Origin of the sequence: Psychroserpens sp. (assembly GCF_036960315.1) — a bacterium.
Classification (GTDB): Bacteria; Bacteroidota; Bacteroidia; order Flavobacteriales; family Flavobacteriaceae; genus Psychroserpens.
The window spans coordinates 173,014-230,684 of record NZ_JBALVR010000002.1 but is presented as its reverse complement, the minus strand read 5'-3'; the positions used below and the strand labels follow the sequence as shown (position 1 = coordinate 230,684).

55 protein-coding genes (1 of these 55 running past the window's edge) are annotated in these 57,671 nt (G+C 34.0%); 8 read left to right on the top strand and 47 right to left on the bottom strand.

Translation table 11 applies throughout. The annotated features are described in order from the left end of the window. Positions 1 to 67 precede the first annotated feature (67 nt). The 4 genes from V7719_RS04680 to gcvT all read right to left on the bottom strand — a co-directional run bounded on the left by V7719_RS04680 (position 68) and on the right by gcvT (position 4,507). The gene (locus V7719_RS04680) at positions 68 to 2,128 is read right to left on the bottom strand and encodes a S41 family peptidase (RefSeq protein ID WP_335728713.1); all 2,061 of its coding nucleotides are present in this window, start codon (positions 2,126 to 2,128) and stop codon (positions 68 to 70) included. Between the two features lie 46 nt (positions 2,129 to 2,174). Beyond that, positions 2,175 to 2,465 carry a 4a-hydroxytetrahydrobiopterin dehydratase gene (locus V7719_RS04675; RefSeq protein WP_335728712.1) on the bottom strand — a complete coding sequence of 97 codons (291 nt, stop codon included), beginning with the start codon at positions 2,463 to 2,465 and terminating at the stop codon, positions 2,175 to 2,177. Positions 2,466 to 2,581: 116 nt separating this feature from the next. After that, positions 2,582 to 3,415: a sugar nucleotide-binding protein gene (locus V7719_RS04670; RefSeq protein WP_335728711.1), complete on the bottom strand. Its 834-nt coding sequence runs from the start codon at positions 3,413 to 3,415 to the stop codon at positions 2,582 to 2,584. 21 nt (positions 3,416 to 3,436) lie between these two features. Next, positions 3,437 to 4,507 carry a glycine cleavage system aminomethyltransferase GcvT gene (gene gcvT, locus V7719_RS04665; protein ID WP_335728710.1) on the bottom strand — a complete coding sequence of 357 codons (1,071 nt, stop codon included), beginning with the start codon at positions 4,505 to 4,507 and terminating at the stop codon, positions 3,437 to 3,439. Between the two features lie 190 nt (positions 4,508 to 4,697). Between gcvT and V7719_RS04660 the strand changes: the two genes are divergently transcribed. After that, positions 4,698 to 6,179, top strand: a complete 1,482-nt coding sequence (locus tag V7719_RS04660; RefSeq protein WP_335728709.1) for an aminopeptidase P N-terminal domain-containing protein — start codon at positions 4,698 to 4,700, stop codon at positions 6,177 to 6,179. Between the two features lie 78 nt (positions 6,180 to 6,257). On the opposite strand, the gene V7719_RS04655 is transcribed toward V7719_RS04660, so the two are convergent. The 18 genes from V7719_RS04655 to V7719_RS04570 form a co-directional block, all read right to left on the bottom strand. Next, the gene (locus tag V7719_RS04655) at positions 6,258 to 7,913 is read right to left on the bottom strand and encodes an N-acyl-D-amino-acid deacylase family protein (RefSeq protein WP_335728708.1); all 1,656 of its coding nucleotides are present in this window, start codon (positions 7,911 to 7,913) and stop codon (positions 6,258 to 6,260) included. Between the two features lie 743 nt (positions 7,914 to 8,656). Continuing rightward, on the bottom strand, positions 8,657 to 9,286 hold the full coding sequence (locus tag V7719_RS04650) for an MSMEG_1061 family FMN-dependent PPOX-type flavoprotein (protein WP_335728707.1): 630 nt from the start codon (positions 9,284 to 9,286) through the stop codon (positions 8,657 to 8,659). Between the two features lie 130 nt (positions 9,287 to 9,416). Then, positions 9,417 to 10,163 carry a GNAT family N-acetyltransferase gene (locus V7719_RS04645; protein ID WP_335728706.1) on the bottom strand — a complete coding sequence of 249 codons (747 nt, stop codon included), beginning with the start codon at positions 10,161 to 10,163 and terminating at the stop codon, positions 9,417 to 9,419. Next, entirely contained in the window at positions 10,160 to 10,609 is a 450-nt protein-coding gene (locus V7719_RS04640; protein ID WP_335728705.1) for a DMT family transporter, read from the bottom strand. The genes V7719_RS04645 and V7719_RS04640 overlap by 4 nt, the downstream gene beginning before the upstream one ends. After that, positions 10,606 to 11,235 (bottom strand): NAD(P)H-dependent oxidoreductase, encoded by a 630-nt coding sequence (locus V7719_RS04635; protein WP_335728704.1) that lies wholly within the window; start codon positions 11,233 to 11,235, stop codon positions 10,606 to 10,608. The genes V7719_RS04640 and V7719_RS04635 overlap by 4 nt, the downstream gene beginning before the upstream one ends. Before the next feature lie 71 nt (positions 11,236 to 11,306). After that, the gene (locus tag V7719_RS04630; protein ID WP_335728703.1) at positions 11,307 to 11,906 is read right to left on the bottom strand and encodes a Crp/Fnr family transcriptional regulator; all 600 of its coding nucleotides are present in this window, start codon (positions 11,904 to 11,906) and stop codon (positions 11,307 to 11,309) included. A gap of 97 nt (positions 11,907 to 12,003) precedes the next feature. Continuing rightward, a complete protein-coding gene (locus V7719_RS04625; RefSeq protein WP_335728702.1) occupies positions 12,004 to 13,086 on the bottom strand; it encodes a serine hydrolase domain-containing protein in 1,083 nt (360 codons plus the stop codon). A gap of 231 nt (positions 13,087 to 13,317) precedes the next feature. Beyond that, the gene (locus V7719_RS04620; protein ID WP_335728701.1) at positions 13,318 to 14,088 is read right to left on the bottom strand and encodes an MBL fold metallo-hydrolase; all 771 of its coding nucleotides are present in this window, start codon (positions 14,086 to 14,088) and stop codon (positions 13,318 to 13,320) included. Between the two features lie 64 nt (positions 14,089 to 14,152). Continuing rightward, positions 14,153 to 14,728 (bottom strand): Crp/Fnr family transcriptional regulator, encoded by a 576-nt coding sequence (locus V7719_RS04615; RefSeq protein WP_335728700.1) that lies wholly within the window; start codon positions 14,726 to 14,728, stop codon positions 14,153 to 14,155. Between the two features lie 372 nt (positions 14,729 to 15,100). Next, positions 15,101 to 16,798: a phytoene desaturase family protein gene (locus V7719_RS04610; protein ID WP_335728699.1), complete on the bottom strand. Its 1,698-nt coding sequence runs from the start codon at positions 16,796 to 16,798 to the stop codon at positions 15,101 to 15,103. Between the two features lie 287 nt (positions 16,799 to 17,085). Further along, complete coding sequence (locus V7719_RS04605; RefSeq protein ID WP_335728698.1) at positions 17,086 to 18,921, bottom strand: adenylate/guanylate cyclase domain-containing protein; 1,836 nt, start codon at positions 18,919 to 18,921, stop codon at positions 17,086 to 17,088. 232 nt (positions 18,922 to 19,153) lie between these two features. Next, positions 19,154 to 20,254, bottom strand: a complete 1,101-nt coding sequence (locus tag V7719_RS04600) for a serine hydrolase domain-containing protein (RefSeq protein ID WP_335728697.1) — start codon at positions 20,252 to 20,254, stop codon at positions 19,154 to 19,156. Positions 20,255 to 20,492: 238 nt separating this feature from the next. Then, entirely contained in the window at positions 20,493 to 21,158 is a 666-nt protein-coding gene (locus tag V7719_RS04595) for a hypothetical protein (RefSeq protein WP_335728696.1), read from the bottom strand. A 151-nt stretch (positions 21,159 to 21,309) separates the two neighbouring features. Next, entirely contained in the window at positions 21,310 to 21,837 is a 528-nt protein-coding gene (locus V7719_RS04590) for a hypothetical protein (protein ID WP_335728695.1), read from the bottom strand. A gap of 237 nt (positions 21,838 to 22,074) precedes the next feature. Then, entirely contained in the window at positions 22,075 to 22,740 is a 666-nt protein-coding gene (locus V7719_RS04585) for a hypothetical protein (protein ID WP_335728694.1), read from the bottom strand. Positions 22,741 to 22,825: 85 nt separating this feature from the next. After that, positions 22,826 to 23,086 (bottom strand): DoxX family protein, encoded by a 261-nt coding sequence (locus V7719_RS04580; protein WP_335728693.1) that lies wholly within the window; start codon positions 23,084 to 23,086, stop codon positions 22,826 to 22,828. Between the two features lie 78 nt (positions 23,087 to 23,164). Further along, complete coding sequence (locus tag V7719_RS04575; protein WP_335728692.1) at positions 23,165 to 24,145, bottom strand: hypothetical protein; 981 nt, start codon at positions 24,143 to 24,145, stop codon at positions 23,165 to 23,167. A 115-nt stretch (positions 24,146 to 24,260) separates the two neighbouring features. Further along, positions 24,261 to 24,608: a DUF6249 domain-containing protein gene (locus V7719_RS04570; RefSeq protein ID WP_335728691.1), complete on the bottom strand. Its 348-nt coding sequence runs from the start codon at positions 24,606 to 24,608 to the stop codon at positions 24,261 to 24,263. Positions 24,609 to 24,849: 241 nt separating this feature from the next. On the opposite strand from V7719_RS04570, the gene V7719_RS04565 reads away from it, so the two are divergent. Further along, on the top strand, positions 24,850 to 25,440 hold the full coding sequence (locus V7719_RS04565) for an RNA polymerase sigma factor (protein WP_335728690.1): 591 nt from the start codon (positions 24,850 to 24,852) through the stop codon (positions 25,438 to 25,440). Beyond that, positions 25,421 to 25,834 carry a hypothetical protein gene (locus V7719_RS04560; RefSeq protein ID WP_335728689.1) on the top strand — a complete coding sequence of 138 codons (414 nt, stop codon included), beginning with the start codon at positions 25,421 to 25,423 and terminating at the stop codon, positions 25,832 to 25,834. The genes V7719_RS04565 and V7719_RS04560 overlap by 20 nt, the downstream gene beginning before the upstream one ends. On the opposite strand, the gene V7719_RS04555 is transcribed toward V7719_RS04560, so the two are convergent. Continuing rightward, positions 25,831 to 27,150 (bottom strand): hypothetical protein, encoded by a 1,320-nt coding sequence (locus V7719_RS04555; protein WP_335728688.1) that lies wholly within the window; start codon positions 27,148 to 27,150, stop codon positions 25,831 to 25,833. The two genes, V7719_RS04560 and V7719_RS04555, sit on opposite strands and share 4 nt — an antisense overlap. Before the next feature lie 109 nt (positions 27,151 to 27,259). Between V7719_RS04555 and V7719_RS04550 the strand changes: the two genes are divergently transcribed. Genes V7719_RS04550 through V7719_RS04535 form a run of 4 tightly spaced genes read left to right on the top strand, consistent with a single transcriptional unit; the run spans position 27,260 to position 30,114 of the window. Beyond that, a complete protein-coding gene (locus tag V7719_RS04550; protein ID WP_335728687.1) occupies positions 27,260 to 27,808 on the top strand; it encodes an RNA polymerase sigma factor in 549 nt (182 codons plus the stop codon). Further along, positions 27,792 to 28,313 carry a hypothetical protein gene (locus tag V7719_RS04545; RefSeq protein ID WP_335728686.1) on the top strand — a complete coding sequence of 174 codons (522 nt, stop codon included), beginning with the start codon at positions 27,792 to 27,794 and terminating at the stop codon, positions 28,311 to 28,313. The genes V7719_RS04550 and V7719_RS04545 overlap by 17 nt, the downstream gene beginning before the upstream one ends. Further along, positions 28,310 to 29,491, top strand: coding sequence for a hypothetical protein (locus tag V7719_RS04540; RefSeq protein WP_335728685.1), 1,182 nt, complete (start codon positions 28,310 to 28,312; stop codon positions 29,489 to 29,491). The genes V7719_RS04545 and V7719_RS04540 overlap by 4 nt, the downstream gene beginning before the upstream one ends. A 5-nt stretch (positions 29,492 to 29,496) precedes the next feature. Then, complete coding sequence (locus tag V7719_RS04535) at positions 29,497 to 30,114, top strand: hypothetical protein (protein ID WP_335728684.1); 618 nt, start codon at positions 29,497 to 29,499, stop codon at positions 30,112 to 30,114. 68 nt (positions 30,115 to 30,182) lie between these two features. Here V7719_RS04535 and V7719_RS04530 read toward each other — a convergent pair whose 3' ends face one another. The 15 genes from V7719_RS04530 to V7719_RS04460 form a co-directional block, all read right to left on the bottom strand. Then, the gene (locus V7719_RS04530; protein ID WP_335728683.1) at positions 30,183 to 30,656 is read right to left on the bottom strand and encodes a YHS domain-containing (seleno)protein; all 474 of its coding nucleotides are present in this window, start codon (positions 30,654 to 30,656) and stop codon (positions 30,183 to 30,185) included. 41 nt (positions 30,657 to 30,697) lie between these two features. Beyond that, positions 30,698 to 31,054, bottom strand: a complete 357-nt coding sequence (locus V7719_RS04525; RefSeq protein ID WP_335728682.1) for a nuclear transport factor 2 family protein — start codon at positions 31,052 to 31,054, stop codon at positions 30,698 to 30,700. Between the two features lie 76 nt (positions 31,055 to 31,130). Next, complete coding sequence (locus tag V7719_RS04520) at positions 31,131 to 32,186, bottom strand: helix-turn-helix domain-containing protein (RefSeq protein WP_335728681.1); 1,056 nt, start codon at positions 32,184 to 32,186, stop codon at positions 31,131 to 31,133. Positions 32,187 to 32,198: 12 nt separating this feature from the next. Further along, entirely contained in the window at positions 32,199 to 33,434 is a 1,236-nt protein-coding gene (locus V7719_RS04515) for a DEAD/DEAH box helicase (protein ID WP_335728680.1), read from the bottom strand. Between the two features lie 100 nt (positions 33,435 to 33,534). Beyond that, the gene (locus V7719_RS04510; protein WP_335728679.1) at positions 33,535 to 34,050 is read right to left on the bottom strand and encodes a DsrE/DsrF/DrsH-like family protein; all 516 of its coding nucleotides are present in this window, start codon (positions 34,048 to 34,050) and stop codon (positions 33,535 to 33,537) included. Between the two features lie 35 nt (positions 34,051 to 34,085). Next, the gene (locus V7719_RS04505) at positions 34,086 to 34,400 is read right to left on the bottom strand and encodes a TusE/DsrC/DsvC family sulfur relay protein (RefSeq protein ID WP_335728678.1); all 315 of its coding nucleotides are present in this window, start codon (positions 34,398 to 34,400) and stop codon (positions 34,086 to 34,088) included. 22 nt (positions 34,401 to 34,422) lie between these two features. Beyond that, positions 34,423 to 35,667: a type III sulfide quinone reductase, selenoprotein subtype gene (gene sqr / locus V7719_RS04500; RefSeq protein ID WP_335728677.1), complete on the bottom strand. Its 1,245-nt coding sequence runs from the start codon at positions 35,665 to 35,667 to the stop codon at positions 34,423 to 34,425. 11 nt (positions 35,668 to 35,678) lie between these two features. Further along, the gene (locus tag V7719_RS04495) at positions 35,679 to 37,010 is read right to left on the bottom strand and encodes an OmpP1/FadL family transporter (RefSeq protein WP_335728676.1); all 1,332 of its coding nucleotides are present in this window, start codon (positions 37,008 to 37,010) and stop codon (positions 35,679 to 35,681) included. A 341-nt stretch (positions 37,011 to 37,351) separates the two neighbouring features. Further along, complete coding sequence (locus V7719_RS04490; RefSeq protein ID WP_335728675.1) at positions 37,352 to 37,987, bottom strand: hypothetical protein; 636 nt, start codon at positions 37,985 to 37,987, stop codon at positions 37,352 to 37,354. A 24-nt stretch (positions 37,988 to 38,011) separates the two neighbouring features. Next, on the bottom strand, positions 38,012 to 38,650 hold the full coding sequence (locus V7719_RS04485) for an MOSC domain-containing protein (protein ID WP_335728674.1): 639 nt from the start codon (positions 38,648 to 38,650) through the stop codon (positions 38,012 to 38,014). A gap of 1 nt (position 38,651) precedes the next feature. Beyond that, positions 38,652 to 39,179 carry a DUF4440 domain-containing protein gene (locus V7719_RS04480; protein WP_335728673.1) on the bottom strand — a complete coding sequence of 176 codons (528 nt, stop codon included), beginning with the start codon at positions 39,177 to 39,179 and terminating at the stop codon, positions 38,652 to 38,654. A 104-nt stretch (positions 39,180 to 39,283) separates the two neighbouring features. Then, positions 39,284 to 40,939, bottom strand: coding sequence for a serine hydrolase (locus V7719_RS04475; RefSeq protein WP_335728672.1), 1,656 nt, complete (start codon positions 40,937 to 40,939; stop codon positions 39,284 to 39,286). Between the two features lie 135 nt (positions 40,940 to 41,074). Then, positions 41,075 to 41,530 (bottom strand): GNAT family N-acetyltransferase, encoded by a 456-nt coding sequence (locus V7719_RS04470; protein ID WP_335728671.1) that lies wholly within the window; start codon positions 41,528 to 41,530, stop codon positions 41,075 to 41,077. A 435-nt stretch (positions 41,531 to 41,965) separates the two neighbouring features. Beyond that, a complete protein-coding gene (locus V7719_RS04465) occupies positions 41,966 to 43,969 on the bottom strand; it encodes a hypothetical protein (RefSeq protein WP_335728670.1) in 2,004 nt (667 codons plus the stop codon). Positions 43,970 to 44,022: 53 nt separating this feature from the next. Beyond that, positions 44,023 to 45,750: an alpha-keto acid decarboxylase family protein gene (locus V7719_RS04460; RefSeq protein WP_335728669.1), complete on the bottom strand. Its 1,728-nt coding sequence runs from the start codon at positions 45,748 to 45,750 to the stop codon at positions 44,023 to 44,025. A gap of 397 nt (positions 45,751 to 46,147) precedes the next feature. Here V7719_RS04460 and V7719_RS04455 point away from each other — a divergent pair, with 397 nt between their 5' ends. Next, on the top strand, positions 46,148 to 47,530 hold the full coding sequence (locus tag V7719_RS04455; protein WP_335728668.1) for a vanadium-dependent haloperoxidase: 1,383 nt from the start codon (positions 46,148 to 46,150) through the stop codon (positions 47,528 to 47,530). 57 nt (positions 47,531 to 47,587) lie between these two features. Here the strand turns inward: V7719_RS04455 and V7719_RS04450 are convergent, their stop codons facing one another. The 9 genes from V7719_RS04450 to V7719_RS04410 form a co-directional block, all read right to left on the bottom strand. Continuing rightward, entirely contained in the window at positions 47,588 to 48,280 is a 693-nt protein-coding gene (locus V7719_RS04450) for a helix-turn-helix transcriptional regulator (protein WP_335728667.1), read from the bottom strand. Positions 48,281 to 48,338: 58 nt separating this feature from the next. Further along, positions 48,339 to 48,716 carry a VOC family protein gene (locus V7719_RS04445; RefSeq protein WP_335728666.1) on the bottom strand — a complete coding sequence of 126 codons (378 nt, stop codon included), beginning with the start codon at positions 48,714 to 48,716 and terminating at the stop codon, positions 48,339 to 48,341. 103 nt (positions 48,717 to 48,819) lie between these two features. Next, on the bottom strand, positions 48,820 to 50,004 hold the full coding sequence (locus tag V7719_RS04440) for an NAD-dependent epimerase/dehydratase family protein (RefSeq protein WP_335728665.1): 1,185 nt from the start codon (positions 50,002 to 50,004) through the stop codon (positions 48,820 to 48,822). A gap of 181 nt (positions 50,005 to 50,185) precedes the next feature. Next, positions 50,186 to 50,770, bottom strand: a complete 585-nt coding sequence (locus tag V7719_RS04435) for a Crp/Fnr family transcriptional regulator (protein ID WP_335728664.1) — start codon at positions 50,768 to 50,770, stop codon at positions 50,186 to 50,188. Between the two features lie 191 nt (positions 50,771 to 50,961). Then, a complete protein-coding gene (locus V7719_RS04430) occupies positions 50,962 to 51,510 on the bottom strand; it encodes a carboxymuconolactone decarboxylase family protein (protein ID WP_335728663.1) in 549 nt (182 codons plus the stop codon). A gap of 72 nt (positions 51,511 to 51,582) precedes the next feature. After that, complete coding sequence (locus tag V7719_RS04425) at positions 51,583 to 52,146, bottom strand: TetR/AcrR family transcriptional regulator (RefSeq protein WP_335728662.1); 564 nt, start codon at positions 52,144 to 52,146, stop codon at positions 51,583 to 51,585. Between the two features lie 139 nt (positions 52,147 to 52,285). Then, positions 52,286 to 53,233 (bottom strand): tRNA dihydrouridine synthase, encoded by a 948-nt coding sequence (locus tag V7719_RS04420; protein WP_335728661.1) that lies wholly within the window; start codon positions 53,231 to 53,233, stop codon positions 52,286 to 52,288. Positions 53,234 to 53,376: 143 nt separating this feature from the next. Then, positions 53,377 to 55,290: a molecular chaperone HtpG gene (gene htpG / locus V7719_RS04415; protein WP_335728660.1), complete on the bottom strand. Its 1,914-nt coding sequence runs from the start codon at positions 55,288 to 55,290 to the stop codon at positions 53,377 to 53,379. Positions 55,291 to 55,423: 133 nt separating this feature from the next. Further along, a protein-coding gene (locus tag V7719_RS04410; RefSeq protein WP_335728659.1) for a prolyl oligopeptidase family serine peptidase crosses the window boundary here: on the bottom strand, positions 55,424 to 57,671 show its 3' portion. It continues 206 nt past the right edge of the window; only the last 2,248 of its 2,454 coding nucleotides appear in the window; the start codon falls outside the window, past its right edge — the gene reads right to left on this strand; its stop codon occupies positions 55,424 to 55,426.

Here is a 57,671-nt window from a genome sequence, read left to right as displayed (position 1 = left end):
CTATTTATTTTCTTATCAAAACCAATAACAATACCGAGGTGAGTTTTAAGGTTGTATTTTTTATGTTTCAATTTAAGGGATTTAAAATGAGTAAATCTTGGAGTATAGCTTGCGCTTCTTCAATGTAAATATCTTGTTGGATATCTTTTAATATCGTTTCGTTAATCTGTTTTTGGTCGTCATTAAAACTCACGATTTCTTTAGTGAATGCTGAATTTTTTACCATAAAATCAGATACATGTGTATTGATTGGTTGATTAATACTTTGCCATTGATTGCGATATGTTATGATTTTGTTATACACATTTTTTAGAGTTAAGAGATACTCTGTATCCAAATTAAAATAGTTGTCGAGAATCAATTGGTTTAAGTCTTGAATACCTGTAAAAGCAATATCATCACTAACACGTAATTGACTTTTTTTCTTTAATTCATTGATTGGTAAAGCTTTTAGTTTTGGATATTTTTTTACGGCATCAATTGTGTCATTTTTAAGAGCGAAAGCTTCATATTGTTCTTGTGTTCTGAAGCCATCATAAATATTTGGCAGAATGATATCTGGAACAACACCTTGTGCTTGATGACTTTGGCCAGTCACACGATAGAACTTCTCAACGGTTAGTTTTGAGTAGCCTAAGCGTTCATCTTCATCTAAAGGCAAAATTATTTGAGCAGAAGCTTTACCATGCGTTTGAGACCCTACAATAATTGCTCTGTTATAATCTTGCATGCTAGCCGCAAAAAATTCAGACGCAGAAGCACTATAGTTATTAACTAAGACCACAATAGGTTTGTTAAATAGTCTACCTCTATTAAAATCTCTAATGGTATAGGTCTCACCATCGTTGTATTTTAAAATTGAAATCGGACCTCTATTGATAAACATTCCTGAAAGGTCTGCAGCTTCTTTCATTGAGCCTCCACCATTAAATCGTAAATCGAGAATTAAACCTTCTATGTTTTCTTTTTGGAGTTTGTATAATTCTTTAGCAACATCGTTTGCTAGACCCAATCCGTTTGGAGATTCAAAATCGGAGTAAAAGCTCGGAATATTGATATAGCCAACTTTCGATTTGCTTTCAATAATATATCCTGAAACCGTATTTTCTTCAATTTTTGTCTTTGTTTTGGTAAGCTCAATATCTTTCATAATTCCGTTTTGCTTTTTTATCTTGAAAGTAACGGTATTATGATTTCGATCACTAGTAAATGCAAGCACGTCATCATTAGAAACACAATAGGTTTCTAAGGTTTTGGTGTCTGTTTGTAGTGATTTAATGACATCATTAACTTCAAAATCGCCTTCTTTAAAAGCAGCACTTCCTGGAGTGATGTGTGCGATAATAATATCGCCATTGTCATTTTTTGCTGTAATAATTCCAAAGGACAACTGATCGTTAGATAAAGAGTTTTCAAATATTTCTTTTTCCGTAGGTGAGAAAAACGAAGAATTAGGATCGTTATAATGTAAATAAGCATTAAAAAAGGACGCTTTCACAAAATTCTCAATGCTACCTAATCTGTTTTGTAGTTCTTCGAGTTTGCATAATTCTTTTTGAATAAGCTTCGGCTTTAAGTCGGTTTCAAGTTTACTAAAATTTGTTTCGATATCTTCTAAAACAGAATCATTTTCAACCAATGCATAGAGAATATTATAACGAATACGCTTGCTCCAATACCGTTTGGCTTCAGTATCGTCTTTAAAATATCTAAACTTAGAATTTGGTTTAAATCTCAGTGTGTCTTTACCAGAATAATCAAAGGTTTCGGTTTCTAAACTTGAGATAATCGTTTTAGAATGTTCGATGCGTTCAGATAATCGCATTATGTATTTATTTATAAAATCACAACGCTTATTTTTGATATAATCGTCAATTGAATAACGGTCTTTTTCAAATGTATCAATGTCATCTTTTGTAAATAATCGCTTATCTCCATCTAAGGTGTATAGGAACAAATCAAGTACATTGGTTGATAGGCTATCATTAACCGTTTTAGGTTGGTAATGATTTGTTTTAACCATAGTTTCCAACGCTAAAAGTTGGTCACAAAACATATTTTCGTCTTGACCATTGACAAAACAAAAGGTGAGTAGTGTGATAAGACATATGTTTAAGCGATTAAGCATAAAAGGTATTTAGATAGAATATGTGACTCAAAAACCGAACCAAAATTTAGTCTTGGACTTCAACTATAGCTTCGATAGCTTCTGCCAACTTAAAATCTCTTTCGGTGACACCATTGGCATCGTGTGTAGACAGTGATATTTTCAAAACATTGTAAACGTTAGTCCATTCCGGATGGTGGTTTTGAGCCTCGCATTCAAATGCAATTCTACTCATAGCACTGAAACAGTCTTTGAAATTATCAAATTCAAATTCGGCATATAAGGCGTTATTTCTATGTTCCCAATCTGGAAAACGAAGTAGACGTTTTTCAATATTTTCATCTTTCATCAAACTCATAGGTATATGTTTTACTTAAATGTACAGTAATTTACTGTAAAATAAGAGTTATAAGCCTTAGAAACGATAAAAGAAGATAAACCCCGATTGATTTTTACTATAAACTGTAATTTAAACTATTTTAGTAGGTCTTCAAGTACTTCTGCACTTGTGATTTCTAAATGTTTTGGTAGTTTATTGAATTTTGGTAAAACGGCTAAATAACGGTCTTCGTTTGTAGTGTAGACATGTTTGTAAAGCACACCCTTTTTTGTAGATAATTGCTTGATGATATCCTTGAAGTATTCATCGTGATGAACTAAATCTGTACTTCCTAAATGAAAAATGCCATGCTTATTTCGGTTAATCATGTAATGAATTTGTTGCGTGACTTTGGAGTCGGTCGTAACATTCATAATAATATTTGGAAAAATCTCAATAGCTGTTTTATCGTGTAAGTGCTGTTTTAATTCTTTTAACCTTGGCGACTGAGAGCCTAAAACCATAGGCAGTCTTACAATCGCGACTTTTTTCTTCGGAAGGCGTAGCAACATGTTTTCAATCTTAATCTTGAAATGCCCATAGATGCTATCACTCAAAGTTTTATCCAGTTCGTAACTTGGGTATTTACTATAGGCATCAAATACATTAGCCGAAGAGAGAAAAATAAGTTTACAATCCTGTTCCAGAAGGTATTCTGCTATGTGTTGATGCGCAATGGTTTGCGTACTGAAATCGCCACGTAAACACGAAATAATTATGGACGGTTTTGTAGCCTCTAGGATTTCATAAACATCATCTTCTTCAACATTATACTGTAAGAACTGATGGTTGTCTTCATAAATTTTCTTCGGAATGCGATAGGTGCCAAAGGTTTTAAAATAAGAACACAATTCTTTGTAGATGGCATTGCCAATAAATCCGCTTGCACCTAAAATTAAAATCCGATGTTTACTTTTAAACTCCCTCATTAATCAACCTTAATAGATAAACTATCCTTTATAGAATGGTAATTTAACCACAGTAGCAGGCACTGCTTTTTTACGAATTTGTATTTTTATTTTGCTTCCAGCATCAGCAAAAATTGGTGGCACATAACCCAAACCAATACCTTTTCCTAAGCTAGGAGACATAGTTCCAGAGGTTACATTTCCGATAGTCTTTCCGCTAGAATCTACAATATCGTAACCTTGACGTGGAATACCTCGCTCGTCTAATTCAAAAGCCACTAATTTACGTTCCGGTCCACGACGTTTTTCGTCTTCTAAAGCTTCAGAGTTTGTGAATTCCTTAGAGAATTTTGTAATCCAGCCTAAGCCAGCTTCAAAAGGAGATGTGGTATCGTTTATATCATTTCCGTAGAGACAATAGCCCATTTCCAAACGTAAGGTGTCACGAGCAGCTAAGCCAACAGGTTTTGCGCCAGCGTCGACCACTTTATCCCAAATCTGTTTGACTTCAGCGTTTTTGCAGTAGATTTCAAATCCGCCACTTCCAGTATAACCCGTTGCCGAAATAATCACATGCTCAATTCCAGCAAAGTCACCAACAACAAAGTTGTAGAATTTAATTTCGGCCAAATCATGACTAGAAAGGCTTTGCATCGCTTCAACGGCATTCGGACCTTGAATAGCAAGTAATGAGTAGTCTTCACTTAAATCACGCATCTCTGCACCAACATCATTTTTTGATAAAATCCAGTTCCAATCTTTTTCAATATTACTCGCATTTACGACTAGCAGATAGGTTTCTTCCTCTATTTTGTATATGATTAGGTCGTCTACAATTCCGCCATCATCATTTGGTACGCAACTGTACTGTGCTTTTCCAACGGTAAGTTTAGATGCATCGTTACTACAGACTTTTTGAATTAAATCCAACGCATGAGGTCCTTCAATTAAAAATTCTCCCATATGCGATACGTCAAAGACACCAACACCAGTTCTTACGGCTTCGTGTTCGATATTTATGCCATCATATTGTACTGGCATATTGTATCCTGCAAAAGGCACCATTTTAGCACCAAGAGCTTCGTGAGTTGCGGTTAAGGCTGTGTTTTTCATATTGTAATTATTGGTTGAAATTAACTTGTGATTAATCTTCAAAATTTGTTTCGCAAAAGTATCGAAAATAATTAATTCTGAGGACGGGTTTGCCGTAGAATATGAGATTAAAAATATGTTAATATTGAAATCTTTTCTTCGGAAAAGGGAGATTATTATTAATTTAAGCAATATTAAAACTTAAGACACTATGAAGGCTATTATCTCTGTTTTTGCATCATGTTTCGCTTTGTTATTTGGATTTGCTCAAGAAGGCTTACCTGAAGATTATTTGAGCAAGGAATTTCATAAAAGTAGGAGAGATGCTTTGCGTGTTAATATGCCAGCGAATAGTGTGGCTGTGTTTTTTGCGAATCCGGTTCGTAATCGAGCCAATGATGTCGATTATATATATCATCAAGATCCAAATTTTTATTACCTCACTGGTTATAAAGAACCTCATGCTGTTTTGGTTATTTTTTCTGAAACTCAAACAGCTGCGGAAAGTGGCGTGTCTTACAATGAAAAACTGTATGTGCAACAACGTAATCTTAAAGCGGAGCAATGGACAGGTACTAGACTTGGTGTTGATGGTGCAAAGGAACAGTTAGGCTTTGATCAAGCATTTGTTGGAGAAGCCTTTTTAGATTCTGGAATCGATTTTACGTCTTATGATAAGGTCATGTATTTTGGGTTTAGAGATGATTACAGAAATACGAGGAGCAAGTCTGATTTGTACGATTTAATTCAATCGTTCAAAACACAGATTAAACTCATTAATGACTACACGATTGAGAACAAAACTGATGATATCGAAGTTGATGCTAATGCAAATGTAGAAGCTGAAACTGTAAAGACCGATACGAGAAGTTTATCGCGTTTAATGGCACAATTGCGAGAGGTTAAAACTCCGGAAGAAATGGTATTGCTAAAAAAAGCAGTTCGTATCTCGGCAATGGGACAGCGTGAAATTATGAAAGCCATGCATCCTGGAATGTCAGAAGCTGAAGTTCAAGGTGTCCACGAGTTCATCTACAAAACATATGGGAGTGAGTATGAGGGTTATCCCAGTATTGTTGGAGCAGGAAATAATGGTTGCGTATTACACTATATCGAAAACAATAAAATGAAAGTGGAGAACGATTTGGTGCTTATGGATTTAGGTGCCGAATATCATGGCTATACTGCAGATGTGACACGAACGATTCCTGCGAATGGGAAATTTAATAAAGAGCAACGTGCGATTTACGATATTGTTTATCAAGCACAGGAAGCTGGAATTGCAGCTACAATAGTAGGCAATTATATGAGTTCTCCTGATGGCGCAGCTCGAGAAGTCATCTATCAAGGCTTAATCGATTTAGGAATTGCCAAAAACAAAACCGATGCAAGACAGTATTTTCCACATGGTACGTCACATCATATTGGATTGGATGTACACGATCCAGGAACTTATGGCGCTTTAAAAGTCAATATGGTGATTACAGTAGAACCAGGTATTTATATTCCAGATGGTAGCGATTGCGACCCGAAATGGCATGGAATTGCGGTTCGTATCGAAGATGATATTTTGATTACAGGAGATGGACCTGTTAACTTATCTGCGGAAGCACCAAGAACCTTGAGAGAGATTGAAAAGCTGATGAAAGAAAAGAGTGTGTTAGGACAGTTGAAATTGCCGAAGTTAGATTAGGAATTTCAGGGTACACATGTAGTAAGCCATCTGCTAGATCTGTTGTTACAGGCAGTATTCACTTATTTTATTGAACGTCTAATTCTTGTTAGCTTCAGTTCTTCTATTCAAATATATTCCAGGAGCATTCCCTGTCATTTCTTCATTTTGTAAAACGGGGACACCATTTACAAAGACATGAACAATTCCGCTTGAGAATAAATTGGGCTGTTCGAAAGTGGAATTATCAATAATTGTTTCAGGATTAAAAATCACAATATCTGCAGGCAATCCATTTTGAATTCTGCCTCTATTTTTAAAACCAATTACATCAGCTGGTAATGATGTCATTTTGCGTATCGCTTCTTCCAATGTAAGTACTTTCAAATAACGAACATAATGACCCAATACTCTTGGAAATGTTCCTGTGCTTCTTGGATGTCCTCCCGAATCGGTTGAATGCTTGACATATAGGCCATCACTAACAACCATATTCCAAGGTTGGATTAAAAGCGTCTGGACATCATTCTCATTAATGCCTCCTAGAGTTATGGATGTTCTTTCTTTACTGTTAATTATTAATTCACAGACTAAATCAAAGCCATCCATTTTTCTTTCTTCGGCTATTTCTGAGAGATACTTACCAACAAGCTCAGGATAGTCTTTACTATTGGTGATTCTCATACTAGAGTAGCCTGTAGCATTTAGCCATGCAAAGCCGTCATCTTCTCCATTTTCGCTTGTTGCTTTTATTCGAGATCTTTTAAGTTGATCTGCCAAGGTTGATTTTAATAAGCTTATAGCTTCATCTAGCTTACCTTTACTCATAAGACTGTCTATAAGACGACCTTCTTTCATGTCAGAAGGAATAATAATAATTTTTTCCAAAACTTCTGTTTGAGCACCATCATAAGGATATTGATCTGACACAATTTCGTATCCATCTGCTCTAGATTGTTCCACCATTTCTATTATTTCGGAGATTGCACCTTTATTATGAAGTCCAACAGCTTTAAGATGACCTAATTTACCTGGTATGTTGGCTTTGGAAGAGATTTCTATGACTTCACGATGTGATTTAACAAAAGCATGTACTGGGTTTCGAACATGAGAATCGTAAATGCCACTATATGGAGCAACTTCCTTTGCCAATGCAATAATCTCATCGGTATCACTATATATTCCGGGTTCATACATTAAACCTGTTGAAAGGCCAACCGCTCCCATTTCCATTCCTTTTCGTACTAAGGCTTTCATCTGATTCAATTCTTCTGTTGATGGTGACCTTTTTTGGTCATCTTTCATAACTTCTTTCCTAATACCATTATGGCCGACATAAAAAGCAGCATTTGTTCCGATACCATTTTTATTATAGGCATTAATCAATTTAAGAATAGTGCTAGGTGAGTGGTACCCATCAGGTCCTCCAACTATGGTTGTGACTCCTTGTTTAATATAGCACTCATTTAATCGGTTGATGGAATCATTTATACTCCAATCCGAATGATTGTGAATGTCAATAAATCCAGGGGAAATAATTAATCCTGTTGCATCAATAACTTTTAAGGCACTAATATTTTCTCCTGATTTTACTAATTCCATTTTGCCATTTCGAATCAACAAATCGCCCTCAAAAGCTGGATTTCCGAGACCATCGATAATAGATCCATTTTTTATCAAGAAATCAGCTGGAGGCTCTTGAATGCAAGAAAATAAAATCGTAAAGCTGATAAGGAGGAGAATATACTTTTTCATAGTTTCTATTTTTATTGAAGCTAATGTGTTCGCTTTGTTCGTGTGCTGCGCCCTCCTGTCGGTAGATAGGTTGGCTAGAACTAAAATAGTAAGTAGAAAATGAACTAGAGGAGTCCCGATGCTCGGGATTCCCAACACACACACACACAAAAAACAAGCAATTAATTTTATAGGTTGATGTAATTTGTAGCTTTTCAATCTAGTGCTAAATATCCATCCGTTTTAATTTTCAAATCCGCTGTGATTAGAAATTCAGAAAGGCTTTCAGTTTAGTTATAATTAACCTTTTTTAGATTTCTTTAGTCTCTTTTCTGCTTTTTTTTCTTTTGGGGTTTTAGCAGATTCTTTTTTTACGTTTCTTCTTGAGTCTTTACTTTTTGCCATGATGTTATCTGTTAAATATTTATTTTATTTTCCTTGTTTTAATCGGTAAAAATATTTCTGTTTGAACTTTTAACGTTCGCAATATTACTCAGAGTTGTACAGATCCAATTTTTAGTTTTTTTTCGTTCAATTCTTAAATCCAAGCATAATATTCTGGTAATTACTATAGATATTATACAACTCAAATTGTGAATTTCAGATCTGAAATCTGCTATTAATTACAACGTGTTCGTGTATGGTTAGTTGCGTTGGTTGGCAACTAAATTAGTAAAAGAAAACGTGCCAGAGGAAAATTCGCAGGATTTTCTGAGAACAAACAAAGTAAACGTTGTGTTATACACGTTGTTGTGTATAGTTTTCTAATATAAGCGTGTTTCTTCGTCGTTCTTAATTATTTCGTCCATTTCCTTATAAGACTTATCAAGTTTTCCATGGTCAACCATTGATTTGGCTAATGTAGGCGCTTTACGTTCTTTGGTGATGTCGACATTTGCCCATAATTTAGACCTTATTATACATTTAGCGCAATGTAGAAACGCTTCTTCTACATGCACAATCATTGCCAAATTAGGAAGCCTGTCTTTATGAGCAAGTAATTTCAAAACATTTTTATCCTTAACTATTTGCGCTTCTCCACTAACTCGTAATGTTTCTTTTATACCTGGTATTAGAAAAATCAACCCTACTTTAGGGTTTTGCAATATATTCATAAAAGTATCGGATCTCCTATTACCCAATCGATCTGGAATTGCGAGAGTCTTGTTATCTAAAACTTTAACAAACCCTGGCGGGTCACCTTTAGGAGAAGCGTCAAAATTTCCGTTTAGATCAGAAGAGGAAATAACTATGAATGGAGATTGTTCAATAAATAATCGACAATTTTCATCAATGTAATCGATACTTTTCTTGGTGACTAATTCACTTGGGTGTCCCATAATTTCACGAAAATCTTCTTCGTTAGTTATCACTTCTTCAAATTTCCGTTTCATAATTGATGATTTTCTAAAATACACACAACGTGTTCGTACATGGTAAGTTGCGTTGGCACTAAGATAGAAAAAAAGAGAGAGCCATTGTTCAGTAGTGAGGGTTTTCTGGGTGGAGAATTAGGGCAATTAATTATACACGTTGTGGTAAGGCGTAATTTTTTATTGTGAATTGTTCTTCAAATCCCAATTTTAAATATAGGCCTTTTCCCATGTCAGATGATTGTAAGGTTATATAATCACTATTTATTTTAATTGACTGATTCATTAATAGTTTCATTATTTGTTCCGCATATCCTTTTCTTCTTTGTTCAGGTATGATTCCAACAGAATGAATACCCGAAACATTGTTTGTGGTGTGTAAAATACCTGTTCCAACAGCTTCATTTTGATCATATGCAATATAGTAGTTCGTGTTTTTTTGAGATTTGGTTAATAATATTGGATTTGTGAAATACCCAAAAGATTTATAAAAAAGTTTAGCCCATAGGTTCGCTTCCTTTTCGGAAGACACTTTTTTTAAACTTAACGTTTTTAATTCAGTAAATAAGTGATTTACTTTTATAGACATTCCTGTTTGTTCAAACTTAAGGTCGAATCCATTTTGCTCTAATATTTCAAAAGAATTACTATTGTGAATATCCCAATATGGAATAGTTAGGTTTGTAGAAACAGATACTAATTTTTCTTTAGCCAGTGCTATTGTGTTTTTGTTAATTTCTTGATTAAACCACAATTTATTTGGCCATTCAGAATATTCAATTAAACTATAATCAAATTTCGGTTCCTTAAAATATGAATTGATTGGTTCGCTTGCTGTTTGCCAAAGAGAAGTTAGATTCTTTATATTAACATTTATTAAGTCTATTGTTTCTTTCATTTTATATTAATTAAAATTATTCCTGACATCATTATAATAAGGCCTAAGCCTCTTTTAAAAGTTATTGGCTCCATTGGTAAGTTTAACCATCCGAAATGACCAGCAATTATAGAGAATGCTATTTGTCCAAATAGCCCTAAAGAGATCATTGTTGAGATTCCTAGTTTTGGAATGGTATAATAGTATAAACTAATTCCTAATACACTGAACAATCCTCCAGTAAACCATAAATAAATAGGTATTTGTTTTAAATCTGCCAAATTCGGAGAGCTCTTTACACTAATTAATACAAAGGCTGTTGCAAAAACAGTACTACTAAAAAAAGCAACTACCGATGCTAATAAAGGGTTTTTTAGTAGTACACCTAAGTTAGAATTTAGTCCGCCTTGTGCTGCTAAAAAGACGCCGCCCAATATTGCTAATACTGATAATGAAGTTTGATTCATAATACTTCAAATAATTCATTAAATGGTTTTCTAACCTTTGGACGATTTTGGGTGTGGTCTTCATTAGAACGATAACCAATAGTTGCAATTACTGCTGCATTTAGCCCTTGTTCGGAAAGTCCTAATATATCATTATACTTTTCCGGTTCAAAACCCTCCATTGGACATGAATCAATTTTTAATTCTGCACATGCATTAAGCAAATTTCCAAGAGCCAAATATGTTTGTCGAGAGGTCCAGTTAAATGATTCTGATGTTGTCATTTCGTTAATTTTGCCTTTCATAAAATCACCATATCCACTGAGATTTTCGGCCTCAATATCTTGTGATTTGGCAGTCATATTCAGGAAATCATCTATATGCTTATCTTTTATATTAGTATAATTACAAAAGACGACTAAATGCGATGCTTCCGTTATTTGGTCTTGTCCCCAAGACACAGGTTTCAATTTTTCTCTTAAAGTAGTATCCTCTACAATTATCACTTTGTACAACTGCAATCCGTAAGCTGATACTGATAATTGAATAGCTTCCTTTAGTTTTTCTAAATCTTCTGATGAAATCTTTTTTGAAGAATCAAATTTTTTAGTTGCGTAGCGCCATTTTAAGTTTTCGAGATAGTTCATAATATTCTTGTTTTAAATTTATAAGACAAAAGTATTAGAAGGAAAGGTCTCTGGCATTTACATATGTTGATTCAATGATTTTTTTTTAGTTCTTTACGAATTCTGCTTAGCTGGGTTGGAGTGATACCTAGATGCGAAGCAAGGTGTAATTGTTGTATTCTCTGGTCAATGTTGGGATGTTTTGAGAGTAATTTTAAATATCTTTCAGTTGCATTCTCCATAACAAGGGAAACTTCTCTTTGTTCCTTCTCAATAACCCAATTATTTTCTAAATAAGCGATATAGAAATTCTTTAGGTCAATATTGTTATCAATAAAATGTCTGTATTTTTTATAATCAAGACTGATCAGAGTAGTGTTTTCCAGTGCTTCCAATGTGAAATTTGAAGGTGTGCCTAAAAGGTACGAAACTGTTGAGCCTGCAAAATCAGTTTCAAGAAAAATGTTTTTAGTATAAATATTTCCGTCATAATCTGTCACATAAGCTCTTAAAGCTCCTTCGCAAACAAAATGGATGTTTCTTGCGATCTGTCCATTTCTTAGTAAGATTTCATCTTTTTCTAATTTTTGAAATGTAATTATAGATTCAATTAACGCCCAAGATTCATTTGAGATTGGAGCATAACTCTCAAGCTTTAATTTTAATTCTGAAATGAATTTTTCTTTTATCAATCGTTAACTTTTTTATGCCTTAAGTGCTTGTGTATGGCTCGTTGTGTTGGCAAGAACCAAGCAATTATTCACCCATTGTTGGCTGTTTTTTTAGTTGTTACTCAGCTTTAATTAATGGGTAAGTTGGGTCTAACAAATTAAATCCTAAATCACTAAAATACCTACTTCCATTAATTAGAACAACAACACCTATTTGATCTTCAAGATTGAATCCTGCAAAACTCACAAAACCAGGTGTTCCTCCTTTGTGATAATGAATTATTTTTCCAGATTCTTTTCTTTCTAATATTTCCCAACCTAAGCCCATTACGTTATTATCGTCTTTAAAATGGATGTTATGTGTCTCTTTTAGAGCATCACTCAAAGAAGTTGGGTACATTCCAAGTTGTGCTCCTAAAAATTTCAACATATCCTTAGCTGTGGATCTTAAACCTCCCATAGCCTGAAATTCCCCAATATCCAACTCGTCTATTTCTTTTCCATATCTATAACCCATAACTAATCTTGGTCTCTTGTCTTTAGAAACTTTAAATTCAGTGTCAGACATATCTAAAACATTTGTAACTCTCTCCATGATTAAAGATTCATATGTTTTATTCATTTTTGATTCAATTGCTTGCTCAATAATCAAGACCCCTAAATTTGAATAGTTGTAAGTATTCGGTATTGAATCTAGTGTATAACTTGATAGAAAATCATTTAATTTTTCAATTGAATAATCTCTATAACGATAATCATTATTCACATCCATATTGAGTGGGTCTCTTGGAAGCCCCGAAGTGTGTGTGGACAAATTTTCAAGAGTTATGATTTTATTATTTTTAGTTACGACATTTTTAAAAATTGGTAAGTATGTTTGAATAGAATCCTGGATGTTTATTTCTCCTTTCCGATTTAAATCAGAAAGTAAGCTACTTGTAAAAGTCTTAGTAACAGAACCAATTTCAAAAATTGAATTTTCATCGGGTGTAGAATCGTCTGATAACGATTTTTGTCCGAAACCATAGTAACGAGTACCGTTTTTATCTATTATTCCAATCACTGTTCCTAAGTGATATTCTTTTTCTATTCGTACTTGAGTTTCCTTTTTGATATCATCAGGCAAATCTTGCTTAGGTTTTGTGTCACACCTTGATAAGGTAATAAGAATTATAAAGAATATTAAAAATCTAAATCTCATAATGGTGTTTTTTGTTTTTTAATTGCTGCCAACGTTTAGTTTAATAAACGTGGGACACTATATTAACATTACCGTTTCAGAATAGTACTAAACCAAATATAACCATTTTGCTTTTACATAAACTGTTTTCAAAAGGCATAATTATATATTTGGCGGCTTTTGAAAATTGAAAACATATGTTCGGTTAAACACTAAACGTCTTATGTTTTTTATACATTGTTGTCTACTAGCTTATTCTATAATCATTAATTCACCATCTTCAGGAATTAAAACATTATTTATGACTTCATTATTTATCAATATTTCTTTTAATTTTTCTCTAGTTAATGGACAATGATTTATGGACTCCATGTGGTTTGCAATGACTTTTCCTGAAGTGTTCTTTACAAACTTTAAAATATCATCTACATTCATAATAAGTTGTTTAAATAAATCGAACTGAGCAGCACCACAAGCTAAAACACTAATATCTGGATTATAATCTTTTAAAACTTTATCTACTGAAGCTGTGTAAATAGTATCAGAACTAAGGTAGATAGATTTTTGATTGGGTAGTTTTACGTAAAACCCAATTACATTTCCCATTGGTTTAGCTACAAATCCATAACCATGTTTAGCAGGTATGCCTTCAATCGTTCCTCCTAAGAATTCTTGTTGCTCCCAATATTTTAATGATTGAACGACGTTTAATCCTCTTTTCTTAAATGCTTTTTCGTCCTTTGTACTACACGTAACTGGAATGTTCTTTTTAATTAAATAGGCAACTGCTTTACTGTCAATGTGGTCTGGGTGCTGATGCGTTATTAGGCAGTGGGTTACTTTTTCTAATATCAAATTGGCGTTTTTGGGAAGCGGAACAGTAGGGTTCTTTCTTGCTTTATGTCTGAAAAGTGTAAAAGACGGCATGATTCCTTGATCTCCTAACATTGGGTCGATCAAAATCACGTCTTTTTCCGTTTCCAGAACCATCGTTGCATTTCTTATATGATGAATCTTTAACATTTGTATTGTTTTTTATGTGAATACAAAGATCTACATAAAGCGTGTTCATTTTCATTGATTCAAATCAAGAAGTTCGTTTTCTAATACGACTTAATGTTTCGGGCGTTATATTTAAGTAGGAAGCAATATGGTATTGAGGTATAGATTGAAGCCATTGGGGTTTATAAATGAATAAGTCATTATATAACTCTTCTGGAGTCTTGGTAATACGGTTAAATTCCTGTTTTCCTTTTTCTTTTAATAATTTTTGAAAAGATGATTCAACAAAGGATTTACCACATTTATATCTTTCTAATAAGTCAAAAAATGGTTGTCTTTCAATACTTAAAACTTCTACAGAAGACAAGCATTCTTGATTTTTATTGGTTTCAGAATTTTGACTAAACATCAATAAATCAGAAATGAATTGTGGCTTCACGTAAAAGTTAATATTTATTTCTTTTTCTTCATTTGAATAATATTCTCTAATTATTCCTTTATTCAGAAACCGAAGCTGCTTTTCTATTGTTTGTGCTTGAATTAATATGCTACCCTTTTTATGTTTTTGTAATTTAAACAAAGAGAATAACTCTTCTAACCCTTGTTGATTCAATGGGAATTCAGTTTCGAAAAATTCGGAAATTTCAGTGAAGTTTGTCATTTTTTTATCTTGTGTACAAGGTGCATGTGTATGGCCCGTTGTTTAAGTACCTAATTTAGCCTATTTAAACCAAATAGAAACCCGCTAGGATTTTCGTAAGTAGGCTTACAATAGCAATTAATTTATACGGTGTTGTAGTCAGTTTTTTTTAATCTATTATGCCTAATGGCTTGTACAAATAATTATGTTTTGATTAATTCTTCGTTAGTCCGTTCTAAGATTACTTGTTTAAATTCGTTTCCCATTTGGTTTGTTCACATTAAAGTCAACGGTCTCTTTTGTTATAAAACACTAATTATACAGTTAGTTAATTTTATTAAAAATAAGAGGAGAACTAAAACGGTTTTATAATAAAAAAAACTGGCGAAAGCATTACACCTTTTTTGCTTTCAACTTGGAGTTTTTTATCTCTATTTTTTTGCGCATCCAATCAGGATAATTAGTATCATCTTCTGCTTCAAAAACCCTTAAATGTTGGTCATCTGACGGTTTTATTAAGTCATCTTGACGACAGCCTAATATAGTTGCAGCTGTCTGTACACCTGAATAACTAGCACCTGTAACTCCATGCGATACGATACTTGCTCCACACATATACAAGTTTTCTATTTCGCTTTTAGATTTGTAGGCAAATGGGCCAATGTGTTTTAAGCTCTTTTCCGTACCATATACACTACCACGTGTAGAATTAATATAGTATTTATTGGTTAATGGTGTGCCTAATTCTTTTTGCACGACATGGTTTGAAATCCCAGGAATTACTTTCTCTAAAGTGATAAAAAACTTAGCAATTAATTGTTCTTTAAATTTCAAATAAGATGCAGAGCGTTCTACGTTTGTACTATTAAAATTTTCAAAAGCATCATAATTAATATATGTAATGGCTTCAATAGTATGATGTTTTCCATCATAGCTAATAGGGTCTTTTAACGTTGTACAGCTTATAAACATGCCAGGAAACTCCTCGTCTTCTAAAAGATCTTTTTTCTGCATAACATCATACAAATCATCCATGTCTTCATTTGGCATACACCAAATGTTTCCAGAATCAATTCCCGCTTTTGTAACATCCATAGCTACTGTTATAAATAGCATTAACGATGTACAAGAATATTTAGTTTTACTAAGTTTTTTCTTTAATTTGGCGCTTAGATGTTCTTCTCCTATTAACTTTTGGTAGGTTATTCCAGGATCTGCATTTGATATAATACGATTTGCAAATACGTGGTCTCCATTTGCCAATTCTACACCTATCGCTTTTTTTCTTTTTCCTGTATTATCTAATAGAATGCGGTTTACGGCAGTGCTTGTTTTTATGATGCCATCTTTTACTTTTATGGCATTTGTCATTGCCTTTACAATAGCTCCGCCTCCTCCCATTGGATAAAATCCTCCCGCATGGTAGTGATGCATAATTGCTGCGTGCATTACAAAACTAGCTTTTGCAGGTGCTAAACCGTGATCACCAAACTGAATGTTTAAAATGCGTTGTAGTAGTGGGTCTTTAATGTGCCAACCCAAAACCCGCTTTAAACTAAATGGCGCGTATTTCCCCATGTGTTTTGTGCGAAACGGAATTGTAATTTGTTCCCAAAAACTATTTATTTTAGGGATTAAACCTATCTGATTACCAACATTACTAACCAGTTTTAAATATTTAATAATATTTTTTTTTTCGTGAGGGAAACGCTGTATTAGGCGATTTTCAAATGTTTTAAAATCAGCAGGATAATCAAAACGCTCTTCACCTATCCAACAATGCTCAAAGGCATCAGGGTTTTGGCGATAAAACGCCATATCGTTTGCTATGCCTAAACCTTCAAAGAGTTCACTTGTAGATAAACCGTCACCAACTAGGCCTACATAATGTACACCAGGTGTAAACCGATCGCCATTAAGATAAAAACTATGACACCAGCCACCAGGAACATCGTGTTGTTCTAAAACTAATACCTTTTGTCCAGCTTTCGATAGGCATATCGCTGCGGCTAAACCGCCTACTCCAGAACCAATAATAACAGTATCAAATGTTTTGTTATTCAAAGATTTGGCTAGGTTAGTTGTTGGCATTTGGTTGCTGTTTTGGTTTTGCAAGATAATTCTTGATTTTTTTTGTAAAGCTTAAAAGTAAAGAAATTTGTTCGTAACAATATTGATAAAAAGCACAATATTATTGATTTAAGCATACATATTTTAGAACGGGTCAATTTTGGCCACAACAACGTGTTCGTGTATAGTTTCATAGCGTGAGATCTAAGTTAGTGAAAAGGAAGAAACCTATTGTTCAGCAGCGAGCATTTTCCGAAAGGAAAATCGGGTGTATTGAATTATACAGGCTGATGCATGCCGTTTTATTTTTATTTCAATTTTTTTTCCACAAAATACATCTCCATTTCTCCTTTGCCTTTAGTATCAATTTTCCCTCTGGACTTAAAGTTGAATTCTGGATTGTCTTTTAGCAATGAATAAGTGCCTTCAGATATATTCACCTTCCCAATTTCACCACCGCTTTCCATACGTGATGCGGTGTTTACTGTATCACCCCATATATCATATTGAAATTTCTTTACACCAACGATACCAGCCACTACAGGTCCTGTATGAATCCCTAACCGCATCTTAAAGGACATTTCATTTAATTCATCTTTCTCAATGATTCGATTAGAAATAAAAGACTGCATTTCTAAAGCCGCCAAAACCGTATTTTTTATAGAATCCTTAGAAGGTACAGGTAGTCCACCAGCAGCCATATAAGAATCTCCAATGGTCTTTATTTTTTCAATTCCATATGTTTCGCAGATGTGATCAAAAGCCTTAAAGCAAACATTGATCTCTTTAATGAGCTCTTTGGCAGATAACTTTTCAGAAGCTTGTGTAAACTCCTTAAAGTCTGTAAAGAGAATTGATGCCATTTCAAAATCTCTGGCATCTGCGCTTCCTTTTGCTTTGAGTTCCTCTGCTATTTCTGCTGGAAGAATATTAAGTAATAAATTTTCAGACCGATCCTTTTCTTTTTCAATAACAGCTTTTGATTTTTTTACATAACGCCATCTGCTATAAAACCCACCTGCAAGTAACAGAAAGAAAATACCAGCACCTAGGGCTAAATTTTTGTTTTTATTTTTTTGTTGCACTTCGGATTGATGGGCTATTTCAACTTTTAGATCTTTTTCAACTTGAAAAAGGCTATCTGCCAATACTTGTTTTTTAAACTCCATCTGTTGCAACTTTTTGGAAGTTTCTTCTGATTGTAAACTATCATTTAGCACCAACATCTGTTCGTGATATGCCAATGCTTTATTATCATTTCCAAGTGCTTTATATGCATCGTATAGGCATTCACATGCTTCTCTTTGTAGATCTATAGCTCCAATCTCTTTACTTAAAGTGAGCGCTTTTTGGCATTCAATTATTGCACTCTTGTGCATATCCTGAGCATTGTAATTATAGCCAATATTTTTGTGAGAGAATGCAATACCATGTTTATATCCGATTTCTTCTCGAATTTTTAAGCCTTTCGTATAATAGTCCAAGGCTTTTGAGTAATTGCCTTGCCTTTTATAATTATATCCAATATTGCCTAGTAGCACTGCAATAGCATGCTTATCTCCGATTTCTTCTTGTGTTTTTAAGCTTTTCGTATAATAGTCCAAGGCTTTTGGGAAATTGTTTTGTTCAGAATAAATAAGTCCAATATTGCCAAGTGAACTTGCAACTCCTTCTATATTCCCTATTTCTTCTTCGATTTTTAAGCTGCGTTGATGATAGTCCAAGGCTTGAGGGTAATTGCCTTGCCTTAAATATATATTTCCAATATTGTATAGCGATGCGGAAATTCCTTTTTTATCCCCGATTTCTTCTCGAATTTTTAAACTGCGTTTGTAATAGTCCAGGGCTTTTAGGTAATTTGCTTTTAACCAGAAACTGACTCCTTGAATATTGTACGCTTCCGCCTTGGCATTTGGGTATTGTTCTGTTTTTGCAAAGGTTACCAATTCTTCAGCCAAAGTAAATGCACTATCAGGTTTATCGAATAGAAAACCATCCCAAATATAGTTTTTGAATGCATCTGTTCTAATGGAATCTTTTTGGGTCTGATCTTGCCAAAGGGTGTATAGCGAATCGAGATTGGTTTGTGCTTTTAGGCAATTATATGAAAGCGCTAAAAGAATTAGGACGGTTATTTTTCGCATTCAATTTTTTATTAATATACAACTTTATTTATGGTATACGGTCTTGTGTATGAAACGTAGCGTGTAAAAAAACTCTAATTTTTCGGATTAGCACAGGCCCTAATTTTTATAATTTTGTTGTTACTTATCAATCTTAAAAGCCAAATTTAAAAATTTGGCGGTCTTTGCGAATAAACACAAACCTCTTGGAAATAATTTATTAGCTATATCCTATACACGTTGTTGTAACCAGTTATTTACGCCACATTTCCATTTCAATACTCTTGTATAAATTTGTATTGTCGTATTCGGAATTAGCAAAAATGATTATGGCTCTTTTTTCTACTACACCCATAATAACTATTGTTCGAACACCGGTATCTCCGCCACCATGAGTATAATATAGGTGACTATTAATTGCGGTTAAAAACCAGGTATAATATCCTTCTTGAGAAATTTGAGGAACAGGTGTTATTTTTGAAGTTGTTTTTTTATCCAAAATAAATTTCTTGTTTTCAGAATTCAAGTATGCAACCAATAAGCTTGAGAAATCTGAAATGGATGTCCTTAATTGGCCCCCTGGAAAATCTGGATATCCATTATGTCCTTTGAAAATTAGTCCTAATGAATCCTGATTCACGTATGTTTTTGCAACTAGAGTTGAATCTAAATTTCTTAAAAACCAGCTAGTGTTAGCCATTCCAATAGGTTTGAAAATATTGGTCTGACAAAACTCCTCATACTTCATTCCTGAAACAGTCTCAACAATAAGTCCTAAAAGAGCTACTCCAGTATTGGAATAAGAAAATGATTTGTAGTTCGAATCACTCTCGAAATGTTTTTCCGTATAAAGTTTCCCATCTATGTTTAGATAGTCTTTTAAAAAAGCACCTAATTCTAATTTTGGATCACCTTTGGGTTCGCTCCAATGGGATTTGTATATTTCATAATTATCCTTAATTCCAGAGCGATGGTTTAGCAATTCTCGAATCGTTATTATGTCATTTGGATAATGAGGATTCTTGACCTCAAAAGGTAAATATTTATTAATATCAGTGTTCAAATCTATTTTTTCAGATTCTACCAATTTGAAAACAGCCATGTTTGTTACTGTTTTGGAAACTGATGCAATATGAAATGGGGTATTTACTGATGCTTTAATGTTTCTTTCTAAATCTCTAAAACCATCTGCACTCAAATGAACTACTCTTCCAGAGTCAATTACTGCAACAGCTAGTGCAGCAACATTATCTGATTTCATCTCCTTTTTAATCAATAAATCGATTTCGGGTAAAGATTGTCCAAAGCAAAGGCCTGAAAGAAAGATGAAGAGAATCGAGATATTAAATTTCATAATTTGTTTTAATAGGTAACCGCTTTTGTCTACAGCTAGTTGCGTTTGTTGGAACTAATTTAGTAAAAGAAAACGAACCCGAGGGAAACCCGAAGGATTTTCCAAGTAGGCGATAAACTAATCAATTAATAATACACGTTGTTGGTAATAATTATTGCTATTTACTATGCCATTTGAAGCAATTATTACAATAGGTATGTCTCGTACTTTTCTCATTCCTATATATAATAATCTAATTTTAAATACAATCGCCAATTTTATTTTGACCTTCTGATATTTCATCTATAAGTTGAGATTTAAACTGTTCAATAATGAGCAAGGCACTCAATAATTTCTTAAATTCAACATTAACAAAATGTTCTAATGTTTTTTCCTGCTGACTGATGTAAATTTCTTGACGATAATAAATTTGATTAAGAATCTGTAAACATTCATAGCTTAATTCATTAATAATGTTACTCATTTTAGAGGTTTCCCAACTTATTTTTTGAAGGTCATTAAAATTAAGTTCAAGCTTATAAGAAACATTATATTTGAATACATTATTGTCTAGGTCAGTGGAATCTTTAACTTCAATAAAATCAGGATAATTGATTTTTAATTCACTCATTTCAAGAATTGATGTTGTTAATTCATTAGAAATTTCTTCATTAATTTCTCTTACTTTTTGGAGAAAATCAATTAACCTTCGATTATCCACTGGATCATTAAGAGTTAATTTGTTGTTTTTTATTTCAATATCTAAATTCTCTATGGCTACTTGTTTTCGAGACTCTATTTTTAAGTGATCGTTTACATTATTAAGATAGAAAGCTAATAAGACACCTAGTGTTGTTGCGAAGAGTGTAATAAACCAAGAACTTTTATAAAGTTTTATTAACCTGTATTTAATATTAAATTTCATAATGATTAAATTATTTCCTACGTGTTTATGTTTGATTAGTGTGACTCAGAATCTGCAGGGTTTTCAGTTGTAGCAAATCAGTTGTTTAAATATATAAATTTTAATTGAAGTAGGAGTGAAGCATTAAGTATACACGTTGTAGCAATAGTATTTATTTGTTCAGATACTTTGTTTTTCCACATTGGGCAAAGTTTCCCTCTTTTTTATAATCAATTCGGTTGTCCATTGCAAAATCTGAAATCAAATTGGCAAACCGTTCCTTTTTTTCTTTCGTTACATTTTTAGTTAAAACGTTAAAAAAATAATTTTCTATTTCTCCATTAGGTTTAAAATAGATTTTATGAATAATGTTTATTGAGTTGTCTTCTGTTTCCCAATTAAACCTGTTTTCTGAAAGATAGGTTCCAATTCTTTGGTGTAAATCAGTCCAAGATTTCATTACTGAATTATAGTCGGATTTTGATATTTTAGGATTTACTAAATTAGGATGAGTTTTGTCTAAATTCAACTTGTTGTATTGAGCTAATTGTTGTTTATTGTCGAAATTAAATATGCCAATTGGTATTAGATTAGCATTTTTAACAATTTCTACTTTGCTTTCCGTTTTTTCATTACAACTGGTAATTCCTAGGGTAACTAAAATAATAAATAGAGGTTTTATGATAGTTTTGAATTTCATGTAATTAATTATTGTGTGAATTCAAATATAACTAAATAGTTAGTTTAAACTAACTATTTAGTTAATGAAGAGCTGTTTCCTTATATTGTTGCCAACGTATTCGTGCATGGCACGTTGCTTTAGTATGGTAACTAAATAGGCAAAAGGAAACGAACCAGAGGAAAATCCGTAGGATTTTGCGAGTATACATGTAACTAGCAATTGACTATACACGTTGTTGTGCAACGTGTTTTCTGTTCAATCTTTTCTTTTTTCACTTCCTAGTTTGGTGAAATATTCGTTAAACTCTTTCATGCCATTTGGCTCCAAAAACACTACCTTTTTCTGCAATTCGATTGGTGTTACCTTGTTCATATTTTGCGTAATTGCTAAAGGCCAAATAAAGCTAAAATCAGATGGTTCAATCAATTTGTTTGGATTTATATTCCCATTCATGGAATTAGAATAAAACACCTTATCGTTTGCACTTAACTTGAATCGAATTTTGGTTTGAAAAACACCTTGATATTCAGTTGATTTAGTTTCAATTATGCCATTAGGTTCAATTTTTATTTGACCGAAACTATTGCCGCAATCAGAACTTTCCCAATATTCGATTGGTTTCCATAAACCATTTTTGTCCATAGCTTCTTGCAGAATATAAATACTGAAATCTTGATGAGAAAGGAAAATCGCATCGGCAGTATTATTTTGTACCAACACAGAAATTTTCCCGTCATCTTTTGATTTAGCAATGAGTCTAAATTCGACACATGTTTTATTCTTTTTCTCAAACTCTTTTTTCAATTCAGAATTTGCGACAAAATTAGCGTTATATTTATTTTGATTTACGGACATTTCCGATTGCTGTGCTTTTGCAATTTGGCACAGAAGTAAGACTAATATTCCTAATTTATATTTCACGTAATTAGTTTTTTATATGTTGCACAACGTTTTATATCTCAACTATAATATAATTTCGAGTGATAACACAATTTAGTTTGATATATCACAAATAGTACCAAACCCAATACATCAACCCAAATTGTATAGGGATACGCAATAGTAAGATCCATTTTGGAATACCAGCCGAAACTTTTTCTCCAGAGAGCATATAAAAGTGTACAAGAAGAAATGCAACGAGCATTACAATTATACCATAGATAGATATTGCTTTCAACATTGGGATACATAATCCAATATCAAGGACTATTTCAGCAATTCCACTTAAGAACACGAGTTTTTTGTGGTTTTGTACATATCCAGGCATACTAAGCATGTACATTTTGGGTTTCACAAAATGCCAACTAAAATATTGATAACAGCCATGACCTATAAATGCTATGAATTATTCATCTTTATAAGCGTTGTAATTAATCCCTACACCATAATTATTGAGATTGGTTTTTAATAAACTGGATTCTATACCATTGCCATTTTTAAACTGTACCCAATTGTTACCATTAATAAATACACGTTTGATATAGGTGTTGTGTGTCTCAATTTCATCAGTGAATGGGAGTAAAGGTCTAAAGTTTGTTGGTATTTTAACCGTTCCATTTTTACCTTTAATTTCTTTATATTTTTTGTTGGGTAAGAGCTTTCCGTTTTGGTCTGTATAGCCTAAAACTTGTATAGACACAAAAAAGCCAGTATCTGGAATAAACAAATCGTGTTCCGAAACATCGAGTTCAAACTCGTCGCCATTTTTTTCAGTGACCCTAAATACGATATTGGTGTAAGTCATTACATTTCCTGGTAATCCATTCTCGTTTTTGTAGAATTTCACTTTAAACAAGGTGGAGAATTTCCGTTTATCGGCATTGGCACGTTTGCGCTTTTTCCAATCTTTTGATTCGAGCGTAATGGGAAATAAAACAGAGGTTATTTTCTTGAGTTTCTCATTTTCGTTAGGAAAAAAAACAGCGATTTCACTTTCAATAGTTGGTAGCCAACACTTGTAATAATCGTCGTCGAGATATGGTTTTATAGTTTCTTTTTTAAATTTTCTATCCACTTTTGCGATAACGACAACTTCATCTAGTTTATCGGCCTCTGCTTGCATGATTATGGTCTTTGATAAATTAGCTGTGGCTAAAGCGAGGTCTTTATAACCCAAAGCAGATATAAACAGTGAATCGATATCTGGATACCGTTTTTTTGTAAAAATAAATGAGCCATCATCATCTGCAAACAAACCTTGGCCATTGCCAAAGGATACGGTTGCATAAGAGACAGGATAGTGGGTGTCTTCGTCTATGATTTTGGTTTGTGAATAACCAGAATGTATGATGATTAGAAGCAGTAGGTTACAAAAAGCATATTTCATATGTGGTATATGTAGACGTGAGTTCATTAGGGCTAAAGATACACATTAAGTGGCTGGAAATAAAAAAACCGCTGTCGATTAACAGCGGTTTTAAGATGTATTGGTTGGATAGGATTTATTCTTTATCCAAACTTTTGGTCATTGTAAATCCTGTGAAAAGTCCAACACCTGCCATTAAGAAAATGGTTCCTGGGAATGCAACTTCTTCTTCTACGCCTAAATTATAATGCAATAATGAAGCGATAAAAATTCCTACTCCAATTCCCATTAATAAAAGGGCAAGGTTAAGGGTAAGTACTTTCCATATTGGCGCTGCGTGCTGTCTGCCTTTCATAAAAATACTTGCATCGGCACCTTTTTCGATAAGCGCTAAGCGTTCTTTGTTACGTGTTGAGAAGTATAAATAAAATACTCCGAAGATTGCACCAAATACAATTGGTATGATGATTAATTCTGATCCCATAATAATTCGTTTTTAATTGTTTAACTTTAAATGTTCTGAGCTTATGACGACAGGTTTTGAATTTAGGTTACAAAATACCATCACTATTTTTAAATTAATTAAATAAAATGTACCTTTTTCTCCTATTTATCAAAAGAAAATGAACCATAACTAATACTATGCTTAATTTTTCTTTAGAATGATTTAAAAAAAGTTCTAGTAAGTTGTAACCATAGTAATAATAGTGTCGTCTTAATACAAAATGACCACCAACAACGATCAAATACTCATCAATCAAATTATTGAAGGCGATACTAATGCCTTTTCAGTACTGGTGGATCGTTATAAAGATTTAGTATTTACCCTAGCATTGCGAATGTTGAAAAATAGGGAAGAAGCTGAAGAGGTAGCGCAAGACACCTTTATTAAAACGTATAATTCATTAGTTAAGTTTAAAGGCGATTCTAAATTTTCGACATGGATTTACAGAGTAGCGTATAATACCTGTTTAGACCGAATTAAAAAGAATAGAAAGTATTTAAATGATGTTGAAATTAATGAGTTTACAGAACATGAAGTTAAAACTATAGATAATGCTTTGGATAAGATAGAAGCCAAAGAACGTGAGGAAGCCATACAACGTTGTATATCATCCTTACCAAGTGAAGATAGTTTTTTATTGACCTTATATTATTTCGATGACTTATCTTTAGATGAAATTTCTAAGGTTGTTGGTATCACGGCAAATTCGATAAAAGTGAAATTGTTTAGATGCCGAAAAAAGTTAGCGAGTATATTAAAGTCGCAATTAGAACCAGAAATAATTGAACATTATGAACGAGAACGCAGATAAACATTTAGACGATCTAACGAGAAAGGTGATTGGTAAATCAGCAATGGAGCGTCCGTCGTTGGATTTTACCCAAACGATTATGTCTCAAATAAAGGCATTGAAGACTTCTAAAATAACAACGTATGTGCCGTTAATTTCTAAGCGTATGTGGTCTATAATGGCTGTTGGTATGGTTGCTATTTTGGTTTATATTGGTCTTAGTACTTCAGGTGAAGAAAGTAGTTGGCTTAATAATTTGGGCTTAGAACGTTTTTCAAATTATGAATTGAGCAATCCTTTAGCTGGAATCGAGTTTTCGCAAACATTAGTGTATGCAGTATTATTATTTGCAATTATGCTTTGTATACAAATCCCAATATTAAAGCGTCATTTTGATAAACGCTTTGAATCTTAATCTTTAAAGTGCCAAAACGGTATACGATCAACAACCCATTGTGTTGTATCTCCTTTTCTAATCCGCATGCGATTGACTTTTAATAAGTGTTTGCCTTCAGAGATGCTATCTAAGTTGAGATAGGTTTCAAAACCGAGTTCGTTTTTGAAATTTTGGGTGAGAACAAATTCCGAAGAAAAACGCGTCGAGTCAATTTTAACTGAATAAATAGTATTAATGCTCTTTAGGTATACTCTTCGCAGACTATCATGCATTGATTGATTAAAAGTGTCATTAAATTCAATACCAGTTCGTAAGCCTCTGAGGTCTTCTTCTGGTTTTAACGTGGGATCGAAATTAAATACGATGTCTTCAATGTTTTCAGAAAATAACATAAATACTCTCAAATAAGGATCTGTTATCGTTTTAGATTGAATAGTTACATCACCTGTAAATTTTTTATTATTTGCCAATTGGTCTTCATAATTTTCAACATTGGCTATGATATCGCTTGAATTTACTTTCGCATTGATATAGTTGGAGTTTTGATAATGAAATGATGTCAAAACTAAAATCAATAAATAAAATGGTACTAAAATAAGACTCAATCGTCTTCCAAATTTGTGGTCTAGAAAATTATAAACTAGTGGGCGATACAAAAAGGAAAGTGTAATAAAACTAAATAGCCAATAGACAGGAAAATAGATTTTAGAGATCCATTTTTTCTTTTTTAAGAAACCAAGGGTCACAAAATCTATAAATGTGATAATCATTCCGATACATAAGAAAACCATTAGGGGAATACCAATACCTTTGGATATCCAACCTGGTAGCCATTCACTATCAAGAATATAGTTTGCATTTAATGCAATAAAAACAATGGTAAAGGTAAGCGCAAGCACATAGAAAATGAGCAGAAACGAAATGGCAAAAATGATACTGCAATAGTTTTCTAGAGTACCAATATATCGATCAAAAGAGCCCACTCTCTTTTTTAGGTATTTTGTGAATTTCTGACTGTAATTTAATTCTTCATAATCAATGTCCCCAGAAACATAGCGCAACCCAAGAGCACCAATCCATAAGCCGCGAAGTAAGACATGTAATAACAAATTAAAAATCAGAATAGCGCAAGAGATTTGAGCGACAAGCGAAATTACAAACTTGTATATCTGTTGCGAGTTTTGAGCCTCATGCATACTTTGAGTAATAGGCTCATAAACTGTAAATAAACCAAAAATGGCGAAACCAGAAATCAGCAACTCTAATTGCCAACTCTCTTCCTGAAGTTTTTGAAGTAAATTCTTAAAAGCAGGATTATTGTAATCTTTACTCATTTGGTTGGGTTTTGTGATTAAAGATAATCACTTTTATCAAAAAAATTAAGAATTTTGAAACCCTAACGTATTTCTATCGTTTTTAATACTGAACACTAACCAAAACTAAATGTCTAAAACGCATTCCATTTTAATCAATCGCTGTAAAAAAGGAGACGAAAAAGCGATGATGCAAATTTACGACATGTACTGCGATGCGATGTATCAAATATCATGTCGGTATTTAAATGAAGAAGATGCTAAAGATGCTATGCAAGAGAGTTTTATTAAAGCGTTTAATAAGCTGAATAGTTTTACTGAAGATTTCACATTTGGTTCTTGGTTAAAACGAATCGTGATTAATCATTGTATAGACGAATTGAAAAAGAAACGCTTAGAGTTTGTAGAATCTGAAATCACCAATTTATCCATTGAAGATAATGAGAACGATTGGAATTTTGATGCAGCAATTACCAAACAACAAGTCTTTGATGCTATCGGGAAATTACCAAGTAAACACCAAATTGTGGTTAAACTTTATCTGATTGAAGGCTATGACCACGAAGAGATTTCGAACATCATAGATATACCGATAAAAACATCAAGAACACATTTAAGGCGAGGTCGAATACAACTTCAAGAACTTTTAAAAACACATTACAATGAAGCAAGATATTAGAGATTTATTTAAAGATGACGAGGCTTCTGGAAAACAATTGCCAGAAAATCACAGACAAGAGTTTTATGATCAACTCAAAGCTTCTAGACCAAGACGAACATCTAAGCTAAACACCAATTATTTATTTAAAGTGGCTGTGATGGTCGTTTTATTTATGGGGTTGGCTCTTATTGTGTTTACAACAACAGATAAGGTGATAGAAGTGATTGTAGAGTCACCAATAGAAACCCAAATTGATGCCTTAGAACAGCAATACTTAGCCAATATAGATGAAGAATGGCAAAACTTTATTAGTGTGGCTAACGATGAAAAACTCGTAAATCGCTACAGAGACAAATTAGACGATTTGGATAACGACTATCAGGAGGTATCTAAGCAATTTAAAGCTGATAACAATAATATTCTTGTCATTGAAACCTTGGTTGACAACCTTAAGACTAGGCTTCAACTATTAAAAGACATCCAAGAACACATCAATTTGTTAAATCAAAAACGAACACTATGAAACGATTAACATTCAAAATTTACGTACTGATGCTCATCACATCAGGATCAATTTTTGCACAGAAAAAACCAGTGTATTCACAGAGTTTTTCAATAGATAAAAATACCACAGCAATTTTTAATCTCGAAAATACAACTGTATCAATAGAGGAGTCAACAGACGGGAAAGTGCATTTTGATTACTCTCTAGAGTTTGATGGGTATTCAAAAAAAGAAATAGAGGAACAGTTGGGTGAAGTTCAAGTTAAGGCCACCAAGTTTGAAAATCATATCACATTAGTATCCAATAGTGTCAGCAAAATATCAGATGTAACTTATGCCTATGATGCTCCCAATGGTTTGGTTTTAGATTTTGATGGTTTTCAAACTTGGAATGATAGTATTGTTAGAAAATCAAGAGATTCTATCATCAAAGAAATACGTTATAATGCCTTCGGAAAAATTAATGCGCCTTTTAAATACTTTGGAGATCGTTTTAAAACCATGAAGGAAAATGGAAAATTAAAGGACATCAAAAGAAGTGATATCAAAATTTTACGAAGTAAGTTTCATATCAAGATTCCACCCTATTTAAAACTCAAAATAAATGGTAAAGATGCACAAATCACAATGCGTGATGATAGTATGAATGAACTGTCAGTTGTTTTAAAACGCGGTTATTTTTATGCTAAACAATTGATAAACGAATACAATAGTTTTAAAATTGAAAATGCAAATTTAAGAGCTGAAGGTATTGTTGGCGGCATTTACAATTTTAATAATATTTCTAAAGGTTTAATTGGTAGCCTACAAAATGTGAAAATCACATCAGAGTTTTCTAAAATACAAATAGGAGAACTCAAAGAAAACGTGTCTATTGCCGATTTTAATAGCGAGTATTTTTTCTACAATTGGGGTATAGATTTCAAACGATTTGATCTCTTTTCAGAATATTCTAAAATTCATCTGTTCTATCCGCAAGACAATGATTACAGCATGAAAGTGATGGGGAATAATACCAAAATCATGTATGGTAAAGACTTAGAAATCAATATGCAACCTACAAGTAAAGGTGTGAAGTATAATATGATAGAAATGAAACAAAAAGGCGAAGGCCACTTTTCTGGAGCCATAAATTTTGATATCATTCATGGTATTATCTACAATTACAACGATACGTTCAAACCTTCTAAAAACTAATAAAAATGAAAAATTTCATTTTATTAGCTGTTGCATTCATTTGCTTCAGCACACTAAACGCGCAAAAAAACGACATCAAACTGCAAACCAAGTATGGGTCAGATAACGAGGAATTACACGATTTGCTGAGATTTCAAGATGTAGAAACGATCAAGCTCACATTTATTGGTGAGGATTTAAAAGGCAAAAATTACAGACTGCTCGTAAAAGAATACACCAATGGAAGTTTAGCCAAAACCGATACCATTATGGATAGTGCCAAGTTTGAATATATACCAGTAATTAGCGATTCGGTTTTCGAATTTAAATACTATGTGAAGACACAATCCAACAATACGATTAAAATGAACTTTATGTTTGATCGTTTTTCAACGCCAAAAGTGTATGATATTAAAGCTTCTGAAGATAAATATGCATTGCATGATTTCTTAAAAACCACAGAACCGATGTCAGTCAAATTAAATACTGAAACATTAATTATGGGCTATTTCTTGCCTTATATTGACAAAGAAAGCGGTTGGAAAAAGTACTGTGACGTTTCAGGAAGTAAGCATAGCCCAGAGGATTGGGGAACAGCTTTTAATATTCCAAACTACTATCTCATTGAGATTTTGTTTGAATGATGTCTTTAAAAGTAAAAGAAAAAAAACACAAGTCTAGAACTTGTGCTTTTTTTTATTACTGCAATAGATTAATTGTGAGTCTTACTTAATTTCTCCCAATTCTTATTTGCACCTGCTACAAGTTTATTATGATTCTTTTCGTTCAACCATAATTGTTGCGCATCTAAATTAAGATCATAAAGGAAAAGAAAGTATTTACCATCTTTTACAATAAACTTATTAGGGTCTGGTCTAAATTTAGCACCTGCATAAGTTCCAAAAGCACAAAACCCACCATATTGAGGCTTATATTTATTTGGATTACGATCGAATGTCCCTTTTTGTTCTGCTGAAGTGAAGTAATACGTTACTTTTTCATGTACAGATTTAAACGCTTTTAATCCTTTTTGAGCAATTCCTAAATCTAAATACGATACAGGACTATATCCTTGTAAGTGGATCGTACTATTATCGACATTATTTGCCATTCTATCTTGAGCGAATGATACTGAACTTAACAGGAATGCAAGTCCTAAAATTGATGTTTTTATTAAATTTTTCATTGTTGTTATTCTTTAATTTTAATACTAATTTTTAAATTGTTTTATTCAGCGTTAAAGTATTCTTCTTGAATTACTTTTCCTTCATCATTCCAAATTCTACGAATGATTTCGTGCCAGTAGACTTTACCTCCACCTTGCATGTCGAAATCAAATGTAAATTCTGAAGCGGATACATTTCCATCCACTAGTGTATGGTGTAAAGTAATACCATTCACTTTTTCAATTGAGCCTGCAAAACCTTCCATTTTAGCTACCATTGCAGCTTTATCTGCTGTTGTTCCACCTTCACCATGATCTGATGTGCTTGCGTCTTCTGCGAAAAATTGTTTTACTGCGTCTACTACTGCTCCAGTTGAAACTACAGCATCCATTTTTTGTACTTGTTCTTTAATATTCATCTTTTTTGTTTTTTAATAAATTAATTACACTGCAAAGATGAAGTGAAAGGGAAGTTGACTTGCTACAAAAAAAGGACTAAGAATTGTACTTTTTTAACTTGAAGGCGGTTGGAGTTTGTCCAGAATAGTGTTTAAAAAACCTAGAAAAATGATTGGACTCTTCAAAGCCCAACCTTCCAGAGATTGTAGTTATAGGTTCACCTTCTAGAAGCATTAACTTGGCAGTATGTATGAGTTCTAACCGAATTAATTGGCCTAAAGAGGTATTCATTTTTGATTGCACTTTTTTAGATAAAGTTTTGATAGAAAGATTCATTTTATCTGCATAAAATGCTAGAGTTCTTTCGTGAGTATGGTACTTACCAAGAAGTTCCATGATGTCTTGTGTGAATAGGTCTCTGTTTTCAAAATCAAAATTTGATCTAAACTCTTTTGGCGTTTGTCCAGTAGAATTTTTAAATACGCGATTAAAGTAAGCATCATCTTTAAAACCTAATTCATAGGAAATCTCTTGTATCGTTTTATCTGTGAATGCAACCTCCTTTAAACGTTCTTGATGTTTTTTTGAACTCATTAAGTTTTTTACAGATAAACCAATCTTGTTTTTTATTAAAGCTTGGGCGTCATATCCACGTTCATTAATTAAACTTACTAAATCAAGGCTTGTTAGCTGGTTTGAATATTCCTCATCTATAATTGCCTTCGTATCAAAAATAACTTGGTATTCTTCTTTGTTTGCTTTAAACGGATTTTGCCAATACCATTGTTTTAATGAGATATCTATTATATCTGAAGAGTTATTCGCTAGGACAGATTCCGATAAAAAAGTTTCACATTCTTCACACTCTAATAAATCGATATAACCAAGTGAAATGAGGTGCTTGAATAATACTCTAACTTCAGGATTATAAAATTTTGTGTCATTAGAAAACTCAATTCTTCTAACAGTGAAACCTTCTGAAAGAAACTTGATGTATTGTCCTTTTTCTAAGAAAATGGCTTTTTCTTGCCAATCGAAGTAATTTTTAAAATCAACTTGAATACTTCCTTTTCCTGAAAGAATGTGAATAAGCGTATGGCTTTCTATAAAGTATACTTTATTAATCTCAGGACTGAATTTTTCTACTTTCAATTTTAAATTATTTTAATACCAACGTTTCTTTTTCTTTTTAGAGCCTTCACCTTTACGTCCTTTTCTATACTTGCTACCTTGTTTTTTGTGTACAATAGGTTGCGCTTTCGGATCTAAAGGATACGGATGATTCTCCTCTACTGGAATCTGAACATTAATCAATTGCTGAATCGTTTTAACGTATGGTTTTTCATCTGCTGAACAAAAGGAATAGGAGTGACCAAATTCACCAGCACGACCAGTTCTACCAATACGATGCACATAAGTTTCAGGCACGTTAGGCAAATCAAAATTGACCACAGCATCCAATTCGTTAATGTCAATACCACGAGCTGCAACATCAGTAGCAATAAGAATATTTACTTTTCCACGTTTGAAATCGGCAAGTGCATTCTGACGTTCATTTTGCGATCGATCGCCATGTAAATGTTCAGCGGTATAGCCATTATTTATAAGTGTTTCATGGAGTTTGTCTACACCAAACTTGGTGCGTCTAAAAATCAGAATATTACCTTTTATCGTATTCCGAAGGACATGTAAGCATAATTCTATTTTATCCTTTTTTGGTACGTAATATAATACCTGACTTACATTTTTTGCTGCGGAAGAAGTCGGCGTTACTTCAATACGCACAGGATCTTTTAATATCGAATTTGCTAATTGTTCTACTTTGAATGGCATTGTTGCCGAAAACAAAAGTGTTTGTTTGGTTTCAGGACACATACGTTCGATCTTTTTAACATCGTCAATAAAGCCCATATCTAACATTAAATCGGCTTCGTCTAAAACGAATGTCTCTATATAATCTAAGTTGAGTAAATCTTGTTTGTGAAGATCTAGTAAACGTCCAGGTGTAGCCACTAAAATATCGATGCCTTTTGCCAAAATATCTTTTTGTGGCTCGATGGATGTACCACCATAAACTACTGCAGATCTTAAATTTGTATGTGTAGCGTAGGTCTCGAAATTTTTAGCAATCTGAATGGCTAGTTCTCGTGTCGGACTCACAACTAAGGCTCTGATTTTCTTTCCCTTTTTTGGTGCCTCTTGCTTGTCATATAACAACTGTAAAATAGGTAAGGCAAAAGCTGCCGTTTTACCTGTTCCTGTTTGTGCTGAGGTAATCACATCCTTGCGCTCTAGCACGACCGGAATTGTTTTTTCCTGAACCAATGTTGGATTATCATATCCAGCTTCAGCGATGGCTCTTAAAATAGGTTTGTTGAGTTTTAAGTCTTTAAACGACATCAATTATGTTTTGATGCAAAGATAGTTTAAAAGAAGAAGTTGTAAATTAAAAAACCACTTTACATGAGCAAAGTGGTTTTTTGGTTAAATTGAAGTACTATTATATAAACATGAGTTGTGTACTATCACCTTCTGCTCTTGCATAGAAATCACCGACGGTTAATACATCATCCAGATCATCAATTAAATCTTCTTTTTCAATATGGAACATATCCATAGCCAGTTTACAAGCCCAAAGTTTTGTGCCAGAAGCAGCAAGAATTTCTAAGAACTCACCAACTGGAGGAATATCGAGCTTTTCCATTTCCGATTTCATCATTTTTGTTGCTAAGGCTTCCATACCTGGTAAACCACCTAGCATCGTTGGAATATGCATACCAGGATTTCCAACAGTGGCTACATGTAAATGTTCTAATTTCTTTTTAGTGATGGCTTCCAAACCAAAAAACGTAAAGAAAATTTCAGATTCGATGCCTTCCATTCGTGCGCCATTTGCCAGTATAAAACAGGCATAAACGTTATCTATTGTTGCCTTAGAAAGTATAAGCATCATTTTTTTGATTGGTTTTTTATCGTCCACTTTTTCAGATACAGGACTTGTCATAGTATTTTCCATTTTTAATAGTATTTATTAATTAATGATGCCCTTAGTTAAATACAACTTACGGGTTTTGGAATACCAGCTATTCTACTAGATATTTTTAAAGGTCCTTTTGGGAACAGTTGATAGAATTCTTTAATACTCACAACGCCACTTTTACCGATTTTTCTAATGCTTAAAGCAACTTGTTCTCTACATTGGTCTTGTAAATAATCGATGACTTCCCAATGTTTGTCGGTCATTACAATATCTTCTTCCTTAGCGATTTCTATACCAACGTTTTTAGTCCATTGATTTAGATCTGTTAAATACCCTTGTGTATTACACGTCACACATAGTTCGCCATATATTTTTTCTACTACCATTGTTTTGAGATTTAGTTTGTTATTATATTGATTCTTCTAATTGTTTTCCAGCAGTATCCATTGTTGCAGATACAAAAGGAATATGTTTACCTTTAATGAGCATGTTCCAATAAATCCATCGGAAGGCTAATTTACCCATATGGTTCATGTGAGTTTCCTTTAATAGACTTAATGGACCTATACCTGCAAACGGAAATGTGCCTTTAACAGGTTCTTGGGTGTAATTAAAATCGATTAATAAGGCTTTGCCATGACCTGTTTCTATAAAGCAATTAGCATGACCGTCATATTCTTTTTTAAGTTCTTTTCCGGCGATATAACGTTTGATGTTTTCAGTTAATATTTCGGCTTCAAAATGCGCAACAGATCCAGCTTTAGAAGCCGGTATATTGGTCGCATCACCAATAGCAAAAATATTGTCTTTTATTGTAGTTTGAAGCGTTGTCTTATCGGTTGGTATAAAATTTAATTCATCTCCAAATCCAGAGCGTTCAATCATGTCATCTCCCATATTAGTAGGAACAGTGACCAATAAATCATACAGTATTTCATCTCCAGCATAATCAACAATCTTTTTTTGCACACCGTCAACATGTTCTATATTGAAGTCAGGAATTACTTTAATATGTTTTTGCTCTAGTAAGTACTCTAGAGCTTCAGTTGCTTTTGGTTTTGTAAATGCACCAGACATTGGTGTTACAAATGTAATGTCAACTTTATCTCTCATGCCTTTATTAATAAAATAGGAGTCAGCTAAAAAAGCAAATTCTAAAGGTGCTACAGGACATTTTATTGGCATTTCAGTAATATGTACAACAAGTTTACCACCTTCCCAATTTCTTAATTTATTTCGTAAGTTTCTCGCACCTTCATATGTGTAAAAATCAAATACAGTTTCGTGCCAATGATCACCTAGCATGCCTTCAGTTTCTTGAGGTGCAATATCTGTTCCTGTTGCTATAATTAAAATATCATACTTTAATGATGTACTGTTTTTAAGTATAACAGTATCATTGTCTTTATCTATGCGTTCAATTTTTTCGTTAATTAGATTAACACCTTTAGGAATGAACTTATCTATTTTCTTTTTAACATCTTTAGTCTTATATAGATCGAAAGGCAGAAACAAAAATCCAGGTTGATAATAATGGGTTTCTTCCTGATCCACTATTGTTAAGTTCCATTCTTTTTTAGGAAGTGTTTTTCGAAGGTGATTTGCCATCATCGTTCCAGAAGTTCCTGCACCTAATATGAGTAGCTCTTTCATTTTATTAGTTTTTATTTGTCGTTAGTTTCAGCTTGTTTGCTTTTAAAGGTGTAATTAAATCCAATCATGAATAAATCGGTAGTCATATCATATGACACATTACTTCCTGGGATTGCTCCATAAGGAGGGAAGCCTGATATAAATGCGGGATTCAATATTTGACCTGAAGTTTTTCCACCACTATCACCATGATGATATACGGCATTTAAATTAAGTCTATCACTAAATTCGTACGTTGCACCTAGTTGAAATGCATTTTTGATGATTGCAGTTGCTGGGATATTGAAAAATGCAACGTCTTCATTTATCGGATTAGAACTATACGTGTATCCAACTCGTAATGGCAGTTTCTCAATTCCTTTGTATTGGATACCTGCAGAAACTATTGACATATTCTCCCATCCAAATCCACTTACGGATGCTGTTGGCGTCCATCCAGTTGTTGAGAACCCATCTGTGTTTTCATAATCAACTAATCTATAATCTAAAGCGATATCAAAATCAGATTTTGAATAGCCTAAACCAATAGAATATATCGCTGGATAATCCATATCAAATTCATTGGTACCCGTTGAATTGTCAGAAAAAGTATTATCGAATTCAAAATCACTAAATGATTGCGTAGTTTTATAAGATAAGCCCGCTTTAAACCCAGTTTTAGAATCATAAAAAACGCCTATTTGACCACCAAAACCTGTTGCCGTAGCTTTATCAGTTGAAGGATAACCAGATCCATTCGGATTAGCAGTTGGATTAGGTATAAGCTCTAGGGTCGCATAATTTAATGTAGGTTCTAGACCTATTGAAAAGTTCTCATTTAACTCATAAGCCCATGTAAAGCCTATTTGTAATAAAATGTAATCGGATTCTATTCTACCAAATCCATTTGGTTGTGGCATATTGATAGGATTGGTCATGTTTTCAGGGAATGTAACTCCAAATCCACTGATTCCAAAAGCAGAAGCTCCAAAGGTATGTTTACTATCTTCTTTACCCCAAACTACTGCTAACGCAGGCATAGGTGAAAGGCCTCTATCGTCCTCAGTGACCCCAGAAAAGAAATTACCTGTAGGTTGTCCCATGTTGTCAAATTCTGGAACTGTAGAATATAAGGTAGGTGATGAAGCGAATAGTCCAATATCAAAACTTAATATGGTGCCATCAAAAGTAGATATTGAAGCGGGATTCCATTGTAAGGCACCTGAAATATCTATAGGTTGTCCTGTTGATGCACCACCCATTGACATATTAACGGATCCGGTTCCTTGCAAAACGTGGCCAGTTTGAGCCATAGCTGAAATGGAAAAAAGTAAATACAAAAGTTTGGAATAAAATGATCTCATGATTATATAGTTTGTTGTAATATTTGAAAAATAACTCATCAAAAATTACAGGGTTAACAACTTATAACTAGGGTAAAATTACTGCTATGTAGCTCGCAATAAAATGATATATATCATGAGTAAGTGTAACCTTTGTTACATATTAAGACGATTTAATTCGTTATAGTCAAAAGAAAACCACCTCGTTTTGAGGTGGTTTTCTTTTGTGGTATCAGTTGCATATTTTACTGACATATTTTTTTAGGAATGCAGCGCTCATTTGATAGTTTTCATCGTTTGAGTTGGTCCTTAATGTTGCTCTAAAGAAATCGAGTTTTCTCTAAAAGGATGTTCGTTGCGAATTATAGCTTTCCCGCAATAAAAGCAGTGGTTGTCCAATCACCATCTGCAACGTGATGAATAACTCTAGAAATGACGTAAGTCGTATTAAATTTATCACTAAAGTTCTCAAGAATTAGTGTGTCGTTTACGTTGGTATTTGCAAAGCCCTGAAACGATACAACGCCTTCAATTTGCATTGGGTCATCGTGATGCAATAACAATTCAAATTCTAAAACATCAACACCATAAGTGAGTTTGAGAACTGGTGTTTTTGACAAGTTTACATCAGCTGGTCTTTTACTATTAATGGCATTAGTACCAGTATTACAAATAACATTAAGTTGTGATGGTTCATTTGCGTTACCTGCAAGTTGTTGTCCATGAATACTGCCTTTAAAAACGGTAGTCATCGTATTGTTGTAACCTAGTTTAATTTCAATATGGTTCTCCAATTCAAAAGTTTTAGAATTGGCAACATGAAATCCCTCGCCGCCGGGTCGTCCATCATATATCGTAATAAACGCTTGATCAGAAGCATCTGCCACTTGTTCTATTTCAAAGCCAACAATATCAATAGTATCAGGTATTCTTGAGCCATTAGAAAGAATGTTAAAAGTTATTAAATCTGTAAGTTCTGTAGAAGGTGATATTGCCATAGTTGAGGAGCGTATGGGTCTGAGTTATTTGTCTAAGTATGATGTCAATTTGTCTCTTTTTCGTTGTGGTAACGCGTCGTTATCTATAATAGATTTGATATGATCTTTATTCTTGTCTTTAGCATATAAAAGCTCAAAAAACTGAAAAATAGAAATACTGTCTTTTGCTTTTTTAACCAACTCAAAAATGTCTCCATTTTTCACAGTGCCTTCTTCGAGAATACGAATATAAGTTCCTGGATAGCCATGGTCTATAAACTGTTTTAAGACGTCTTGAGATCCAAACTTTACTGTAAACTTGTAACACGGTTCTCTTGGTTGCGTGATTTGAACCAGGGCGTTGCCCACATTATAGATATCACCAATATGAAGTTCTTTCTCGTTTAAACCTTCTACAGTTAGGTTCTCGCCAAACATGCCATTGGTCCACTCCAAATTTGGATACAAGTTTTTCCAATTCGGATAATGGTCTGCCGAAAACAAGTAACAGGCTTTAAACTCACCACCATGGACTTTCCTGTCAGAAACTTCATCACCTTTAACTTCTTCTTTTCCAAGGTGAATTGGGGCGTCAATGGGTGTCTTGTAGATGCCCGTTGTTTCTTCTTTACCATTCCACATAAAAGTGGTTGGTTTGGCTATGTTTGTGGATATAATTTTCATATTATTGTTTTACAAAGGAATCAAAATCGGTCATGGCACGGGCTTTTTTAAAATCAGCTTCACCTATGGTATCAAACTCTGTAGAATCATAATCCATCGTGATTTTCCAAGTACCATTTAATTTTTTTATAATCACATGAAATTGTCCATAATAGGTTTGTTCGTTAGGTTTGTCTTTATTTCTGATGAGTTTGAAAATGCCTCGTTCGCTGGCTATATCATCGGAATTGATCCGTTCAAAGAACCGCAGAGAAATGTTGTTCGTATCGTTATTAACCTTAGAGGCCTTGAATCTGTCCTTGTAGCTTGTGATGTACGTCTTATAATTTAGAATAGAACGTCCTCCAGCAATTCGAATGAGTTCTTTCGCATGAATCTCTGCCATAGGTTGATGATCTAGGGTCTCAAAAGCTTGATAGAATTTAGCCCAAACCTGATTGATGTCTTTGAGGTTTTGTAAAGATTGCGACTGACTCAATTGCGTTGATGCGATCAAGAATACGACAAGAAGAACTGTTTTTTTTAACATGATTTTTTGATTGTATTTGGCAGGCTCTAAGTTACAGTTTTTTTCTGTTTCAAAAAAAAACCACTTCAATGGAAGTGGTCTTTTATAGTTTTATATGGAAGGCTCTAGTCTACTTTCTTTCCAGGTACTTCTTGACCACCTTGAAATAAGGTTAGACTTTCAATGACTCCTTCTGCATTTCGTGTGAAATGAATATCTGCAGTGACCACTTTTAAATAGAATTTATCTTTTTCTTCTGCAAATAATTCGACCTCTCCTTGACCGGTTGCTAAGCCATATATTTTATTATCTCTTACACTAATAGTAATATGAAACGTTGGTTGTAATTCATACTTTCCAATATAATCAACTAACACTTCTGGAGCTAAAGTAATCTCTGCACGTGCTGCAGGAGGTGCTTTGTCTATGCCTTTACCAATAATGATTTCGCCATCTACTTTCATTTTGACCATACGATTTCCATCTTCAGTATAAAATTCATAGGCCGTATCTCCGCCATCAAAAATAAAGTTGGTCGCCGTCATTGGGTAAATTTCCAGATTAGTACTTTCTTCACGTTGGCTATATAATTGATTATCTTTTAGAGTGATATGACGAACAACACCAGCATCATAAGCATAAGCGCCAACCCATTTGCTGAGTTGTGCTTCACTTAAAGTGATAGCATCTTCTTTCTTCTGAAGTGGTTTTCCGACAGCCATAGCCGCAACATTTTTGACTACAGCACCAATATTACCACAATCGCAATTGGTGAGTCCAATTACATAAATATTTTCTTCAGGAAGAAAAACCCCATTAGTGGTATATCCAAAAATACCGCCACCATGTTCTACAGTTTGAGAGCCATTGATATCGCCTTTTATCCAACCATAGCCATAGGTAATGTCGTCACCAGAATCTAAGATAGACCCATTGATTGCTTTTTCTAAAGAACTTCTTTTAATGAGTGTATTGGCGCTAATCGCGTTTTGCCATTTCAACATATCCTCGGTTGTCGACATGAGAGATCCAGCGGCATAAGGCAAGGTTAAACTCAAATAATTGGCGTTTCTATAGCCAGAATCTGTTTGAGAATAGCCAGTAGCACGATTAGGAATTAATCGCGTCATGCTTCCATAGTAAGAACTAGTCATGCCCACTTTGTCAAAAATATTGGCTTGGATAAAGTCTTCATAGCTTTTGCCAGAAGTCACTTCGATGATATGACCCAAAAGGATATATCCAGAATTATTGTATTTAAATTGAGTTCCAGGATCAAATTCCATAGGCTCATTCTTGAATTTTCCAATGAGCTCGGTTGGTGTCATATCGGTTCGTGCCAATTCCATAAAACTAGCCATACCTGTATAACTTTGTATCCCAGAGGTATGATTTAATAAATGATGTATGGTTATGGTTTTACCTTGGGTTGGATAATCTGGAATGAATTTCGTGATCTCATCGCTAACGCTTAGTTTGCCTTGTTCTTCTAGCATTAAGATGGCTACAGCTGTGAACTGTTTTGTAATTGAGCCAATTTCATAGACATGATTTGTTTCGGCTTTAACATCTAATTCAAAGTTGGAAATACCAAAGCTATTTTTGTAAATAATTTTACCGTCTTTAGCGACTAATACTGAAGCGCCTGGCGTTTCAGAGGTGTATTGTGAACTGACATAGTCGTTGATTTGATCTTCTAAAGTTTGTGCGAAACTTGTTACTGAAATAAGTAAAGCCATACAAAGGCCTAGTACTTTTGAAATGTGGTGGTTGGTTGTCATGTTTAATTGATTTTTTGATGGATTAAAGTTACGATTTATTGTATGACGAAAGAATAGGGGATTGGTTACAGCTTGGGTTGGGTTTTTTGAAAGGCAGAGATAAGCTATTGATTATACATGTTGTTGCAGTAGTTTTTATATTGTTTCTTTAAAATAGATCTTAATCTTGTTTCCGTCGACTCCATATCCAATTGAATGATAATTCCATCCTTTTTTTTCATAGAAACCCTTTAAATCAGTAGAAAGATATAACGTTTTAAATCCTTTTTTTTGAGATTCATTAAGTCCATGTCTTATTAACTTTTCAGCTAATCCCAGATTTCTATAATTTTCATCTACATAGAGACAAGCAAACCAAGGCATTAAATCTTGTCTGCTGATAATATCATTAGTTAATAACGCATATGAACCTATTATTTTATCTTTGTCCAACATTAAATAAAATTTAGGCAAGGATTTATTATCAGAAATAGAATTTTCAATACAATCTTTATAGAAATTGAAATTTAATTCAATTCCCCATTGTTTCCAGAAATACTCCGTACCTTTTTCTAATAAATTACTTTCTTTAGTTATTAACTCTATCTTCATTTTTAATTACACCTAATGTGTTCGTGTATGGTTAGTTGCGTTGGCAAGCAACTAAATTAGTAAAAGAAAACGAACCAGAAGAAAATCCTTAGGATTTTCCGAGTATGCACAGAACAAGCAATTGATTATAGATGTTGTTAGCAAATGGTTTTTATTCAATCCATTCCTTTATTATCTTCAAAAATTCGGTTAATTCGTAAGCTACAAGAAATGTCAATATAGATAGCTGATTATTCTTAAGCTTAATCCAGGTAAAAAGGTGTCGTCGTTTAAAATGGTTGAAACTACCTCAATGTGAATGCCGTTTAGAAAATTAACAATTTGTTCTAGTAAGTCTTCATCAAAATTCATGTCTATAAATATTGCCTTTGTCTTAAATTGCTATTTGATAAAACCACCTCATTTGAGGTGGTTATTTAGTGTATTTACTCTGTTTTATACGTGTTCTTCCGGACAAATAAACGGATAGTGTTTTTCGTCAATAATGGGTTTGATGCCAAAAAAATCATTAAGCACAGATTCTGAAGTACAAAACGCACCTTCTACCCAAGCTTGATCATTAGAATAGGTTTCGCCTACAATAAAAATGGCGCTATCTTTTCCCTTAATTAATTGTGAGGGCTTTCTAATGTTTCGCTGTACATCTCTCATGCTATAATGTGATTTATACGCGTGGTAGCCTGCGTTAAAAGGCGGTAGCGACCAATCCATGTATTTGGTTTCTAATGGCTCTGGTACTGCAGAATAATCGGTTTGTGGCCCAAAATGTAAGGCAGCCAATTGTTGGCGCAGTGCTTTTACCATCACTGGAGTTGCAGCTCGTGGACCTTCTAAAGGTTGCACATCTCTAGATTCTGGAATTTTGCGTTTTGCTTTTGGTCCAAGTTCGAGTGCTTTCCAAAAATCGGTGTATTGAATATCATCATAACTCGCGAGCATTCCATAGATTTTTTTGCCTTTCTTTTGAAGCGCATTGTCACCAAAATACACCACCTGTCGGATAGGCATATCAGTAATGCTTGGCCCAATGGTATCCAATTCGGCAACCTTCAATAAAAGTTGTTCTTGTTTATAAGTTAATCGCTCTCTAGTATGTGCTTCCACAGCATCAATAAATTGGGTCTTATCAGAATAAGATGTGTTTAAAATTGGTGGATGCTTTGCATGCTGTAGCTCTTTGATATATTTCTCTGGGAATTTATGATGTTTTAATTCTTCAATGCCTTCTTCCGTTAAGAAGTAACTGGTTAGTTTCGCTGGATATTTTGGTGAACCCTTAGTAGTGTCTCTCCACCATGGCGTTTCAAAGAACATGCCTACTTTATATGAGGGTTCCATAATAACCGATTCTAGATAGAGCTGCACTTTCTCATGATTGAGTACGTCCAATCCTTCTTTTTCACTATAACGTGTGGCCTGAGCGACTAACTCGATGGCACTTCTTGGCATGGCAAGAAATGCGGCGTCACAGGTTTTGCTTTCAGCAAGTCTGTCTGGAGCTTTGCGCGTAGCCGTGGTAAAATGAATGCCGTGTTTAGTATCCAAAATAGAACGCAATCGCACATCAGGATGGTAGCTAAGGATAATACCTTTCTGTTTTGCGAGTTTTACCACAGCATCAAATAAGCCAGTGAATAAACTTGAGAACCCTTTGGTTAAGGTTTTATATTCGGTTCCTGGTGTGAATTCGTCATTAACACTAAAAGACTGAGCGCTATTACTATTAACAACATTGGAAGAGTAGCCATTACCATCGGCTAAATAACTAAACCCTTCTTGCCCGAGCATATCATAGGCTAAATTCCAATAGCCAATATCTTTTAATGAATCTCCCTTTTTAAATACGGAACTTTCTGGCATCTGAATCTTGATTTCTCCATTCTGATAAAAGTCACACCATTCTCTTCGCGTTTTAGGTCCTGACTCTTCAGTAATAGCAACAGATTCTATGGTTGTGAACTCATCATCAGGTGCTGAATCGGCACCATAATTGTTGACCGCATAAGGTGCAGGTTGATTAGAATTGACATCAGAAATGTACATGTTCTTTGTTCGTAGTGACATCAAAGGATCTGCCGATTCATTAAAAGGAACGGAGAATTTTTTCAGGTCTAAGGCTTCAATGGTTTTGGTAACCACTCGATGACCTTCACCCATTGGTTTGCCATCCCAATACGAATAGCGCATGCCGCCAAGTTCTAAATAGGAATTGTTTTTATCGTCTTTATAATGCCAAGTACAAACACGAGCTCCAGGTTCTCTTGTTCCTGATTCTTTTTTTGAAAAATTATATTTCCCCCAGTCATAGAGCTCTAATACATCACCCTTTTCCAGCATCTTTTCATTTTTTTTTGTCTTCGATTCTCCATTGAGCAGTCTCCAAGCTGTGTAAAGACCAGAAGCACCTGCACCAAAAATGGAATATGTTTTTGTTTTCATAATTGATTGTTTTATGTTGAACTATTATAATTTATTTTTGTGTTGAATTCCTTTTATTCGTTGCCAATTCTTTCCATCTGCTGAGGTAAATCCTTTTTCGGAATTACAATCTCAACCAATGTAGGAAGGTTGGTTTTTTTCTTTAGATTTTTAAGAACGTCATTCAGTTCAGATATCGTTTCAGCTTTGTAACTATGGGCTCCAAATGCTTTGGCTAATGCTTGATAATCCCAAGTCGGCAAGATGTCAAAACCATCAAATTTATGCTTAGGTCCAGCTTTAAAAGAATCCATATCCACGAATACTTGTTCGATGGCATAAACGCCATTACTCATAACAAAAATCACCGAGTTCAGTTTGTACTTCACAAGTGTGGAAAGTGACTGCGCAATCATCATAAATCCGCCATCACCAGCAACCGTCCAAGAACGTTTGCCACTCCCTAATTGGGAACCAGATGTTGCGCCAGTTTCAAAACCAATACACTGCCAAGCCGCCGAAGAGATATAAGTGTTTTGAGATAATCCGTAGGCATTCGTAGCCACATACATCGATGAACTCACGCCAAAATTCATGATGATATCATCTAACATTTTTTCTTTTTTTAAGAATTTCATTGAATGCTCAAAAAAGCGATTAAATGTGATGATTTCGGGTTTTTTATTGAATTTAATATCTGAATTTGAGACCCATGGTTCTGGAAATTTTGGTTGTGCAGGTGCTTTTGTTTTTAAAGGATACGCTTTATCATCCTTGAAGCGTTCTATTAAAGCTAACATGAAATCTTTTAAAGTGACATCTTGAAAGGTGAAATAACCAACACGCATTTCCTCGGTTGTGGCGATAATTATATCTTCAAATTTGTTTTCTACAAACCACAAGTAATCATCGGTTATGATGGTCCCTAAATTGATGAAGCAGTCTGCTGCTTCTACAAGTGTTAATACCTGAGGAATTGAGGCTTGATCCGAATAGGTTCCAATAAATTTATCGCCTTTTTCATCTAAAACAGTCTTACCGAGACTCGTTGTAGTATATAACATACCACTGACTTCAATGAGCTCTTTCAATTCTTTGGTGAGCCCATGTCGTAATAGTTCTACTCCTGCAAAGATCATTGGTGATTTTGCATTTGTAATTTGTTTCCATGCTTGAGTTACGGCGTTATTGAGTGCTGCTTTTTCGCTCTTTGGAATAATAGGTTGAAGTTTCTTTTTAGGCGGTTTTGGGCAAGGTTCTAACCATACTTCTTTGTAGCATGCAATATAAACGGGTCGTTGATGCGTAATGGCAGCGATGATTAGATGATCTATTTTTTCGGCAGCACCTACCGAAGTGCTTAACGTTTCTGCCGCGACCGTTACTTTTTCAAAAATGTCTTGATCGGCATTGAGATCTCCGGTTGAGTGATGGTACAATACATTGTACATACTTCCTATTTGGCGCGCATCTGCTCCTGGAGTAGCACTAATGACTACAACTGGACTGCGTTCTACATAGGCTCCAGCAATGGCATTCAATGCGCTGTATGTACTTACGCCATATTGTAAGGATACGGCTGCTAAGCCTCGAGTCCGACCATAAGCATCAGCAGCATATGCGGCATCCAATTCATTGGAGGTTCCAATAGTTTTTATGCCATCAAAATTCTCCAGAGCTTGTGTAAAATTTTTTACATAATCTCCAGGGATTTGAAAAAGTTCAGTAACATTTAATTGTTTGAGTCGAGTAAGTAAGTAATCTGCGACAGTAAATACCTTTGTAGGTGTTTTATCTTTCATGTTTTCTTAATTAATAACTAATTGATTTGTACTCAAATTTAGCGGTTATCAACCTAGAATTTATAGGTGGTTTTACGTGATTTTAAAATCATTTTCGATTTTCGATTTATTATATTTCAGTATAAAAACAATTAATTCAATGTTAATATATTTATTATCAAGTGATTGAAATTTATTTTAATAGTTAGAACGTTTTTTTATTTCGTTTAGGAACTAAATGTTTATGACGTATTACTAAAACGTCTTTAAATCATTTTAATAATAAAAAAAACAAGTATATTTGATTGAATTTTACGCTTTTCAAAATTAGACAGCGTACGAGTAAATGAATGAAAAGGCATGCGCTTTTAAACAAAAGGCACATGTGTTTTTTTTGTTTAACTTAAAATCTAATATTATGAAAAACTCAAACCTAAAATGGATACTAATGTTACTATTGGTATGTGGGTTGTTTGAATCGTGTGCTAGTGATGATGATGAAGTTATCGATGATAATGAGGCTACAGAACTCTCTGATGCCACTACGAAACTCATTGTAGACTGGAATGAATTATGGCTAGAACTAGATCGTAATGCTACAGGAATGCGACCTAATGCCACAGCCAGATCCTTGGCTTATATTCATTTAGCAGCTTATGAAACGTCTGTTTATGAAATGGCTAGTTATACCTCAAATGAAGGCAGATTGGATGGTCTTAATATTAACGAAAATGAGCGTGCAGACCTTATTGATTTGAATGTCGCTTTAAATGCTTGCTATGCCAGAGTAACTGATCATTTTATGTATAATATTCCTGATACTATGGAAGCCTTGATTGGGGAGTTAGAGAACGAAAAGGAAAGTGAACTTTCTGTAGATATGTCTAACGCACTTATTCAAGATTCGGAAGCATGGGGGAATTATGTCGCACAGCGCGTTATCGCTTATAGTTTAACAGATACTGAAGCCGAACAACAACAATTAGAGCCGCAACCTTTATCGTACGAGCCGCCTGTGGGAGAAGGATTTTGGACCTATAGTGCAGATCAAGAAAGAGCCTTGTTTCCGTATTGGGAATCTGTGAGAACCTTTGTGATCTCTTCTGAGGAAACCTCTACAAACCCACCTCCAATTACATATAGTGAAATTACTGATAGTCCTTATTACACTCAAATGTATGAAACCTATGAACTCAATAACACAGCCAGAGAAGAGGATAATGAAGATTTATGGATTGCAGAGTTTTGGTCTGATGATGTTGAAGGTTTGATGATGAGCCCTCCAGGTCATCAGTTTTCAATAGCAGGACAATTAGTAAAGCAGTTTGATTTGGATTACGAAACTACTTTAGCGCTATTCCTTAAGTTAGGGTTTTCGCTTAATGATGCCGCTGTATCTACTTGGGCAGACAAATATGAATATATGGTGATGCGACCAAATGTATATATTGAAGAATTTATAGATTCTGAATTTGAAACTAATTTGTACCGGTTTATTTATTGGCCAAACCCATCGTTTCCTGGGTATCCGTCTGGACATTCAACATTTGCATCTGCAGCAGCTGGAATATTTATTAATGAGTTTGGTGATAGTGTTGATTTTATAGATAGAACACATGAAGCCGAAACTGAGTTTAGAGGCTCTCCAAGGCAGTTTGGTTCTTTTAGTGAAATGGCCGAAGAGAGCGCATTTTCTAGAGTTCCGTTTGGAGTTCATATGCGAATGGATTGCACAGAAGGCTATCGCTTAGGCTATGAGATTTCTGATGCTGTTAATGGCTTTAATCTCTCGTCTAATTAAATTAATAAACTCAGAAAAGCCGCTTTATTTATACATTTGATTGTGTAATGGAGTAGATTATTTTCCATCATAAGGACAGGATTGAAAATACGTTTGCAGATTAAATTTTCGGTCTTCAAACGTATCGTTGAGGATTTTAAAATTCTGAACGCGATCAATTCTAAAAGCGCGGTAATCGTTACGCAAATGACACCATGCAATTAAAATCCATTTATGATGAGTAGCATAGAAGGCGTAGGGTTCTATTTTTCGGAATGATATATTAGGATCATTTGCCTTTTGGTAATTAATTTCAACATAATTAAAATTGGTAATTGCTATTTGTATCTCAGATAAGGCATTGCTAGAAATATTCTCGTAGTTGGAATCGAAGACATGAATTTTGCTACTTAATAACTCACTTTTTTCCTGTACAGATGTTTTAAATACAGATTTTATCTTAGTCATCGCATCTTTAAAGTCGGTAGCAAAAGACAAATCGTTTGTTTGATTGACCAGATGTTGCGCTGTTATTAACGCGTTGGCCTGCTTTTCGGTAAATTGAACTGGAGCCATAGTATAACCTTCCATTAATGAATACCCTTTTCCTTCAATAGTCATTACTGGAATTCCTGCTTCTTCTAACTTTCTTATATCTCTATAAATAGTTCTCATACTAACGTCAAATTTATCTGCTAATTCGCTAGCAGTTAACAAACGTTTTGAACGTAATAATGTTAATATTGATATGAGTCTTGAAAGTTGTGACATAATAACAAAGATAGTGAACCGCATAGCAATTCACTATCTTATAATTTTGATTGACGAATTACATAATAGAGTGTAATGCAACGCGATTACCTTCTGTATCTATAAACTGAGCGATGAAACCAAATGCGCCAATGTCTGTTTTTGGCATCATAATTTTTCCGCCATTAGGTTCAACTTTTCCTAGCGCCATGTTTAAATTTTCTCCACCATTTAAATAGATAGTTGCGCCATCGGTTGTTGGGTTTTGCCCTTCACCTTCAATAATTGCACCACCAACGGCATTATTGTCTTCATCGTACTCAAATATGCCATATTTAATGTTTTGTTCTGGCATTGGATGATCTGTGATTTTAGAGTCCATAATAGTACTGTAAAATTGTTTTGCTCTGTTGTAATCTTTTACTGGAATTTCGAACCAGTTCACTGCGTTTTTCATTTTTAAATTGATTTAATTGTTAAACGAAATGCAAAGATATTTGAGCTAGTGACAGATTATGTCAAGGGTATTTTTAAGTTTATAATTTCCGAAGAAGAGGGAATTAACCTTTGGTTTTTTGGTGTTTTCCCCAACTGGCAAGAATGTCTTTTTCTTTTGCTAATAAAGAGTTTGGGTCACTATGATACTTTTGTTTTCTGTCCTTAGCAACAGCATTAGACATCCACCAATCGTAGGTGTCTTTTACCGTATCTTTTAATGGTCTATAAGTTAATCCAGCATTCATAGCGCTTTGATGATCTATTCTTGCAGAGCCATAATGATTGTCTTCAGCCATAACCCACGGAATGGCGAAGTAGATGCTATTTGATTTAAGAAACTCATAGTCATCTACCATTGTGAAAGTCGATTCTACATCAAACGTTTTGGCTGCTTTAGTCGCAAATTCATGTACAGTTTGTGTTGCTTCTGGGCCAACAGCATTGTAGGTGCCATATTGTTTGTTTTCGGCTAATCTAATGTACCATTCTGCGACATCTCTAACATCGACATATTGTACTAAATCATCATGCTTACCAGGAACTAATATCTTTCCACCTTTGGCAAAACGTAAAGGCCAATGCACAAATCGGTTGGTTCGATCTGCAGGACCAATCATATAGGTTGGTCTTATAATAATAGATCGTTCTTTACCAAAAGCTTTGATAGTTTCAAGTTCTGAATTTCCTTTCATGATACCATAATCTTGCTCATATTTTTCGTCTTCTGTGAGTCCGTCAGGCATTTCAAGAATAAGCTTTGTGTCTTCTTTTATATGATCTCCTTTGTAAGGATAATACACGCCTGTTGAAGAGGTATACATATATAAACCAGCATTGTCCTTTAATAAATTAGCTGTGTCTTTTGTCCATTGAACATTACGACCAGAATTATCAATCACGACATCCCAAGTTCTGTTTTCTAATGCTTTCAGATTATTTTCACGATCGCCAATAAGTTGTTCAACATGTTTAAAGGCATCCTTATTAACTGTAGGTATCGTTTTTCCTCTGGTAAATGTAGATACCTTATGACCTCTAGAAATAGCATAGGCTATTTGATGAGGTCCCAAAAAACTAGTGCCTCCAAGAATTAATATATTAAGTTTCTTGTTGGGTTTTTGAGTCGTTGTACTCTCTTTTTTCTCTTTTGTTTGACAACTCATTAAGCCACTTCCAACCAATGGAATAGCTAAACCAGCTAATGCACCTTTTTTTATAAAAGCCCTTCTAGAATTTCTTGTTTTCATTGACGCCTAGTTGTATCAAGTTACAAACTTAAAGATACAAAAAAAGCGCAAGTCTTTTACAACTCGCGCTCTTTAGCTATTAATCGTTAGGGATTTTCTATAGCGTTTTTTTGTCAATTTTACCTATTGGTACAAAGGTATGATTGTTAAGCTTTAAAAAAATTGATGTATGGTAATAAATTTAGTGGATGGGTAATTCTTTTCGAATTCTGCTTAAACTTTCAGTAGTGATTCCAAGATAAGAAGCAATGTGATAGTTCTTGACACTTTGCTCAATGTTAGGATATTTGTTAACGAAACTCGTGTAGCGTTCTGTGGCGGTTTGAGATAGATTAGATAAAATGCGTTTTTGAAATGCAGCAAACGCTCGCTCTAGTTTTTTTCTGAAAAAGGATTCTATTTTCGGAATCTGTGTATATAGATATTCTTTATCTTCTTTTGATAATCTATAGATTACAGCATCTTTAAGAACTTCTATATTCATTATAGATTTAGTTGTAGAAAAATACGCTGTATAATCACTTATCCACCAATCTTTAATTGCAAATTGAACCGTGTGCTCTTTTCCGTGTGAATCTATATGGTATGACCTAAGGCATCCACTATATGTGTAATATTGGGCATCTACAATATCATCTGCTCTAAGAAGAACAGTTCCCTTTTTGTAGCTCGCTTTATGAAACACCGATTCTATGATCTTTATTTCCGCTTCGGAAAATGAAAGAGTCTTAAAAATCTCGCTAATTTTAGAATTGTCGGTACGCATTAGAATTTGATTGGTATCATTAAAATACATATAACTTTTTGATTGATTGCATAAGTGTCGGTATTCTCTTTATAAAATAGATTATCGGTAAGTATTTAAGTCAAAAACCACTTTAGGTTAATAAAGTGGTTTAGGTATAACGGTCTGAATTTAAATATATTACCTTCTATTTATTCATGACTCTAGTGTGTCTACTTTTCCCAAACAAACTTTTCAAAGGCAGCATCTACAGGTGTCTTTGCAATATGATTTGTATAGTTGCTAATCACTTTTTGAGATATGCCTAAAATGATTTCCAACAATTGTCTTTGTTGGTATCCTACTGCATAAAATGCCTCTATTTCTGATTCTGAGATATGTCCTCTATTTCTAACAATAGATAATGTGGTATCCTGTAACGCTTGCAGTTTGGCATTAGGCATTGCATTTCTATTTCTAAGTGCTTCTGTCAATGCAGGATCTACTTTCATCATATGTGAGATTCCTGTATGAGCAGGTACACAATAATGGCAAGCATGTTCTACGTTTATGGTCTGCCAAACAACTGTTAATTCATCTGCATTAAATGACGACTTCTGAAACAACTCGTGTAACATTTTATAGGCTTGTAATAGACCTGGAGCTTCGGCTAAAGCACCATGAAGGTTAGGTAGCATTCCAAAACTTTTTACTGAAGCTTCTAATTGTGATTTACTCTCTTCTGGAGCTGATTCGATAGTGTGAATTTGTAATGTACTCATGATTTTAATTTTTAGTTATTATTTATGTTTTTTATAACTAAACGATTGTTTAGTTATAAGTTAAAAAAAATGTTATAAGCTTTTAAATATGTTTTCTATATAATTATATAATTGTGATTCGTTAAATACGCGTGATGCAGAGGCTAGTCCAAACATGGATATGATTAAATAATCTGCTTTTTCTTCTACTTCAATAGCATTTAGGTCTTCCTCTTTTTTTAAATTATTCGCAAACAAACTTCTAATGTTGTTTGTAAATTTTGATAACTCGTCTTTGATTTTTAGATTGGCATTCTCATCTAATTCATTTGCCGAATTGGTTATCAAACATCCTTTTCTTATCGTAGCATCTCTTGAAAACTCTATAAAATCATAGAAGTATTGCTTTAAGCCTGCAATGCCATTAGAAGATGCCTTTAGTTTGTCGGTAATTTGCCTTAACTTTTGCTTATAGAACTTTATACTCTCAAGAAAAACCCCTTCTTTACTTCCAAAACTAGCGTAGATTGAAAATTTGTTAATGCCCATTTCTTTCTCTAACATTTGCATAGAAGTGGTTTCGTAACCATTGCGCCAGAATAAATCCATTGCTTTTTCTATCACTTCTTCTTCTATATATTCTTTCTTTCTTGCCATTAATTTTTAAATACAGGACAAATCTAACCAATCGTTTAGAAACAAAAAAATAGTTAACATTTTTTTATGGAAATAGAGAAGAAGTGACATAAAGAAAACACCTTGAGCGAGCGAAGTGGTTTTTTGAATTAAGAGATTCTTATTTCTCGGTATTTAAAATTTCTTTTACTGCTTGTTGGTACTTTACTGGATTAGTTGCTTTTTTAATCTTTTTGTAGGTTTTTTGTGGATTAGAAAAAGAGCGTGAAAAATATTCCCAAAAACCTAGCATTTTCATTTTTATTGGAGTTGGACCAGATAAAGCAGCATCGTATTGTTGGTATATTTCGTTATGAAAAGCTTCAAACAACTCCCAACGGTTTTTAGGATATTCAGTCGTGTCGTTTTTTATCATACTAGGTAAAAAAGGATCTGCAATTAATCCACGACCAATCATAAAATGGTCAATACTTGGGAAACGCTCCTGCATTTTTTTAAATTGTGCTAACGAAGTAATATCTCCATTGTAATACAGTTTATGTTTGGCAACATCTATGCATTTTTGAAACGCTTCCAAATCTACGCCACCTTTATATAATTGCTTTCCAATACGTGCATGAATAGCAATATTTTTAAGTGGATATTTATCTAAAACAGGAAAGGTGTGCAATATTTCTTCGTTATTTTCGTAACCCATTCTCATTTTCATAGAGACTAAAATATCAGTTTCGCTGTGGGCACGATGTAAAATATCGTTTATTTTATTTGGGTCGCAAATTAAGCCAGATCCCATTCCGCGATTTGTAACCATTGGATAAGGACAGCCTAAATTCCAGTTGAGTTCTTTATATCCAAATTGTTGTACGTATTTGGCAACAAATAAAAACTCGTCGGCATCATTTGTAATGACTTGCGGTATAACTTCTAAGGTGGAATTGTGCTCAGGTAATAAATCGCGCTCGTAGGAGGATTTTATTTTTAGTTTTCCATTTAAACGAATGTATGGTGCATAAAACGTATCAATACCACCAAAATATTTGTTTTGTGCATTCCTAAAACGAAAATCGGTAAAGCCTTGTAAAGGTGAAGATAAAAGTGTAAAACTCATAGTTTATGCTTGTAGCAAATATAAGTGAATTGTTTTTTGTTTTGGAGTGTGATTTTTCCATAAAATCAAGCAATAAAAAACCACCTTGACTTAACAAAGTGGTTTTAGTTATTTAGATTTCGCATCAAGTGCGGAATTACAAATTATTTAATCATATCATAACTACGCTTGATAAAGTTGGTCAACTCTTCACCTTTCAGTAAGCCTTGAGACAAACGAGCCAAGTCTAAACTTTGAGTAATCAAACGTTCTTGCTTTTTCTTGGTTTTGGTGTTTAGAATTTCGCCAACCAATTCAGAGTTGGTATTCACGATGAGGTTGTACATCTCTGGCATACTACCAAACATATTCATACCGCCACCGCCGCCAGTTTGCTGCATCTCTTTCATACGACGCATAAACTCAGGTTGTGTAATTATAAACGGTGATGCATCACTATCCATAGCTTCTAATTGGACCATGAATTTTTCTGATGGAACAACTTCTTTCAACAACGTATCTAAAGTTGTTTTTTCTTCTTCGGAAAGTTTAGAAATCGCAGTCTCGTCCTTTTTGATGAGGTTGTCAATATGATCTCCATCAACACGTGCGAAAGACATATTCTCTTTTGTCGTTTCTAACTTCTGAATTAAATGCGATACAATTGGAGAATCTAATAATAGAACTTCATAACCTTTCGCTTTAGCGGATTCAATATAAGAATGCTGAGCATCTTTATCTGACGCATATAAAATCACAAGCTTGCCATCCTTATCGGTTTGGTTTGCTTTGATCTTATTAAATAATTCTTCATAAGTAAAGAAGTCACCATCAACTGTTGGATATAATGCAAACGCATCTGCTTTTTCAAAGAATTTTTCTTCGGAAAGCATTCCGTATTCAATCACTATTTTGATATCATCCCATTTCTTCTCGAAATCTTCACGATTAGCATTGAATAACGATTTAAGCTTATCTGCAACTTTACGAGTGATGTAAGATGAAATTTTCTTTACGGCACCATCTGCTTGTAAATATGAACGGGATACATTTAATGGAATGTCTGGAGAATCAATAACACCTCTTAACATCGTTAAGAATTCTGGTACGATACCTTCAACGTTATCCGTTACAAAAACTTGATTTTGGTATAACTGAATTTTATCCTTCTGAACATTTAAATCATTATTCATCTTAGGGAAATACAATATTCCTGTTAGATTAAATGGATAATCAACATTTAAATGAATATGAAATAAAGGATCTTCAAATTGTGCTGGATATAACTCGCGGTAAAAACTTTTATAATCATCGCCTTCTAATTCTGTTGGTTGTTTTGTCCAAGCTGGATTAGGATTATTGATGATATTATCTACTGTGATTTGTTTGTGAGGTTCCGACGTTTCTTTGCCTTCTTTATCTTTAGTAGTTTTAGGCGTGAACTCAGGATCGTTGATTTCTTTAGTTCCAAATTTAATAGCAACAGGCATAAACTTATTATACTTAGATAATAAGCTGGTAATGCGTCCTTCTTCTAAAAACTCTGTAGAATCTTCTGCTATATGAAGAATGATTTCAGAACCTCTTTCAGTTTTATCAGATGCTTCTAAAGTAAATTCGGGTGAGCCATCACAAGTCCAATGTGCAGCTGGCGCATCAGTATGAGATTTGGTGATGATTTCTACTTTTTCAGCAACCATAAAAGCGGAGTAGAATCCTAGTCCGAAATGACCAATAATTCCAGAATCTTTTTCAGCATCTTTATAGTTGTCTAAAAACTCTTCAGCGCCTGAAAAGGCAATTTGGTTAATGTATTTTTCAACCTCTTCGGCTGTCATACCTAAACCTTGATCGGTGATGTGAATTTTTTTAGCCTCTTTATCGATTCTAACTTCGATTTGTGGATTTCCGTATTCGCTTTTAGATTCACCAATACTCGTTAAGTGTTTTAATTTAAGTGTTGCATCTGTAGCGTTACTGATTAACTCACGTAAAAAGATTTCGTGGTCACTATACAAGAATTTTTTAATGAGCGGAAAAATATTCTCTACCGATACATTAATGTTCCCTTTTGTCATGATATGTATGTTTTAATATAATTAATTTGAATACTAGTGTGTAGTCAAATAAAATACCAAGAGATGAATTATGACAAGATGACATAAAAAAAAGCCATTCAAATGTGAATGGCTTTAAAATTATAGAGTGAGATTAGTTTTTTAATTTGGTTTCATCGTTCGTTATAGGCTCTTCTTCTTCGTTTTTATTCTTTACATGTTTCTCTAACCATTCGTCTTGTTCCCAAAGCATATGCATAATAGATTCTTTTGCAGAGTAGCCATGACTTTCTTTTGGTAGCATAACTAAACGCACTGTCGCACCTAATCCTTTTAAAGCGTTAAAGTAGCGTTCACTTTGTAGCGGATAGGTTCCAGAGTTATTGTCGGCAACACCATGAATAAGTAAGAGTGGAGTTTTCATTTTGTCGGCATGCATAAATGGTGACATATTATTGTAAACCTCTGGTGCTTCCCAATAGCTACGTTCTTCACTTTGGAAACCAAAAGGAGTCAATGTTCTATTGTATGCACCACTTCTGGCAATACCAGCAGCATATAAATCGGAATGAGATAATAGATTTGCTGTCATAAACGCGCCATAACTATGTCCGCCAACGGCTACTTTATTTCTATCAATATAGCCGAGTTCATCAACGGCATCAATGGCTGCTTTTCCGTTCGCAACGAGTTGTGTTCTAAACGAATCATTAGGTTCATCACTACCTTCACCTACAATTGGAAATGCAGCTTTGTCTAAAATGACATAACCTCTAGTCACCCAATAAATTGGTGAACCCCAAGAAGGATATACAAATTTGTTAGGATTTGTAGTACTTTGAGATGCACTAGATTTGTCTTTATACTCGCGAGGGTAAGCCCATAATATCATTGGGTATTTTTTACCTTCCTCGTAATCTAATGGCAAGTATAGGGTTCCTTCTAGACCCAAACCATCATCTCGCTTATAACTGATGACACGTTTATTGATTTTTTCTAGACTTTTAAAGGGATTGTCAAACGCCGTAATTGCGATAAGGTTATTTTTCTTATTAATATTTCTGATGTAGTAATTTGGATATTCAGTAGGAGATTCGATACGGACAAGGATTTCCCCTTTTTTCATATCAATTGCAGAGTTTAAGCTTTCTAACTTTTCTTTATATTCAGATTGATATAAGCGTTTGGTTTTGTTGCTCTTAATATTGTATTCATCTATAAAAGGAAACTGGCCTTCTTTGGTGTAACCATCTCCCATTAAATATAATTTATCGCCATTTATTTCTAAAGTGGATTGACCATACTTGTTTTTTGAGCTCACAAAATTTCCTGGATTACTATAGTTATCTTGGTAATTTCTGTCGGAAATTACTTTTGGCGTCTCTTTTGGGTTCGACGGATTAAAAACATAAGTTTTTAAATTTCGGGTATTTCTCCAATAATCATAAGCAATAGCTGTGGTTTCATTTCCCCATTCAATGCCACCAAAGCGTTGTTTGGTTTTTAAAATTTGTTTGGGTTGACCATTAAATGGTGCTTTAAGTTCATAAACTGCATCTCTAAATTCAACGTCAATAGCAGGATCTCCATTATCAAGAGCTTCAGTCCAAACTAATGTTGCAGGTTGATCTCCGCGCCATGACATCCCACGTTTTCCCTTACGTGTCGCCATAAATCCTTTTGGTCTTACTTCGTCTAAAGGCACATCATTTACTGTTGTAATGGTCTTGCCATTCATATCGTAAATGATACTTTCATTTGGGAATCTGGTGTATGTCACGAGGTATGAATATGGTCGTTTAATTTTCATGACTTTCACAAAATTACCATCAGGGGAAAAACTAATACCGCGATACATCTCTGGATTTAAGAAATCATTAATGGTTCCATTTATTGATACTTTTTTAATTTCTGAAAGCGCTAATTGCTCAAAATTAAACTCATCGTTTGGTGTTTTTAATAAATCCTGATAGGTTCTGTTTTGTGCTTTTGATCCATCACTTACTGAGACTGTTGGTCCAGTTGGTACAGCAATGGCTGAATCAATTAACGGTTTTCGATTACTTGGAAGCATTTTTACGAGTAAGTTCTTATTGTCTTTAAACCAATTGATAGTACTTCCCATATTAGCATTTACGGTCGCTTTTGTTAATTTGGTTGCTTGGGCTTCTGCAATATGTAATACCCAAACTTCCACACCAGAAGCCGTTGTATTCAAACATGCTATCATGGATTCATCAGGAGACCAACTAAAACTTGAGAGCCTCGCATTTGCTGGCAGACCAGAAACTTGTTTTGCGTCTTTATCACTCGTCTTTTTTACTTTAATATTTGTTATGTATCTCGTTCTACTTCCGATATTAGTTACTGGATTAATTCGCAGTCCAGCAAGTCTTAACTCC

What these genes read in the sequence shown, in the direction of transcription:
- V7719_RS04485 (WP_335728674.1), bottom strand. Translation starts at nt 38,650, where the DNA reads ATGAAAATTATATCCACAAACATAGCCAAACCAACCACTTTTATGTGG.
- V7719_RS04600 (WP_335728697.1), bottom strand. Translation starts at nt 20,254, where the DNA reads ATGAAATTTAATATCTCGATTCTCTTCATCTTTCTTTCAGGCCTTTGC.
- V7719_RS04635 (WP_335728704.1), bottom strand. Translation starts at nt 11,235, where the DNA reads ATGAACTATCTCGAAAACTTAAAATGGCGCTACGCAACTAAAAAATTT.
- V7719_RS04615 (WP_335728700.1), bottom strand. Translation starts at nt 14,728, where the DNA reads ATGACAAACTTCACTGAAATTTCCGAATTTTTCGAAACTGAATTCCCA.
- V7719_RS04620 (WP_335728701.1), bottom strand. Translation starts at nt 14,088, where the DNA reads ATGTTAAAGATTCATCATATAAGAAATGCAACGATGGTTCTGGAAACG.
- V7719_RS04605 (WP_335728698.1), bottom strand. Translation starts at nt 18,921, where the DNA reads ATGCGAAAAATAACCGTCCTAATTCTTTTAGCGCTTTCATATAATTGC.
- V7719_RS04470 (WP_335728671.1), bottom strand. Translation starts at nt 41,530, where the DNA reads ATGAAGATAGAGTTAATAACTAAAGAAAGTAATTTATTAGAAAAAGGT.
- V7719_RS04565 (WP_335728690.1), top strand. Translation starts at nt 24,850, where the DNA reads ATGACCACCAACAACGATCAAATACTCATCAATCAAATTATTGAAGGC.
- V7719_RS04575 (WP_335728692.1), bottom strand. Translation starts at nt 24,145, where the DNA reads ATGAAATATGCTTTTTGTAACCTACTGCTTCTAATCATCATACATTCT.
- V7719_RS04420 (WP_335728661.1), bottom strand. Translation starts at nt 53,233, where the DNA reads ATGAGTTTTACACTTTTATCTTCACCTTTACAAGGCTTTACCGATTTT.
- V7719_RS04460 (WP_335728669.1), bottom strand. Translation starts at nt 45,750, where the DNA reads ATGAAAGATAAAACACCTACAAAGGTATTTACTGTCGCAGATTACTTA.
- V7719_RS04465 (WP_335728670.1), bottom strand. Translation starts at nt 43,969, where the DNA reads ATGAAAACAAAAACATATTCCATTTTTGGTGCAGGTGCTTCTGGTCTT.
- V7719_RS04515 (WP_335728680.1), bottom strand. Translation starts at nt 33,434, where the DNA reads ATGTCGTTTAAAGACTTAAAACTCAACAAACCTATTTTAAGAGCCATC.
- V7719_RS04580 (WP_335728693.1), bottom strand. Translation starts at nt 23,086, where the DNA reads ATGCCTGGATATGTACAAAACCACAAAAAACTCGTGTTCTTAAGTGGA.
- V7719_RS04590 (WP_335728695.1), bottom strand. Translation starts at nt 21,837, where the DNA reads ATGAAATTCAAAACTATCATAAAACCTCTATTTATTATTTTAGTTACC.
- V7719_RS04680 (WP_335728713.1), bottom strand. Translation starts at nt 2,128, where the DNA reads ATGCTTAATCGCTTAAACATATGTCTTATCACACTACTCACCTTTTGT.
- V7719_RS04610 (WP_335728699.1), bottom strand. Translation starts at nt 16,798, where the DNA reads ATGCCAACAACTAACCTAGCCAAATCTTTGAATAACAAAACATTTGAT.
- V7719_RS04645 (WP_335728706.1), bottom strand. Translation starts at nt 10,163, where the DNA reads ATGAAAGAAACAATAGACTTAATAAATGTTAATATAAAGAATCTAACT.
- V7719_RS04450 (WP_335728667.1), bottom strand. Translation starts at nt 48,280, where the DNA reads ATGTCACAACTTTCAAGACTCATATCAATATTAACATTATTACGTTCA.
- V7719_RS04525 (WP_335728682.1), bottom strand. Translation starts at nt 31,054, where the DNA reads ATGAATATTAAAGAACAAGTACAAAAAATGGATGCTGTAGTTTCAACT.
- V7719_RS04660 (WP_335728709.1), top strand. Translation starts at nt 4,698, where the DNA reads ATGAAGGCTATTATCTCTGTTTTTGCATCATGTTTCGCTTTGTTATTT.
- V7719_RS04545 (WP_335728686.1), top strand. Translation starts at nt 27,792, where the DNA reads ATGAAGCAAGATATTAGAGATTTATTTAAAGATGACGAGGCTTCTGGA.
- V7719_RS04445 (WP_335728666.1), bottom strand. Translation starts at nt 48,716, where the DNA reads ATGAAAAACGCAGTGAACTGGTTCGAAATTCCAGTAAAAGATTACAAC.
- sqr (WP_335728677.1), bottom strand. Translation starts at nt 35,667, where the DNA reads ATGAAAGAGCTACTCATATTAGGTGCAGGAACTTCTGGAACGATGATG.
- gcvT (WP_335728710.1), bottom strand. Translation starts at nt 4,507, where the DNA reads ATGAAAAACACAGCCTTAACCGCAACTCACGAAGCTCTTGGTGCTAAA.
- htpG (WP_335728660.1), bottom strand. Translation starts at nt 55,290, where the DNA reads ATGACAAAAGGGAACATTAATGTATCGGTAGAGAATATTTTTCCGCTC.
- V7719_RS04655 (WP_335728708.1), bottom strand. Translation starts at nt 7,913, where the DNA reads ATGAAAAAGTATATTCTCCTCCTTATCAGCTTTACGATTTTATTTTCT.
- V7719_RS04510 (WP_335728679.1), bottom strand. Translation starts at nt 34,050, where the DNA reads ATGGAAAATACTATGACAAGTCCTGTATCTGAAAAAGTGGACGATAAA.
- V7719_RS04505 (WP_335728678.1), bottom strand. Translation starts at nt 34,400, where the DNA reads ATGGTAGTAGAAAAAATATATGGCGAACTATGTGTGACGTGTAATACA.
- V7719_RS04595 (WP_335728696.1), bottom strand. Translation starts at nt 21,158, where the DNA reads ATGAAATTTAATATTAAATACAGGTTAATAAAACTTTATAAAAGTTCT.
- V7719_RS04540 (WP_335728685.1), top strand. Translation starts at nt 28,310, where the DNA reads ATGAAACGATTAACATTCAAAATTTACGTACTGATGCTCATCACATCA.
- V7719_RS04425 (WP_335728662.1), bottom strand. Translation starts at nt 52,146, where the DNA reads ATGGCAAGAAAGAAAGAATATATAGAAGAAGAAGTGATAGAAAAAGCA.
- V7719_RS04560 (WP_335728689.1), top strand. Translation starts at nt 25,421, where the DNA reads ATGAACGAGAACGCAGATAAACATTTAGACGATCTAACGAGAAAGGTG.
- V7719_RS04430 (WP_335728663.1), bottom strand. Translation starts at nt 51,510, where the DNA reads ATGAGTACATTACAAATTCACACTATCGAATCAGCTCCAGAAGAGAGT.
- V7719_RS04530 (WP_335728683.1), bottom strand. Translation starts at nt 30,656, where the DNA reads ATGAAAAATTTAATAAAAACATCAATTTTAGGACTTGCATTCCTGTTA.
- V7719_RS04625 (WP_335728702.1), bottom strand. Translation starts at nt 13,086, where the DNA reads ATGAGATTTAGATTTTTAATATTCTTTATAATTCTTATTACCTTATCA.
- V7719_RS04570 (WP_335728691.1), bottom strand. Translation starts at nt 24,608, where the DNA reads ATGGGATCAGAATTAATCATCATACCAATTGTATTTGGTGCAATCTTC.
- V7719_RS04675 (WP_335728712.1), bottom strand. Translation starts at nt 2,465, where the DNA reads ATGAGTTTGATGAAAGATGAAAATATTGAAAAACGTCTACTTCGTTTT.
- V7719_RS04550 (WP_335728687.1), top strand. Translation starts at nt 27,260, where the DNA reads ATGTCTAAAACGCATTCCATTTTAATCAATCGCTGTAAAAAAGGAGAC.
- V7719_RS04650 (WP_335728707.1), bottom strand. Translation starts at nt 9,286, where the DNA reads ATGAAACGGAAATTTGAAGAAGTGATAACTAACGAAGAAGATTTTCGT.
- V7719_RS04495 (WP_335728676.1), bottom strand. Translation starts at nt 37,010, where the DNA reads ATGAGATCATTTTATTCCAAACTTTTGTATTTACTTTTTTCCATTTCA.
- V7719_RS04480 (WP_335728673.1), bottom strand. Translation starts at nt 39,179, where the DNA reads ATGTTAAAAAAAACAGTTCTTCTTGTCGTATTCTTGATCGCATCAACG.
- V7719_RS04455 (WP_335728668.1), top strand. Translation starts at nt 46,148, where the DNA reads ATGAAAAACTCAAACCTAAAATGGATACTAATGTTACTATTGGTATGT.
- V7719_RS04490 (WP_335728675.1), bottom strand. Translation starts at nt 37,987, where the DNA reads ATGGCAATATCACCTTCTACAGAACTTACAGATTTAATAACTTTTAAC.
- V7719_RS04475 (WP_335728672.1), bottom strand. Translation starts at nt 40,939, where the DNA reads ATGACAACCAACCACCACATTTCAAAAGTACTAGGCCTTTGTATGGCT.
- V7719_RS04670 (WP_335728711.1), bottom strand. Translation starts at nt 3,415, where the DNA reads ATGAGGGAGTTTAAAAGTAAACATCGGATTTTAATTTTAGGTGCAAGC.
- V7719_RS04555 (WP_335728688.1), bottom strand. Translation starts at nt 27,150, where the DNA reads ATGAGTAAAGATTACAATAATCCTGCTTTTAAGAATTTACTTCAAAAA.
- V7719_RS04440 (WP_335728665.1), bottom strand. Translation starts at nt 50,004, where the DNA reads ATGAAAACAAGAAATTCTAGAAGGGCTTTTATAAAAAAAGGTGCATTA.
- V7719_RS04435 (WP_335728664.1), bottom strand. Translation starts at nt 50,770, where the DNA reads ATGCGTACCGACAATTCTAAAATTAGCGAGATTTTTAAGACTCTTTCA.
- V7719_RS04640 (WP_335728705.1), bottom strand. Translation starts at nt 10,609, where the DNA reads ATGAATCAAACTTCATTATCAGTATTAGCAATATTGGGCGGCGTCTTT.
- V7719_RS04535 (WP_335728684.1), top strand. Translation starts at nt 29,497, where the DNA reads ATGAAAAATTTCATTTTATTAGCTGTTGCATTCATTTGCTTCAGCACA.